The 57,671-nt window shown below is 53.3% G+C and carries 46 protein-coding genes and 2 pseudogenes (2 of these 48 cut by a window edge); 17 read left to right on the plus strand and 31 right to left on the minus strand.

Going from position 1 to position 57,671, the window contains the following annotated elements; translation table 11 throughout:
* From iscU to trmJ, 4 genes are all read right to left on the minus strand, one after another.
* Positions 1–254, minus strand: partial view of a Fe-S cluster assembly scaffold IscU gene (iscU, locus tag KNV97_RS15080; RefSeq protein WP_136483477.1) — the 5' portion only. It extends 130 nt beyond the left edge of the window; only the first 254 of its 384 coding nucleotides appear in the window; the start codon lies at positions 252–254; its stop codon lies beyond the left edge, outside the window.
* A gap of 36 nt (positions 255–290) precedes the next feature.
* Entirely contained in the window at positions 291–1,505 is a 1,215-nt protein-coding gene (locus KNV97_RS15085) for an IscS subfamily cysteine desulfurase (RefSeq protein ID WP_218562253.1), read from the minus strand.
* 26 nt (positions 1,506–1,531) lie between these two features.
* A complete protein-coding gene (gene iscR / locus KNV97_RS15090) occupies positions 1,532–2,053 on the minus strand; it encodes a Fe-S cluster assembly transcriptional regulator IscR (RefSeq protein ID WP_136483475.1) in 522 nt (173 codons plus the stop codon).
* 129 nt (positions 2,054–2,182) lie between these two features.
* Positions 2,183–2,914: a tRNA (cytosine(32)/uridine(32)-2'-O)-methyltransferase TrmJ gene (gene trmJ, locus KNV97_RS15095; RefSeq protein WP_136483474.1), complete on the minus strand. Its 732-nt coding sequence runs from the start codon at positions 2,912–2,914 to the stop codon at positions 2,183–2,185.
* Between the two features lie 180 nt (positions 2,915–3,094).
* Here trmJ and suhB point away from each other — a divergent pair, with 180 nt between their 5' ends.
* Positions 3,095–3,898, plus strand: coding sequence for an inositol-1-monophosphatase (gene suhB, locus KNV97_RS15100; protein ID WP_136483473.1), 804 nt, complete (start codon positions 3,095–3,097; stop codon positions 3,896–3,898).
* A gap of 173 nt (positions 3,899–4,071) precedes the next feature.
* Here the strand turns inward: suhB and KNV97_RS15105 are convergent, their stop codons facing one another.
* The 6 genes from KNV97_RS15105 to queA all read right to left on the minus strand — a co-directional run bounded on the left by KNV97_RS15105 (position 4,072) and on the right by queA (position 10,318).
* On the minus strand, positions 4,072–4,629 hold the full coding sequence (locus KNV97_RS15105) for a cysteine hydrolase (protein ID WP_218562254.1): 558 nt from the start codon (positions 4,627–4,629) through the stop codon (positions 4,072–4,074).
* 111 nt (positions 4,630–4,740) lie between these two features.
* On the minus strand, positions 4,741–5,688 hold the full coding sequence (gene secF / locus KNV97_RS15110; protein WP_136483471.1) for a protein translocase subunit SecF: 948 nt from the start codon (positions 5,686–5,688) through the stop codon (positions 4,741–4,743).
* A 14-nt stretch (positions 5,689–5,702) separates the two neighbouring features.
* A complete protein-coding gene (gene secD / locus KNV97_RS15115) occupies positions 5,703–7,556 on the minus strand; it encodes a protein translocase subunit SecD (RefSeq protein ID WP_218562255.1) in 1,854 nt (617 codons plus the stop codon).
* Positions 7,557–7,577: 21 nt separating this feature from the next.
* Positions 7,578–7,910 (minus strand): preprotein translocase subunit YajC, encoded by a 333-nt coding sequence (gene yajC / locus KNV97_RS15120; protein WP_136483469.1) that lies wholly within the window; start codon positions 7,908–7,910, stop codon positions 7,578–7,580.
* A gap of 105 nt (positions 7,911–8,015) precedes the next feature.
* Positions 8,016–9,155 (minus strand): tRNA guanosine(34) transglycosylase Tgt, encoded by a 1,140-nt coding sequence (gene tgt, locus KNV97_RS15125; RefSeq protein WP_136483468.1) that lies wholly within the window; start codon positions 9,153–9,155, stop codon positions 8,016–8,018.
* 110 nt (positions 9,156–9,265) lie between these two features.
* Positions 9,266–10,318 (minus strand): tRNA preQ1(34) S-adenosylmethionine ribosyltransferase-isomerase QueA, encoded by a 1,053-nt coding sequence (queA, locus tag KNV97_RS15130; protein ID WP_136483467.1) that lies wholly within the window; start codon positions 10,316–10,318, stop codon positions 9,266–9,268.
* 402 nt (positions 10,319–10,720) lie between these two features.
* Between queA and KNV97_RS15135 the strand changes: the two genes are divergently transcribed.
* Complete coding sequence (locus KNV97_RS15135; RefSeq protein ID WP_136483466.1) at positions 10,721–11,191, plus strand: CBS domain-containing protein; 471 nt, start codon at positions 10,721–10,723, stop codon at positions 11,189–11,191.
* 228 nt (positions 11,192–11,419) lie between these two features.
* Here the strand turns inward: KNV97_RS15135 and aceA are convergent, their stop codons facing one another.
* From aceA to KNV97_RS15150, 3 genes are all read right to left on the minus strand, one after another.
* The gene (aceA, locus tag KNV97_RS15140) at positions 11,420–12,730 is read right to left on the minus strand and encodes an isocitrate lyase (protein ID WP_136483465.1); all 1,311 of its coding nucleotides are present in this window, start codon (positions 12,728–12,730) and stop codon (positions 11,420–11,422) included.
* Between the two features lie 154 nt (positions 12,731–12,884).
* Positions 12,885–14,558, minus strand: coding sequence for a malate synthase A (gene aceB, locus KNV97_RS15145; RefSeq protein WP_218562256.1), 1,674 nt, complete (start codon positions 14,556–14,558; stop codon positions 12,885–12,887).
* 610 nt (positions 14,559–15,168) lie between these two features.
* Positions 15,169–16,074, minus strand: coding sequence for a hydrogen peroxide-inducible genes activator (locus KNV97_RS15150; protein ID WP_136483463.1), 906 nt, complete (start codon positions 16,072–16,074; stop codon positions 15,169–15,171).
* A 198-nt stretch (positions 16,075–16,272) separates the two neighbouring features.
* Between KNV97_RS15150 and KNV97_RS15155 the strand changes: the two genes are divergently transcribed.
* From KNV97_RS15155 to ppk2, 3 genes are all read left to right on the plus strand, one after another.
* Positions 16,273–16,884 carry a peroxiredoxin C gene (locus KNV97_RS15155; protein WP_136483462.1) on the plus strand — a complete coding sequence of 204 codons (612 nt, stop codon included), beginning with the start codon at positions 16,273–16,275 and terminating at the stop codon, positions 16,882–16,884.
* Between the two features lie 245 nt (positions 16,885–17,129).
* A complete protein-coding gene (locus tag KNV97_RS15160; RefSeq protein ID WP_136483461.1) occupies positions 17,130–17,882 on the plus strand; it encodes a copper homeostasis protein CutC in 753 nt (250 codons plus the stop codon).
* A 53-nt stretch (positions 17,883–17,935) separates the two neighbouring features.
* A complete protein-coding gene (gene ppk2 / locus KNV97_RS15165; protein WP_136483460.1) occupies positions 17,936–18,712 on the plus strand; it encodes a polyphosphate kinase 2 in 777 nt (258 codons plus the stop codon).
* Positions 18,713–18,813: 101 nt separating this feature from the next.
* Here the strand turns inward: ppk2 and phoU are convergent, their stop codons facing one another.
* The 4 genes from phoU to KNV97_RS15185 form a co-directional block, all read right to left on the minus strand.
* The gene (phoU, locus tag KNV97_RS15170) at positions 18,814–19,512 is read right to left on the minus strand and encodes a phosphate signaling complex protein PhoU (protein ID WP_136483459.1); all 699 of its coding nucleotides are present in this window, start codon (positions 19,510–19,512) and stop codon (positions 18,814–18,816) included.
* Positions 19,513–19,529: 17 nt separating this feature from the next.
* Positions 19,530–20,348, minus strand: a complete 819-nt coding sequence (gene pstB / locus KNV97_RS15175) for a phosphate ABC transporter ATP-binding protein PstB (RefSeq protein ID WP_136483458.1) — start codon at positions 20,346–20,348, stop codon at positions 19,530–19,532.
* Positions 20,349–21,995: a phosphate ABC transporter permease PstA gene (pstA, locus tag KNV97_RS15180; RefSeq protein ID WP_218563438.1), complete on the minus strand. Its 1,647-nt coding sequence runs from the start codon at positions 21,993–21,995 to the stop codon at positions 20,349–20,351. It lies immediately after the preceding gene.
* Positions 21,996–22,071: 76 nt separating this feature from the next.
* Positions 22,072–24,273: an ABC transporter permease subunit gene (locus KNV97_RS15185; protein WP_218562257.1), complete on the minus strand. Its 2,202-nt coding sequence runs from the start codon at positions 24,271–24,273 to the stop codon at positions 22,072–22,074.
* 418 nt (positions 24,274–24,691) lie between these two features.
* Between KNV97_RS15185 and ppk1 the strand changes: the two genes are divergently transcribed.
* Entirely contained in the window at positions 24,692–26,803 is a 2,112-nt protein-coding gene (gene ppk1, locus KNV97_RS15190) for a polyphosphate kinase 1 (RefSeq protein WP_218562258.1), read from the plus strand.
* Positions 26,778–28,430, plus strand: a complete 1,653-nt coding sequence (gene ppx / locus KNV97_RS15195) for an exopolyphosphatase (RefSeq protein WP_218562259.1) — start codon at positions 26,778–26,780, stop codon at positions 28,428–28,430. Before ppk1 ends, ppx begins: the two co-directional genes overlap by 26 nt.
* 123 nt (positions 28,431–28,553) lie before the next feature.
* On the opposite strand, the gene KNV97_RS15200 is transcribed toward ppx, so the two are convergent.
* From KNV97_RS15200 to phoB, 3 genes and pseudogenes are all read right to left on the minus strand, one after another.
* Complete coding sequence (locus KNV97_RS15200) at positions 28,554–29,564, minus strand: PstS family phosphate ABC transporter substrate-binding protein (RefSeq protein ID WP_218562260.1); 1,011 nt, start codon at positions 29,562–29,564, stop codon at positions 28,554–28,556.
* A 2-nt stretch (positions 29,565–29,566) separates the two neighbouring features.
* A pseudogene (gene phoR / locus KNV97_RS15205) lies at positions 29,567–30,864 on the minus strand (phosphate regulon sensor histidine kinase PhoR).
* Between the two features lie 54 nt (positions 30,865–30,918).
* On the minus strand, positions 30,919–31,608 hold the full coding sequence (gene phoB, locus KNV97_RS15210) for a phosphate regulon transcriptional regulator PhoB (RefSeq protein WP_136483452.1): 690 nt from the start codon (positions 31,606–31,608) through the stop codon (positions 30,919–30,921).
* A 216-nt stretch (positions 31,609–31,824) separates the two neighbouring features.
* Here phoB and rdgC point away from each other — a divergent pair, with 216 nt between their 5' ends.
* The 3 genes from rdgC to KNV97_RS15225 all read left to right on the plus strand — a co-directional run bounded on the left by rdgC (position 31,825) and on the right by KNV97_RS15225 (position 34,611).
* Positions 31,825–32,739, plus strand: coding sequence for a recombination-associated protein RdgC (gene rdgC, locus KNV97_RS15215; RefSeq protein ID WP_136483451.1), 915 nt, complete (start codon positions 31,825–31,827; stop codon positions 32,737–32,739).
* A gap of 215 nt (positions 32,740–32,954) precedes the next feature.
* Positions 32,955–34,355 (plus strand): prephenate-dependent tRNA uridine(34) hydroxylase TrhP, encoded by a 1,401-nt coding sequence (gene trhP / locus KNV97_RS15220; RefSeq protein WP_136483450.1) that lies wholly within the window; start codon positions 32,955–32,957, stop codon positions 34,353–34,355.
* A gap of 1 nt (position 34,356) precedes the next feature.
* Positions 34,357–34,611, plus strand: coding sequence for a YfhL family 4Fe-4S dicluster ferredoxin (locus KNV97_RS15225; RefSeq protein ID WP_136483449.1), 255 nt, complete (start codon positions 34,357–34,359; stop codon positions 34,609–34,611).
* A gap of 64 nt (positions 34,612–34,675) precedes the next feature.
* On the opposite strand, the gene KNV97_RS15230 is transcribed toward KNV97_RS15225, so the two are convergent.
* From KNV97_RS15230 to KNV97_RS15245, 4 genes are all read right to left on the minus strand, one after another.
* Complete coding sequence (locus KNV97_RS15230) at positions 34,676–36,118, minus strand: MDR family MFS transporter (RefSeq protein WP_218562261.1); 1,443 nt, start codon at positions 36,116–36,118, stop codon at positions 34,676–34,678.
* Positions 36,119–36,329: 211 nt separating this feature from the next.
* The gene (locus KNV97_RS15235; RefSeq protein WP_136483447.1) at positions 36,330–37,019 is read right to left on the minus strand and encodes a ChrR family anti-sigma-E factor; all 690 of its coding nucleotides are present in this window, start codon (positions 37,017–37,019) and stop codon (positions 36,330–36,332) included.
* Positions 37,016–37,600 carry an RNA polymerase sigma factor gene (locus tag KNV97_RS15240; protein ID WP_136483446.1) on the minus strand — a complete coding sequence of 195 codons (585 nt, stop codon included), beginning with the start codon at positions 37,598–37,600 and terminating at the stop codon, positions 37,016–37,018. The genes KNV97_RS15235 and KNV97_RS15240 overlap by 4 nt, the downstream gene beginning before the upstream one ends.
* A gap of 169 nt (positions 37,601–37,769) precedes the next feature.
* On the minus strand, positions 37,770–38,348 hold the full coding sequence (locus KNV97_RS15245) for an LON peptidase substrate-binding domain-containing protein (protein WP_218562262.1): 579 nt from the start codon (positions 38,346–38,348) through the stop codon (positions 37,770–37,772).
* Positions 38,349–38,698: 350 nt separating this feature from the next.
* Between KNV97_RS15245 and KNV97_RS15250 the strand changes: the two genes are divergently transcribed.
* The 4 genes from KNV97_RS15250 to csdA all read left to right on the plus strand — a co-directional run bounded on the left by KNV97_RS15250 (position 38,699) and on the right by csdA (position 42,324).
* Complete coding sequence (locus KNV97_RS15250) at positions 38,699–39,517, plus strand: nucleoside-specific channel-forming Tsx family protein (RefSeq protein WP_136483445.1); 819 nt, start codon at positions 38,699–38,701, stop codon at positions 39,515–39,517.
* A gap of 107 nt (positions 39,518–39,624) precedes the next feature.
* Complete coding sequence (gene panE / locus KNV97_RS15255) at positions 39,625–40,515, plus strand: 2-dehydropantoate 2-reductase (RefSeq protein ID WP_218562263.1); 891 nt, start codon at positions 39,625–39,627, stop codon at positions 40,513–40,515.
* Complete coding sequence (locus KNV97_RS15260) at positions 40,512–41,111, plus strand: DJ-1 family glyoxalase III (protein WP_136483443.1); 600 nt, start codon at positions 40,512–40,514, stop codon at positions 41,109–41,111. The genes panE and KNV97_RS15260 overlap by 4 nt, the downstream gene beginning before the upstream one ends.
* Position 41,112: 1 nt before the next feature.
* On the plus strand, positions 41,113–42,324 hold the full coding sequence (gene csdA, locus KNV97_RS15265; RefSeq protein ID WP_218563439.1) for a cysteine desulfurase CsdA: 1,212 nt from the start codon (positions 41,113–41,115) through the stop codon (positions 42,322–42,324).
* A gap of 157 nt (positions 42,325–42,481) precedes the next feature.
* Here the strand turns inward: csdA and csdE are convergent, their stop codons facing one another.
* The 4 genes from csdE to KNV97_RS15285 form a co-directional block, all read right to left on the minus strand.
* Positions 42,482–42,940, minus strand: coding sequence for a cysteine desulfurase sulfur acceptor subunit CsdE (gene csdE, locus KNV97_RS15270; protein ID WP_136483442.1), 459 nt, complete (start codon positions 42,938–42,940; stop codon positions 42,482–42,484).
* Positions 42,941–42,950: 10 nt separating this feature from the next.
* The gene (tcdA, locus tag KNV97_RS15275) at positions 42,951–43,760 is read right to left on the minus strand and encodes a tRNA cyclic N6-threonylcarbamoyladenosine(37) synthase TcdA (RefSeq protein ID WP_218562264.1); all 810 of its coding nucleotides are present in this window, start codon (positions 43,758–43,760) and stop codon (positions 42,951–42,953) included.
* A 166-nt stretch (positions 43,761–43,926) separates the two neighbouring features.
* Positions 43,927–45,042 (minus strand): murein transglycosylase A, encoded by a 1,116-nt coding sequence (mltA, locus tag KNV97_RS15280; RefSeq protein ID WP_136483440.1) that lies wholly within the window; start codon positions 45,040–45,042, stop codon positions 43,927–43,929.
* 71 nt (positions 45,043–45,113) lie between these two features.
* The gene (locus KNV97_RS15285) at positions 45,114–45,572 is read right to left on the minus strand and encodes a DUF2850 domain-containing protein (RefSeq protein ID WP_218562265.1); all 459 of its coding nucleotides are present in this window, start codon (positions 45,570–45,572) and stop codon (positions 45,114–45,116) included.
* 188 nt (positions 45,573–45,760) lie between these two features.
* Between KNV97_RS15285 and argA the strand changes: the two genes are divergently transcribed.
* Positions 45,761–47,101 carry an amino-acid N-acetyltransferase gene (gene argA / locus KNV97_RS15290; protein ID WP_136483438.1) on the plus strand — a complete coding sequence of 447 codons (1,341 nt, stop codon included), beginning with the start codon at positions 45,761–45,763 and terminating at the stop codon, positions 47,099–47,101.
* 352 nt (positions 47,102–47,453) lie between these two features.
* The gene (locus KNV97_RS15295; protein ID WP_136483437.1) at positions 47,454–47,633 is read left to right on the plus strand and encodes a hypothetical protein; all 180 of its coding nucleotides are present in this window, start codon (positions 47,454–47,456) and stop codon (positions 47,631–47,633) included.
* A 118-nt stretch (positions 47,634–47,751) separates the two neighbouring features.
* On the opposite strand, the gene recD is transcribed toward KNV97_RS15295, so the two are convergent.
* From recD to recC, 3 genes and pseudogenes are all read right to left on the minus strand, one after another.
* Positions 47,752–49,899 (minus strand): exodeoxyribonuclease V subunit alpha, encoded by a 2,148-nt coding sequence (recD, locus tag KNV97_RS15300; RefSeq protein WP_218563440.1) that lies wholly within the window; start codon positions 49,897–49,899, stop codon positions 47,752–47,754.
* Positions 49,899–53,535, minus strand: a pseudogene (recB, locus tag KNV97_RS15305) (exodeoxyribonuclease V subunit beta). Before recB ends, recD begins: the two are co-directional and overlap by 1 nt.
* A gap of 356 nt (positions 53,536–53,891) precedes the next feature.
* Complete coding sequence (recC, locus tag KNV97_RS15310; protein ID WP_218562266.1) at positions 53,892–57,374, minus strand: exodeoxyribonuclease V subunit gamma; 3,483 nt, start codon at positions 57,372–57,374, stop codon at positions 53,892–53,894.
* A 166-nt stretch (positions 57,375–57,540) separates the two neighbouring features.
* Between recC and KNV97_RS15315 the strand changes: the two genes are divergently transcribed.
* Positions 57,541–57,671: the start of a LysR family transcriptional regulator gene (locus tag KNV97_RS15315; protein WP_136483433.1), read on the plus strand. Its footprint extends 760 nt past the window's final position; only the first 131 of its 891 coding nucleotides appear in the window; its start codon is at positions 57,541–57,543; its stop codon lies off the right edge, out of view.

Raw genomic sequence — 57,671 nt, forward strand, 5'->3', positions numbered from 1 at the left:
GCTTCATCGATAGATTTACCTTTAACCCACTCTGTTACCAGTGAGCTGGACGCGATAGCACTACCGCAACCGTAGGTTTTGAATTTTGCATCTTCGATGATGCCTTCCGGTGATACTTTGATTTGCAGACGCATTACGTCGCCACAAGCCGGAGCACCAACCATGCCGCTGCCGATTGATGGGTCTTCTTTGTCAAATGAACCAACGTTACGTGGGTTCTCGTAGTGATCAATTACTTTTTCGCTGTATGCCATGATAGTTACCTCAAATCCTCTATATCCCTGGAACGATTAGTGGTGAGCCCATTCAACGGTACTCAGGTCCACACCCTCTTTATACATATCCCATAGAGGAGACATGTCGCGTAGTTTGTTGACTGCTACACGAATCAGTTCGACTGCGTAGTCTACTTCTTCTTCCGTCGTAAAACGACCGAATGAGAAACGAATTGAGCTGTGAGCCAGTTCGTCGTTCAGACCCAGCGCACGCAGTACGTACGATGGTTCCAGACTGGCTGATGTACACGCACTGCCTGAAGAGACGGCGATGTCTTTCAGCGCCATCAGCAGTGATTCACCTTCAACAAACGCAAAGCTGATGTTGAGGTTGTGCGGAACACGCTGTTCCAGGTCACCGTTGATGGTCACGGCTTCCATATCTTTCAGGCCATCCAGCATGCGGTTACGCAGTGCCAGAGCGTGATCGTAATCTTTCTGCATGTCTAGCTTAGCGATGTGGAACGCTTCGCCCATACCTACGATCTGGTGAGTAGCCAGAGTACCTGAACGGAAACCACGCTCGTGACCGCCGCCGTGCATTTGCGCTTCGAGACGGATACGCGGCTTACGACGCACGTACAGAGCACCGATACCTTTCGGGCCGTAGATTTTGTGTGCAGACAGAGAAATCAGGTCCGCTTTCACTTCCTGAACATCGATAGGCAGTTTGCCTGCTGACTGGGCTGCGTCAACGTGGAACACGATTTTACGTGCACGGCACAGTTCACCAATCGCGGCGATATCCTGGATAACACCGATTTCGTTGTTCACGTGCATGATAGAAACCAGAACGGTGTCATCACGCATCGCAGCTTCCAGCTTAGCCAGGTCGATCAGACCATTTGACTCAGGCTCAAAGTAAGTCACTTCAAAGCCTTCACGCTCAAGCTGACGAGTGGTATCGAGTACCGCTTTGTGCTCAGTTTTGCAGGTGATGATGTGCTTGCCTTTCTTGCTATAGAAGTGGGCAGCACCTTTAATCGCCAGGTTGTCAGATTCAGTCGCACCAGACGTGAATACGATTTCACGCGGGTCTGCATTCAGAAGATCGGCAATTTGCTCACGTGCGGCATCTACCACTTCTTCTGCCTGCCAGCCATAACGGTGAGAGCGCGATGCCGGGTTACCGAAGTTACCGTCCATCGTCATGCACTGAACCATCTTTTCAGCAACACGTGGGTCTACAGGTGTTGTTGCTGAATAGTCTAAATAAATAGGCAGTTTCATTTTTTACTCCAATGTAAACATTGCCGCTATGAGCGAACGTTAATACCAACGGGTGCCGCACCGATAGTGACGGTATTTGATTTCTTCTGGGACAACCCTTGGTTAACCGCGAGACCAATATCCTGGCGGTCTGAAATCTCTAAAACTTCGTTATCAATCATCAACTCACCCAGAGTGATGTTGTTGAGGAAGTCGCTGATGCGTGAGCTTAGGTCACGCCACAATGTGTGGGTCAAACAACGGGTTCCACCCTGGCAATCACCTTTGCCGTTACACTTGGTTGCATCCACGGATTCATCAACCGCTGCAATCACAGTACCGATTGAAATCGTGCTGGCATTCGCGCCGAGGCGGTAACCGCCACCAGGTCCGCGTACACTGGCCACCAAGCCTGCTTTACGCAGCTTAGAAAACAGCTGTTCTAAGTAGGAAAGCGAAATACCCTGACGTTCTGAAATGTCCGCCAGTGGCACTGGGTTCTGTTGCGAATGCAGAGCCACATCTAACATGGCTGTTACTGCATATCTTCCTTTAGATGTAAGTCTCATATCACACCGTATCCACATTGTTTCTGTGGTTAGGAGTGTTCCATACCTGACCAATATGGTCAAGTATTTATTTGACTAAATTACTCGGGTATTTACCCCTACCATTGACATGGTCAAGAATGTCAGCCGTTACTGATTATCGCGCTGATTTTTCTCAACTGCCGTTAATATACCACGCAATATATTCAGTTCCTGCTCCTCAGGTCGCGCACGGCTAAACAAGCGACGCAACTTGTTCATCACCTGACCCGGTTTGTCCGCAGAGATGAACTGGGTCTCCAGCAACACCTTTTCAAGGTGGCTGTAGAACATTTCCAGCTGGTGATGACGTGGGTATTCCACTTCCGATGCCGGTGCAAACTGCGCCTGCTGCTGGTTAAGATACGCAACGCGGATCTCGTAGCACAGCGTCTGTACTGCCATGGCCAGGTTGAGCGAGCTGTACTCCGGGTTGGCCGGAATCGCGACGTGATAATGGCACTTTTGCAGCTCTTCGTTGGTCAGGCCAGTCCGTTCACGACCAAATACGATCGCAACTTTGTGATGCAGGCCTTCCTGGGCGAATTTTTCGCCACACTCACGCGGGTCGAGCATCGGCCATTCCAGCGTACGCGAGCGCGCACTGGTGCCCACCACCAGGCCGCAGTCATCCACCGCCTGCTCCAGCGTAGTCACAATCTGCGCGTTGAGAGCAATATCACTGGCACCGGCGGCCAGTGCGATGGCCTGAGCATCGACTTCACATTGCGGATCCACCAGTACCATTTGCTTTAGCCCCATGACTTTCATAGCACGAGCTGCGGAACCGATATTGCCAGAATGCGACGTTCCGACTAAAACCACCTTAACATTGTCTAACATTGCGTTATTACACCCCTAAAATTAGCGCGCCCGAATCTTAACATAAACCTGAGTAAAATGGTCAGACCCTTTCCCGCCCCCGACCGTTAAGCGCACAAAAAATAACCACTTCCCTTTTGGTAGAGTTTTGGTATACTGCCGCCCGCTTTTTCGTTCTTTAACATCCGTTGGGAAAACCGTATGCATCCTATGCTAAACATTGCTATTCGCGCAGCGCGAAAAGCAGGCAACCATATTGCCAAATCTCTAGAAAATGCTGAGAAAATCGAATCAACTCAGAAAGGCACGAACGACTTTGTTACTAACGTAGACAAAGAAGCAGAAGCAATCATCATTGCGACTATTCAAAGCTCTTACCCGGAGCACTGCATCGTTGCCGAAGAAGGCGGTCTTATCGAAGGTAAAGATAAAGACGTACAATGGATCATCGACCCACTGGATGGCACCACTAACTTCATGAAAGGTTTACCTCACTTCGCGGTATCTATCGCCGTGCGTTTTAAAGGTAAAACTGAAGTTGCTTGTGTTTATGACCCAATGCAGAACGAACTGTTTACCGCACAACGCGGTTCAGGCGCACAACTGAACAACGCGCGTATCCGCGTCCAACCAGTGAAAGATCTGCAAGGTACTATCCTGGCAACTGGCTTCCCGTTCAAACAGAAACAGCACTCAGAATCGTACCTGAAAATCCTGTCAGCTCTGTTCGTTGAGTGTGCAGACTTCCGTCGTACCGGCTCTGCAGCACTGGATCTGTGTTACCTGGCGGCTAACCGTGTTGACGGTTACTTCGAGCTGGGCCTGAAACCTTGGGACATGGCAGCCGGTGAACTGATCGCCCGTGAAGCTGGCGCAATCCTGACTGACTTTGCCGGCGGTACTGATTACATGAAATCAGGCAACATCGTTGGTTCAAGCCCACGTGGTGTAAAAGCGATTCTTAAGCACATCCGTGAAAACGGCAACAGCGCTATCCTGAAATAAGGCGCTGGTCAGCCCGCGCTGACGGCTGTGAAAACTGGACTACTGTAAAAACTGAATACCGCACGCGGTGGTTCAGGCAAGACAAATAACAAAGCCCCGGCACTGCCGGGGCTTTTTCGTTTCAGGCTAATGCTATCAAATGAATATAACCATTAAGCCTCGCACAATCACTCTCAGCGGTTGAGAACGTTGAGCAGATCCTGCGTTGTGCCCACTTCACCCAACATGGGGAACACCGCGGCAATGCTGTGTGCGTGGTTATCGAGATTAAGGTCGGTCATGGCATCGCTGCACAGAGTGACGTTATAACCGAGCTCAAACGCCTGACGCGCGGTCGATTCAACCCCGATGCTGGTGGCAATACCGATCACCACCACCTGAGTCACCCCCAGAGCCTGCAGCTGCTGATGCAGTTCAGTATTGATCAGCGCGCCCCAATTCTGCTTGGTGATCAGAATCTCATCACTATGCCGTGGCAGTTCATCCACCAGCGTGCTCCAGTTATCCGGCAGCGAACCATGTGACCCCAGGCCGCGGTCCACGCGTCCCGGCGCTGCACCGGCTACATTGACCAATACCACAGGTTGCTGATGCTGATGAAAAGCACTGATCAGCTGCGCTGCGTTCTCCAGGACACCCGGAACGGTCTGCTGCGGTGGCAGCGCAACAATGCCGTGTTGTAAATCAATCACGATCAGCGCAGTCTTGTTATCAATTTGAGTGATAGCCATGATCTCTCCTATTCTGGTTATCTATCCGCCGGGCGATTTTTCGCCCCGGCGCGGCCAATTTGCAGGCCTGAAAAGAAAAAAGCCACTGACTTGTCAGTGGCTTTCGTAATGTTATGGCAGCTCGTCCAGGTCAGCGCCCTCTTTTTCCACTTGGGGTGGCATGAGGTGCTCACGGGTTATACCCAGTTTCAGCGCCAGGGCTGAAGCCACATAAATCGACGAGTAAGTACCGACTGTGATACCCAGCAGCAGTGCAGTCGCAAAACCGTGGATATTGGCACCGCCCTGTACGAACAGCGCAATCACCACAAACAGCGTAGTACCTGAAGTAATCAGAGTACGGCTCAAAGTCTGGGTAATCGAGATATCCATGACTTCAGGTGGCTCGCCTTTACGCAGTTTACGGAAGTTCTCACGAATACGGTCAAACACCACTATGGTATCGTTGAGTGAGTAACCGACCACGGTCAGCAGCGCCGCAACGATAGTCAGGTCCACTTCAATCTGCATCACAGAGAACACGCCCAGGGTAATGATAACGTCGTGTGCCAGTGCCAGTACTGCACCTGCCGCCAGACGCCATTCAAAACGCATCGATACGTAAATCAGGATACAGATCAGCGAGACCAGAATCGCCAGGCCGCCCGCTTCGGTCAGTTCATCCCCCACGTTCGGGCCGACAAACTCGATACGACGCATTTCAACGTTTTCACCCGTGCCCTGCTTGATGGCATCGATGATCTGGTTACCCAGAGTTTCACCGGCAACGTTGTCACGCGGACGCAGACGAACCATCACCTCACGCGCTGAACCGAAGTTCTGCACCGTGGCATCACCAAAGCCTTTCGCTTCAAGTGAAGTACGGATCTGCTCCAGGTTAGCCGGCTGCTCAAAGCCCACTTCAATCAGCGTTCCGCCGGTGAAGTCGAGGCCCCAGTTAAGCCACTTGGTCGACAGAGTGAAGATCGATGCACCGATCATCAGCAGTGAAAACACAAACGTCACTTTCGACCAGCGCATAAAGCCGATCGTATGGTCTGCTTTCATTAATTGAAACATAATACTTCCCGGCCTCAGATCGACAGTTTCTTGATGCGTTTACCGCCGTACGCCAGGTTGACGATACAACGCGTGCCGATGATGGCTGTAAACATGGAGGTCAGAATACCGATTGACAGTGTCACCGCGAAACCTTTGATCGCACCGGTACCCACAGCAAACAGAATGATGGCTGTGATCAACGTGGTGATGTTGGCATCCGCAATGGTACTGAACGCGTTAGCGTAACCTTGGTGAATCGCCTGCTGCGGATTACGTCCGTCGCGCAACTCTTCACGAATACGTTCAAAGATCAGTACGTTGGCGTCCACGGCCATACCGACGGTCAGAACGATACCGGCAATACCCGGCAGCGTCATGGTTGCACCCGGAATCATCGACATAATACCGATGATCAGCACCAGGTTAGCCGCCAGCGCCATGTTGGCAATCAGACCAAACTTACGGTAGTAAAGCAGCGTAAACAGCATGACCGCGACCATACCCCAGATACAGGCCTGAATACCCATATCGATGTTCTGCTGACCCATTGACGGACCAATAGTCCGTTCTTCAACGATAGAGATAGGCGCGATCAGCGCACCGGCACGCAGCAGCAGCGCCAGGTTATGCGCTTCAGAGACCGAGTCGATACCTGTGATGCGGAAGTTACGGCCCAGGGCAGACTGAATGGTTGCCTGGTTGATGACTTCTTCATGCTTAGTCAGGATAACTTTGCCTTCCGGCGTCTTCTTACCGCTGTCTTTGTACTCGGCAAACACGGTCGCCATCAGCTTACCGATGTTCTTCTTAGAGAACGCCGCCATCTTGCTGCCGCCTTCACTATCGAGTGAAATGTTCACCTGAGGACGGCCGTATTCATCTGCGCTGGAGCTTGCATCCGTGATGCTTGAACCACCCAGAATGACACGTTTTTTCAGCACAACCGGACGACCTGAACGATCGGTTTTCACCTCACTGCCCGGTGGTACACGCCCTGCAGCCGCCGCTGACAGATCAACACTATCGTCGACTTCGCGGAATTCCAGCGTCGCCGTAGCACCGAGGATTTCTTTGGCACGTGCCGTGTCCTGAACACCCGGCAGTTCAACCACGATGCGCGTTGCACCCTGACGCTGAACCAGTGGCTCAGCCACACCCAGTTCGTTCACCCGGTTACGTAAAATAGTGATGTTCTGTTCTACGGCGTAATTACGGATTTCCTGCAGACGCGTTTCCGTAAAGGTTGCCGTCAGAGTGTAATCCCCTTCCGCATCAGAAGAGACAAACGTCATATCGCGATGTAAAGGCGTCAGGACACGACGGGCTTCATCGACCTGTTCAGCACTGCGCAGGATAATTTCCACCGAGTCGGACTGAGGACGAATCGCGCGATAACGAATTTTCTCTTCGCGCAGCTCGCTACGGAACGCTTCTTCCTGTTGGCCGACCAGCTTTTCCATCGCAGCGTCCATGTCCACTTCCATCAGAAAGTGCACACCACCACGCAGGTCAAGACCCAGCTTCATTGGCGCCGCACCGATAGACTCCAGCCAACCAGGGGTTGCCGGGGCCAGGTTTAACGCTACGATCTTATCACTGCCCAGCGCTTCGCCAATGACGTCGCGGGCACTAATTTGAGTATCGGTGTCTTTAAATCGAACCAGAATAGATCCATTTTCGAGAGCAATGGATTGATGAGAGAGATGCGCTGCATCGAGCGCTTGAGTGACAGCATCCAGCGTTGACATATCTACAGAGGCGCCACGCGCCCCTGTAACTTGAATAGCCGGATCTTCACCGTAGATATTTGGAAGTGCGTATAATGCGGAGATGGCAATAGCAAAGACTACCATCAGGTACTTCCACAATGGATAACGGTTTAACACAGCGAGGATCCTCTAGCTGTTTTATAGAGATTTCAGCGTACCTTTAGGCAGCACTGCAGTAACGAAGTCTTTTTTGATCACAACTTCATTGTTTGCGTTCAGTTCAATCGATACGTAATCGTTGTCTTCCGCGATCTTAGTGATTTTACCCACCAGGCCACCGCTGGTCAGAACTTCATCACCTTTTGACATGGATGCCATCAGGTTCTTATGCTCTTTTACGCGCTTTGATTGTGGGCGGTAGATCATGAAGTAGAAGATCACCGCGAACATGCCAAGCATGATCAGCATTTCAAAACCACCACCTTGTGGGGAACCTTCACCTGCTGCATGTGCTACAGAAATTAAACTCATTGAGAAACGTCCTCTAAGTTATTGTTGTCTAATTGTGGATTTTATTGGGCTGCGCCAGATTAAATTCAAGCTATTCAGCGTATAAATCTAACCTGGCGCACGAAATCACGCTTTTTCTGTCTGCAGTGGTGGCACTTCGCGGTTACGACGGGCGTAAAACTCAGTGACAAACTGCTCAAAGCGATCTTCTTCAATCGCACTGCGAATGCTCTCCATCAGGCGTTGGTAATAACGCAGGTTATGGATAGTATTCAGACGTGCACCCAGGATTTCGTTACAACGATCCAGGTGGTGCAGGTACGATTTTGAATAATTTTTGCAAGTGTAACAGTCACAGTGCGGATCAAGCGGTGATGTATCCGTTTTATGTGATGCATTACGGATCTTAATCACACCGCCAGTCACAAACAGGTGACCGTTGCGCGCGTTACGGGTTGGCATCACGCAGTCAAACATGTCGATGCCGCGGCGCACGCCTTCCACCAGGTCTTCCGGTTTACCCACGCCCATCAGGTAACGTGGCTTATCTTCCGGCAGTTGCGGACAGGTATGCTCCAGTACGCGGTGCATGTCTTCTTTTGGTTCACCAACGGCCAGGCCGCCGACCGCATAACCGTCAAACCCGATCTCGGTCAGGCCTTTTACCGACACATCACGCAGATCTTCATACACACCGCCCTGCACAATGCCGAACAGTGAGTTGGTGTTTTCCAGTTTATCGAAGTGATCACGTGAACGCTGAGCCCAGCGCAGTGACATTTCCATCGATTTTTTCGCTTCATCGTGGGTCGCCGGGTATGGCGTACACTCGTCGAAAATCATCACGATGTCCGAACCCAGGTCTTTCTGGATTTCCATCGATTTTTCCGCATCCATAAAGATCTTGTCGCCGTTGACCGGGTTACGGAAATGCACCCCTTCTTCGGTGATCTTACGGATGTCACCCAGGCTGAATACCTGGAAGCCGCCTGAGTCAGTCAGGATCGGACCTTGCCAGTTCATGAAATCGTGCAAATCTCCGTGCATTTTCATCACTTCCTGACCCGGGCGCAGCCACAGGTGGAAAGTGTTGCCCAGCAGAATTTCTGCCCCCGTCGCCGCCACTTCTTCCGGTGTCATGCCTTTAACCGTACCGTAAGTGCCCACGGGCATAAATGCCGGAGTTTGTACTGTGCCACGCTCAAAGGTCAGTTGACCACGACGAGCGGTGCCATTAGTTTTTTTCAGTTCGAACTTTAACTTCACAAAGCCTCCAAATGTCAGAGAAACAGTCTGACGGATTTACATCGCCCGGATAAGAGTCCTGACGACGATAGATTAAATAAGGTTTATTGCGTTTTTGCGCTGTGGCTGATTTATGCCGTACGCTTACCAATAAACATCGCATCACCATAACTAAAGAAGCGATACTGCTGCTGCACGGCATGCTGGTAGGCTGCCATGGTGTGCTCGTAACCGGCAAACGCACTCACCAACATGATGAGGGTCGATTCCGGCAGATGGAAATTGGTGATCAGACAATCCACCAGTTGGTATTCATAACCGGGGTAGATAAAGATCTCGGTATCGCCAAAGAACGGCACCAGCTCAGTACCGTTTTTCAGTGCATCCTGCGCCGCACTCTCCAGTGAACGTACTGACGTGGTACCGACAGCAATGATGCGCCCGCCACGTGCTTTGGTCGCAGCAATGGCATCCACCACTTCCTGCGGTACTTCCACATATTCGGCGTGCATGTGGTGATCGTTGATATTCTCAACCCGCACCGGCTGGAAGGTACCTGCACCGACGTGCAGCGTAACGTAAGCCAGTTCAACACCTTTAGCCGCAATTTGTTCAAGCAGCGCCTGGTCAAAGTGCAGACCAGCCGTCGGCGCGGCGACCGCACCCGGCTTCTGGTTGTACACCGTCTGGTAGCGCTCTTTGTCGGCATCCTCATCCGGACGGTCGATATAAGGCGGCAGCGGCATATGACCAATCTGGTTAAGAATGTCCAGCACCACAGTGTCGGCAGTGAAACGAATCTCAAACAGCGCATCGTGACGCGCTTCCATCACCGCATGAAACTCGTCGTTTTCGCCCAGATACAGTTCAGTGCCTGGTTTGGGCGGTTTCGAGCAACGTACGTGGGCCAGAATCGAGTGCTCATCGAGCATACGCTCCACCAGCACTTCCAGCTTACCGCCGGAGGCTTTGCGGCCAAACATACGCGCCGGAATCACCCGGGTGTTGTTGAAAACTAATAAATCGCCCGGTTGCACACAGTTGAGCACGTCTTTAAAAGTGCCATCAACCAGCTCACCGGAGTTACCATCTAGCTGCAGCAGACGGCTGGCGGTACGTTCCGCCATCGGATAGCGAGCAATCAGCTCGTCCGGTAGTTCAAAATCAAAATCTGAAACTTGCATGACTTTCTGTTGATTCTCTCGGCTTTCGCCATTATCGGATGGGTGCGACGGTTTAATTCGCGGCGCGGCAGTATACCTCAAGATGAGAGATTCATCGACATTTGCGTGTGCGGGTTTGCAGTTTTTGCCTGCGCTGATTGTGCCGGATAGCAACCTGATTTGAAAAGCGCCCGATTGTAATCAAACATGACACTTGCCTTTCTCGTCCGCTGCAACAGATAACAAAAACCGACTGAACTCTCAGATATTTACCGGCAAAAAAACTATAGTTAGGGAAAAGAGATAATCCATGAACACGTTATCTGCCCGGTGCGGCAAGCAGGCGAGCCAGTTGCTGTGGCAGACTTTGCCAGGTGGCGGAGCGCTCAGCGCCTGCGACCGCAACAAGAACAGGAGTCGGTTATGATCAAGGTTGAAGATATGATGACGCGCAACCCGCATACTCTGGAGCGCACCCACACTCTCGCCGATGCCAAAAACATGATGGAAGCGCTCGATATTCGCCATATTCCGGTGGTGGACATCAACCGCCAGTTGCTGGGCATTGTCACTCAGCGCGATATTCTCGCCGCTCAGGAGTCCAGCCTGCATAAAAGTCCGCTTGAGCAGGAAGAGATTCAGCAAACTCCGCTCTATCAGGTGATGCATACCAGCGTGATGAACGTGGCACCGCAGGCCGGGCTGAAAGAGAGCGCCATCTATATGCAAAAGCACAAAGTCGGCTGTCTGCCGGTAGTCGCGAAAGGCGAACTGGTCGGCATCATTACGGACAGCGACTTTGTCACCATTGCGATTAATTTACTGGAACTGAGCGAAGAGGTCGAGCCAGAAGAGCTGGAGCCGGAAACGGACTTCGACGACAGCGAGCTGTAAAGCCGACCCCATCCCATCGATTGGCTTGCAATAGATTGGATTGGCGATCGATTGTGACTGCGGCGCGAGCAAAGCTTGCAACGAAAAGCATCGTCTCAAAACCATACCGCTTGGCGTATAAAGGCTGATGTAAAAAGCTGACGTAAAAAAGAGCGGCCGGGGCCGCTCATTAGATGGATGGTGACAGTAATGGTGATAAAGCAGTGCCCGTCCGGCACTGCTCTCCGGTCAGAACTGATCTTCTTCGGTTGAACCGGTCAGCGCCGTCACCGACGACTGACCGCCCTGAATGGTGTTGGTCATCTTATCGAAGTAACCGGTCCCCACTTCCTGTTGGTGCGCCACAAAGGTGTAGCCTTTTTCTGCCGCCTGGAACTCGCGGCGCTGCACCATTTCCACGTAATGACGCATACCTTCACCCTGAGCATAAGCATGAGCCAGTTCAAACATGTTGAACCACATATTGTGGATGCCGGCCAGAGTGATGAACTGATATTTGTACCCCATGTCTGCCAGCTCCTGCTGGAAGCGGGCGATGGTGTCCGCATCAAGGTTTTTCTCCCAGTTAAACGATGGCGAACAGTTGTAGGCCAGCAATTGATCCGGGTACTGGGCATGAATCGCTTCGGCAAACTTACGCGCTTCTTCCAGATCCGGCTTGGCGGTTTCACACCACACCAGATCAGCATACGGAGCATAAGCCAGACCACGCGCAATCGCCTGATCGATACCGGCACGTACGCGGTAGAAACCTTCTGCCGTGCGCTCACCGACAATGAAGTCCGCATCATACGGGTCGCAATCCGAGGTAATCAGATCCGCAGCGTTGGCATCGGTACGGGCAATCACCAGCGTGGTCGTGCCCGCCACATCCGCTGCCAGACGCGCCGCAACAAGTTTCTGCACCGCTTCCTGGGTCGGCACCAGAACTTTACCGCCCATGTGACCACATTTTTTCACTGACGCGAGCTGGTCTTCAAAGTGCACCCCGGCCGCACCGGACTCAATCATCGACTTCATCAGCTCATACGCATTGAGCACGCCGCCAAAACCGGCTTCTGCATCGGCGACAATCGGCAGGAAGTAATCAATCCCGCCCTCATCCTGCGGCGACTTGCCGGATGACCACTGGATTTGGTCAGCACGGCGAAAGGCATTATTAATGCGCTTCACCACACTCGGCACAGAATCAACCGGATAGAGCGACTGGTCCGGATACATAGTGCTAGCGGTGTTGTTGTCTGCTGCGACCTGCCAGCCGGACAGATAAATCGCTTCAATCCCCGCTTTGGCCTGCTGCACTGCCTGACCACCAGTCAGTGCGCCCAGACAGTTCACATAGCCTTTTTTGGCATGGCCGTTGACCAGTGACCACAGTTTGTCAGCACCACGCTGCGCGATGGTGTTGGCCGGCGTCATGGAACCGCGCAGGCTGACCACCTCTTCCGCACTGTAAGTACGTTTGACGTTTTTCCAGCGTGGATTGGTGGCCCAGTCTTTTTCCAAAGCTTCGATTTGTTGGCGGCGAGTCAGTGTCATAATCATTCCCTCTTGTTATACGCTTGTGGCGCATGGTCATCCTTTTCGCTATCAGTACATCCCGGCCTGATATTGATGAGACGTTCACGTTATTGATTGTTGTTAAAATATGTCATCGGCACGACGCGAATGTGCGCCGGGCGGTATCCTGGCATCAATCCAGATAGTCATACCCGGGTATGGTCAGGAAATTACTCAGTTCATCACTGGTGGTCAGGCTTTCCATCAGCTCGGCCGCCTGCTCAAAACGGCCGGCCTGAAAACGTGCCTCGCCGATTTCCGCTCTGACCACCTCAATCTCCTCGGCGAGGTAAGCGCGGAACAGTTGCTTGGTCACGACCTGGCCGTTATCCAGCGCTTTGCCGTGCTGAATCCACTGCCAGATAGAGGCGCGGGAAATCTCAGCGGTGGCGGCATCTTCCATCAGGCCGTAAATCGGTACACAACCGTTGCCGGAGATCCACGCTTCGATGTACTGCAGAGCCACCCGGATGTTGTGGCGCATGCCCTGCTCTGTGCGCGGCCCTTCGCATGGCTCAAGCAGGTCCGCCGCATGAATCGGTGCATCAGCCATCCGGCTGACATCGAGCTGGTTACTGCGCTCACCCAAAACCTCACTGAACACGTCCATCGCGGTATCGGCCAGGCCCGGATGCGCAACCCAGGTGCCGTCATGGCCATTGGTGGCTTCGAGCATTTTGTCAGTGCGAATTTTATCCAGCACCCGCGCATTCTCCTGCGGGTCTTTGGCCGGAATAAACGCCGCCATGCCGCCCATGGCAAACGCGCCGCGCTTGTGACAGGTGTAAACCAGCAAGCGCGAATAAGCGCTCAGGAACGGTTTATCCATGGTGACGACCTGACGGTCCGGCAGGACACGATCCGGATGCTTTTTCAATGTTTTGATGTAGCTGAAAATGTAATCCCAGCGTCCGCAGTTCAGACCGACAATGTGCTCTTTGAGCGCGAACAGGATTTCGTCCATCTGGAATACCGCCGGCAGAGTTTCAATCAGCACGGTCGCCTTAATCGTGCCGGTATCCAGACCGAAATAGGACTCGGTAAAATGGAAGACTTCACTCCACCATTTGGCTTCCTGATGCGCCTGCAGTTTCGGCAGGTAAAAATACGGACCGCTGCCTTTTTTCAGTAACGCCTGATAGTTGTTGTAAAAATAGAGCGCAAAGTCGAACAGCGCGCCCGGGATCACCATGCCGTCAAACTGAACGTGTTTCTCTTTGAGATGCAGGCCGCGCACCCGGCAGATAAGTACCGCCGGATCGTTCTTAAGCTGGTAGCTCTTGTCGTTGTCCGGATTGGTGTAGCTGATGGTGCCATTCACCGCATCACGCAAATTGATCTGGCCGTCGAGTAACTTGTCCCAGGCCGGCGACATCGAATCTTCAAAATCAGCCATAAACACTTTCACGTTGGCATTTAAGGCATTGATGACCATTTTGCGCTCGGTCGGTCCGGTGATTTCGACCCGGCGATCCTGCAGATCGTGCGGAATCCCGAGGATCTTCCAGCTGCCTTCGCGAATATCCTGCGTCTCAGTAAGAAAATCCGGCAGCGCCCCTGCATCAATCTTGCTCTGACGCTGCTCGCGTTCAGCAAGCAGCCCGTCAACCTGCGGCGCAAAGCAGGCACACAAGTCAGCCAGAAACGCCTGGACTGGTTTTGAGAAGATCTGCGCCTGGGTCTGAGTCACATGGCCGGTCACATTGAGCCGGGTCAGATTGTCGCCTGATTGATGCCCGGCGGTATGCTGAGTTGCGGCGCTATCTTGAGTACAGGCAGAGCCTTGTTCTGGCGTTTGAGCAAGCATGAGTCCTTCCTTAGAATCGTTAACAAGCAACATTTGTAAGTTTTGAACTACAAATGCTTCTTGCGCCTCTTGGCAGTGAGTACCTTCCTTTTCCTCAGCCAGCGGTAAACTGCATTAAATGTTGCGCTGCGGCGGCTGAGGTTTAAGTGCTAAAAACATAATTAAAATCTACTCCAACAAGGAAGTAACGAAAACCCCCTCAAGCCACCAAAGCTGAAATTCGAAGTTTTATTCCGCTGCCGATTTAGGGGTATCTCACTAGGCAAATCCGTAACTAATTACGTAATAAAATTACAGTGAAATTGAGTCTGTTAAAAAGGGTCAAACAGCAGATACAGATGAGGGAAATATCGCCAGAGGTTGCACAGACGGGGTATCAGCAGAGTGACCCGAGCGGGTTTAAAACCGGTGACTAAGGAGTTTGTGTAAAATTTACTTTGTGAAGTTTTACGATTTTATGAAAGGTTCACTCAGAATGTTCTGTAAAATTTTACAATAAAAAAATCACCAGCAGAGTTTAATACTAAAAAATGCGCCTATATCAGCGCATTTTCACTAGTATTCGACCACTCTACGGCGCTGGCTACGCCAATTCTCGACCTGAGAAGACCTAAAGCAGCTCCGAAACCACCTCCGCCAGACGCTCAAAAGTGTGACTCCGCGAAGAACTCGGGCGCCACACCAGACCAATTTCCCGCGATGCCTGCTGGCCGGGCGGGTCGATCACCACCAGATTCTGGTTATCAAGTAAACCGTGTTTGATCGCCATTTGCGGGATAAAGGTCGTCCCCAGCCCATTCGCCACCATCTGCACTAAGGTATGCAAACTGGTGGCAGTAAACGGATTGATCTTCTCTTTATCCGTCAGCTTACAGGCCGAAACCGCGTGCTCGGTCAGACAGTGTTCATTCTCGAGCAGAAAAACCGAGTTGTCCGGCAGGTCATCATATTTGATCGGCACCCGAATCGCGTCCGCCTGTTTACGGCTGATCACCATGCGGAACGGATCCTGGCCGACCACGCGACTTTCCATACTGCCGATATCCATCGGCAGTGCCAGCAGCAGCACATCCAGCTCGCCGTTACGCAAGGCGGTGAGCAGATTGGCGGTGGTGTCTTCGCGCAGCAACAGATGCAGCTGCGGATAGTGCACATTGACTTCCTGCACCAGATCGCCGAGCAAAAACGGGGCGATGGTCGGAATGCAGCCGAGTTTGAGTTGCCCTTCCATTAAGTCGCCCTGACACTGTTTACCCAGTTCCATCAGATCCTGACCACGCGCCAGCAGCTCGCGCCCCTGTTTCACCACCTCTTCACCCGCCTGGGTAAACACCAGCGGGCTTTTTTTATCTTTCTTTTCATACAATGGGCAGCCAATCAGCTCTTCCAGATTCTGAATCCCTTTACTTAGCGTCGACTGACTGACAAAACACCGCTCGGCGGCATCACTGAAATGACGGGTCTCATGGAGCGTCACCAGGTAATGCAGCTGCTTTAAACTGGGCCATTTATTCATCGTAAGTTTAGTCTTTGTTCTGTTTCTGTTTTTTTCGCCGGCAGATTTTTGGCTCATCGCTTTTTTCGATAAACTTAATCTATTTAATTCGCTTTTTTCTATACTACGATCTGTACTATAGTTTGTCTCGCAATTATACGGACTGGGTTAACTAATCTTGGTAACCCGGAACTAACCATTAATCTTAGGAGCAAAAAAATGGTACTAGTAGGTCGTCAAGCCCCTGATTTTACTGCTGCAGCAGTGCTAGGTAACGGTGAAATCGTTGATAACTTCAACTTCGCAGAATTCACTAAAGGTAAGAAAGCAGTTGTTTTCTTCTACCCACTAGACTTCACTTTCGTTTGCCCATCTGAGCTGATCGCATTCGACAAACGTTTCGAAGACTTCAAAGCTAAAGGCGTAGAAGTAATCGGCGTTTCTATCGATTCTCAGTTCTCTCACAACGCATGGCGTAACACTGCTATTGAGAATGGCGGTATCGGTGAAGTTCAATACCCACTGGTTGCTGACGTTAAGCACGAAATCGTTAAAGCATACGATGTTGAGCACCCAGAAGCTGGCGTTGCTTTCCGTGGTTCTTTCCTGATCGACGAAGACGGCGTTGTACGTCACCAAGTTGTTAACGACCTGCCACTAGGCCGTAACATCGACGAAATGCTGCGCATGGTTGACGCTCTGAACTTCCACCAGACTCACGGTGAAGTATGTCCTGCACAGTGGGAAGAAGGTAAAGCTGGTATGAAAGATTCTCCAGCGGGCGTAGCTGCTTACCTGTCTGAGCACACTGCTGACCTGAACAAAAAATAATTCACCTCTTAAACGCCCGCGCTCAAACCGGGTTTGTGGTTGGATTATAGGTGATACAACTCGCCAATCAGTTTAAGAAGTAAAGTCTGTAAAGCCCCGCTCACCGAGCGGGGCTTTTTATTTGCCTTGTCCTCACTCAATTGCTTCGGAAATGCCTCACCATCCACTTTACCTCTATTTCCTGCCCTCTGCGCTAGCGAACCTTGCTACAATCTGGGCTCTGTTTTCTGACTGGTCGCCAAACAATGCCTTATCATCTCGAAGTCTGTATCGACACCATTGAATCTCTGCCGCATGCTCTGGCTGGCGGAGCCACCCGTATCGAACTGTGCTCGTCACTGGCCCTGGGCGGCCTGACACCAAGTTTCGGTTTAATGCGCCAGGCCGCGCAACGTTCCAGTGTCCCGGTGTACGCTATGATCAGGCCGCGCCAGGGCGATTTCCTCTACGACGCTGACGATATCGCCTGCATGCAATACGATATCGCGGCGGCCCATCAGGCAGGATTGCAGGGCGTCGTGCTGGGACTGCTGACTGAACATGGTCAAGTGGATACACAGCGCTGCCGGAAACTGATCGAACAGGCGCACAGCCTTGGCCTTGGCGTAACCTTTCACCGCGCCTTTGACCAGTGTCAGGACGCGCAGCAGGCGCTGGAGAGCATCATTGAGCTTGGCTGCGAGCGGCTGCTCACATCAGGTCAGGCGCCAACGGCGCTGCAAGGTGCCGACCTTATCGCCGAGCTGGTCAGGCAGAGTAACGGACGGATTGCGATTATGGCGGGTGCCGGGGTGAATGCCGCCAATGCGCCGCTCCTGGCGCAGCACACCGGCGTGACTGAGCTGCACCTGTCGGGCAAAACCACCCGCGCCAGCAAGATGCGTTTTATCGCCGCGCAGAGCAAAATGGGCGCCGCTGCAGTGGATGACTTTGTGGTACCGGTCACCGACCGTCAGACGATTGCCGATACCGCATCAGCTCTCAAATCAGGAGCATAAGCCTGTTGATGCATTAGGTCGGTGCTAATATGCGCTTATCAAAGGAGTGAACGATGACCAAATTAAAAAGAAAAGTGTACGAGAAAGAGCTCGAACGGCTGCAGGTTGAACTGGTTAAGCTGCAAGAGTGGGTCAAACATGAAAAGCTCAAAGTCGTGGTCATTTTTGAGGGCCGCGATGCCGCCGGCAAAGGCGGCGTCATCAAGCGTATCACCGAAAAGCTCAATCCGCGGGTGTGCCGGGTTGCCGCTCTGCCCGCACCGACGGAAAAAGAGAAAACCCAGTGGTACTTTCAGCGTTATGTAGCCCATCTGCCGGCGGCTGGTGAAATCGTGCTGTTTGACCGCAGCTGGTATAACCGCGCCGGGGTAGAGAAAGTGATGGGATTTTGCAGCGGCGAAGAGTATGAAGAGTTTCTGCGCTCCTGCCCGGAATTTGAACGAATGTTGCAGCGCTCCGGGATTATTCTGCTCAAATACTGGTTCTCGGTCTCTGATGAAGAGCAGGAAAAGCGCTTTCTCGAGCGGATCAAAACCCCGATTAAACGCTGGAAGTTCAGTCCGATGGATCTGGAGTCCCGTCACCGCTGGGCCGATTACTCCAAAGCGAAAGACAAGATGTTCGCCTACACCGATACCAAGCAGTGCCCGTGGTGGGTGGTGCCTTCCGATGACAAGCGCAGTGCACGCCTTAACTGCATCAGCCATCTACTCAGCAGCATCGAATATCGCAGCATTGAATATCCGCCCATCCACCTGCCGGAAATCAACAAGGAAGGCTATGTTCGCTCGCCGATAGAAGAACAGACGCTGGTACCGCTCAAGTATTAACCCGCACGATAACAGCGCCGCTTGCGTCGGCGCTGTTATTTAGAGCGATTGATGTACGCACCGCTCTTTATATACGCGCCGTTCTTTGTGTAGGCTCAGGTCTAACGCAGTGCGTCATCGATGCCTTCATCGCCAAGGTGGCGCACATCCTTACCTTTGACGAAATAGATGATGTACTCACAGATGTTCTGGCAGCGGTCGCCGACCCGCTCGATGGAGCGCGCCGACCACATCACCTGCAGAATATGCGGAATGTTTTTCGGGTCTTCCATCATGTAAGTCATCAACTGACGAATCACCGCTTCGTACTCTTTGTCGAGCTTGTCATCCAGCTTATGCACCAGAGCAGCCGCTTCCACGTCCATACGCGCAAACGCATCGAGCACCTGATGCAGCATATCTATTGCCTGACGACACAAGGGTTCGAGCGAGACATGAAACTGACTCTCTTTAGCATCCGGGCTCTCAATCGCCACATAAGCAATTTTGGTCGCCACATCGCCGATTCGTTCCAGATCGGTGATGGTCTTAATGATGGCCATGATCAAGCGCAGGTCTTTTGCCGTCGGCTGGCGCTTGGCAATAATGCGCGTGCACGCCTCATCAATCGACACTTCCATCGCGTTGACTTTATGGTCATCGCGCACCACTTTGCGCGCCAGATCTTCATCACCTTTATTGAGCGCCTGCATGGCAAATGACAACTGCTGCTCAACCAGGCCTCCCATCGTCAGCACATGCGTGCGGATCGACTCCAGCTCCACGTTAAACTGTCCTGAGATATGACGACCTAATTGCATATTGATTCCTTTATCGATTAACCGTAGCGCCCAGTAATGTAGTCTTCAGTCTGTTTTTTCAATGGTGAAGTAAAAATAGAATCGGTATCTGCGTACTCGATCAATTTTCCCATATGAATAAAAGCGGTATGGTCACTGACCCGGGCAGCCTGTTGCATATTATGGGTGACGATCACCACGGTGTACTTGGTTTTCAGCTCGTGAATCAGCTCTTCGATCGTCAGGGTGGAAATCGGATCCAGCGCCGAAGTCGGTTCATCAAGCAGCAGAACTTCCGGCTCAATCGCAATCGCACGCGCAATCACCAGGCGCTGCTGCTGACCGCCGGACAGCCCAAAAGCATTCTCATGCAGGCGCCCTTTAACCTCATCCCACAAGGCGGCCGCGCGCAGCGCATGCTCAGCGGCATCATCCAGCGCGCGGCTGTTACGAATCCCCTGCAGGCGTAACCCATACACCACATTCTCGTAAATCGACTTCGGAAACGGATTGGGGCGTTGAAACACCATGCCGACCCGGCGGCGCAGCGTCGGCACATCCACGTCCGGCGAGTAAACATTCTTGCCATGCAGTTTGACTTCGCCCTCGACCCGGCAGCCTTCGACCAGATCATTCATCCGGTTGATGCAGCGCAGCAAGGTCGATTTGCCGCAGCCGGACGGGCCGATAAATGCCGTGACCTGGCCTTTGGGAATCCGCATCGAAATATCGTTCAATGCCCGGGTCTGTTTGTAAAACAGATTGAGGCCTTCGATCGCAATCGCAGTCTGTTTATCGGTTAAGTTGTTGACGTCGAGCGGCGCCTGGTAACCCAGCGCCTGATTGACAGAAAGCATTTAATCTTGTCCTAAAGTTCGGTATTTCTCGCGTAAGTTATTACGAATGCTGATCGCCGTGAGGTTGAGCGCCACAATCACTGTCACCAGCAAAAATGAGGTCGCGTACACCAGCGGGCGCGCCGCTTCAATATTCGAAGTCTGAAAGCCGATGTCGTAAATATGAAAACCGAGGTGCATAAACTTACGTTCCAGATGAACAAACGGGAATTCCCCGTCCACTGGCAGACTTGACGCCAGCTTGACCGCCCCGACCAGCATCAGCGGTGCCACTTCACCCGCCGCACGCGCAATCGCCAGGATCAGTCCTGTAATCATAGCAGGGCTGGCCATCGGCAGAACAATGCGCCAGATGGTTTCAAACTGAGTCGCGCCTAACGCCAGAGAGCCGTGGCGTACCGAGAGCGGAATCCGGGTCAGGCCTTCTTCGGTCGCCACAATCACCACCGGCAGCGTCAGCACGGCCAGAGTCAGGGCTGACCACAACAGGCCAGGCGTCCCGAACGTCGGCGCAGGCAGACGCTCGGCATAAAACAGCTGGTCGATCGAGGCACCTATGGTGTAAACAAAAAAGCCGAGGCCAAACACACCGTACACAATGGACGGAACCCCGGCGAGGTTAATCACCGCAACCCGGATCAGGCGGGTAAAGGTATTGTCTTTGGCGTATTCGTGCAGGTAAACCGCGGCCACCACACCGAGCGGCATCACGATGACCGACATGATCAGCACCAGAAAAACCGTGCCGAAAATGGCGGGGAAAACGCCGCCTTCCGAGTTGGACTCACGCGGATCATCGGACAGAAATACCCACACCTGCTTGCCCCACTGCGCAATTTTTTCCCCCAGCGTCATGTCATTCGGAAACCAGTAATCGAGAATCTGACTGAGCGGAATCCGCACCTTGAGGCCATGCATATCTTCCATCAGCAGCGCCTGATGACTGAGCTGGGAGCGCAGAAAATCAAGGTGCTGCTCCGCCTCAACCAACTTGGCATCCAGCGCTTGCTTGCGCTCACGATAACGAGCCAGATAGTCGTCAGTTAGCTTGCCGTTCAGTTCATGACGGCGCCGCTCAAGACGCAGGTTTTCGACCTGATTACCAATCTGGCGAATCTGTTGATTAATCACGCCATCCATCTCGGCGCGCTGTTCCTCGGCCTGCTCCAGCCCCTGGCTGAGCAAGGTCTCGATGTGCGGGCTGATGTTGCCATTAACCTGTTCAAAACCAAGCGGCTTGCCGTAAAACTGGCCGTCACGGGCCCGCTCTATCACCATCCAGCCGGCGGGTTTGGTCGGCTCACTCAGCTTGAGCGCCAACATAGAGACAAAATCGCTGCCATACAGTTCACGGTTAGCAATTTTGATATTGAGCCGTGTCGCGCTGCCCGCTTCGATCACCTCGTCCGGTAGCTCGATATCCATATCCTTCAAATGGCTGACCGGCACCGATTCCGATGCATACAACTGCCCCACCAAATACTGACCATCTTGCGATTGCCACTGGTAAAGTGGCGCCGGCCAGAAATAGGTCAGCCCTTTCCAGCCGATCAGCAGCAGCAACCCCAGTACCGAAATCAGACTCAGGCTGACTGCACCACCGGTTAACCAAATCCATGGCGCGCCGGATTTCATCCAGTGCGAAATTTTCATCTGCAATCCATTAGTTTCCTTGGTAACCTATTAATTTCATTGGTAACTCATTAATTTCATTGGTAACCCATTACAACGAACGATACTTAGCGCGCAGTCGCTGACGTACCCATTCCGCCAGCGAGTTAACCGCAAAAGTAAACATAAACAGCAGTAACGCCGCCAGGAACAAAATACGGAAATGCGAGCTGCCCACTTCTGATTCCGGCAATTCAACCGCAATCGTGGCCGACAAGGTGCGCATGCCTTCGAGAATATTCCAGTCCAGGATTGGCGTATTACCGGTCGCCATCAGCACGATCATGGTTTCTCCCACTGCGCGTCCCAGCCCCATCATCATCGCCGAGAAAATACCCGGACTGGCAGTGAGCAGCACAACATGAATCAGGGTCTGCCACGGTGTCGCACCCAACGCCAGCGAACCATCGGAGAGGTGCTTCGGTACGGAGAAAATCGCATCTTCCGCGATGGTGAAAATGGTCGGGATCACGGCAAAGCCCATGGCAAAACCGACCACCAGCGCATTACGCTGGTCAAAATCGATACCGTGCTGGGCCAGAAAAACCTGAACGTCGCCGCCAAACAGCCAGCGCTCAATGTCTGTGCTGTACGACAAAATCACCACGCTCACCACCAGCAGCACCGGGATCAGGATCAACGCATGCCAGCCACCAGCTATTCTGCGCAGCCAGGTTTTCGGCAACGATGACCAGACCAGGCCTATCAGCACCGCCGACAAAGGTAAAAACAGCACCAGCGCGGCAATCGCACTGAGGTTATTCTCCACAATCGGCGCAAACCACAACCCGGCGAGAAAACCGATGATCACCGTCGGCAGCGCTTCCATCAGTTCAATACTCGGCTTGACCACCCGGCGCATTTTCGGGGCCATAAAATAAGCGGTATAGATGGCGCCCAGCACCGCTATCGGCACCGCGAACAGCATGGCATACAAGGCCGCTTTAAAGGTCCCGAACGCAATCGGCACCAGGCTGAATTTGGCCTCGAAATCATCACTGGCTGATGTCGACTGCCACACATACTGCGGCTCAGGGTAGCTTTCGTACCACACTTTCTGCCACAGAGACGAGAATGACACTTCCGGATAGCCGTTATCCACCTCAGCCACGCTGATGGTGCCACGATCATACGTCGCCAGATAGCGTTCATTGGATGACATCGCCGCCAGCTTCGGCACCTGCTGATAGGCGCGGGCGAACACCACCAGTTTGTCGCTGGTGGTGTAGTGACTCTGCACCGTACCGTTCTGATAAAAACTGTAAAAGCCCTTACTGTAAGTATCCGGCAGAATAAAACGCAGCTGCTCGGCCAGTTTAAAATCCCGGATCTGGGTCAGGCGGCGTTCACCATCGCGTAACACGTCAAACCATTGAGTGACCAGTCCGTCCTGATGGGAAACCAGCAGTGAGTAGGAACCGGACAACAGATAGATGGCACTGACAGCATGGTCGGCTTGACCCTGGCTGAGATCAATCACCTCACGCACGCGGTAATTCAGGCCGTCGCGCACTGCCACCGCCAGCTCAGAACCGGTGCGCAAATATAAAGTGCGTCCGTCCGGAGTCAGCTTGATCTCATCAAGCTGGTCAAACGGGGCCGCAAAAGTAAAGTCATGACGAATGGCCGGATTGCCCCGCTCAGCCCAATGCACAGAAACCTGATTATCCGACTGGTAAGTGGCTAAAAAGACCGTGCTGTCGCTGACCGCAAGCGCCAGTTGCTGAATATGAATTGACTCCGGCAACAGTGGCCAGTCCGTACCGAGCGACAGCGCTTCCAACTTAGGAATAAACAGACGCCCCTGCGCGCTGACGGTATTGGTAAAATGGGGACGGGCGATATAGACCCGGTTAGCCGCGTCCGTCACGGCGAACCAGCGCGTATCGGCCATACCAGCCGCAAACTGCACCGGTTCCAACGGCAATGATCCGCGCCACAATGGCTGGCTGCGCTCATGATTGAGCGACCAGAATTCGGCCTTGCCCTGCGCGCTGAGGACAAACGCGTGCTCACCGTAATCATCCACCGCCAGCATCTTAGGCGCCGGCGTGTTAATCGGCTGACTGGCATAGCCGGTTTCCAGTTTCGCATCAGAAAACAGCGGCAGGACCACCAGAACCAGATAGATAAAGATCAGAATCAGGGCGCCAAGCACACTGACACCACCACCAGTCACTGCAAGACGGACAAGACGATCCTTAATAATTCGTTTTTGATCCCGCTCTTTCAATGAAAACTCGGCCTGTGCCATCAATCCCTCTACCTCTGCCGCTCCGCTACACGAAAATGTCATCAAAATGCGATTGCACGCCCGAATACGAGCAGGCCTTAACCTGTCTGAAGGGGAACGCCTGAAGAGTGTGACTCTCAGCGGTGAAATCCGGCCTGGGTGACAGAGTGCCTGTAAACCTTATGGCGACCGGTTTGCGCAGTGCATTTATTGAAGATACTCAAGTACAAGATTATAGGTCTGTTAAGTGACAATTATATTACAGATCACATTAAACAACTGAAAATAAAACAACTATAGAGAGTACGCACTTTTGCAATAAAAGTGTCATATTTAAAAACTAATTTGCAATGAATACCCCAGGGTTAATAACTAAACAATCATTAAAAAGTCATTTTAATCCGACACAAAATCACCAGAACAAGTCAGTAGGTAAGTCATGAGCGCGGAAAAGTTGTATATCGATAAAGAATTAAGTTGGCTCTCTTTTAACGAGCGGGTGCTGCAGGAAGCCGCCGATAAGACCGTGCCGCTGGTGGAACGTATCCGTTTTCTGGGCATTTTCTCCAACAACCTGGATGAATTCTATAAAGTCCGCTTCTCCGATGTAAAACGACGTATTCTGATCAACCGCGAACGCGGCGGCAATGACTCCAATAAACACCTGCTCAGTCGCATGCAGAGCAAAGCATTCAAACTCAATCAGGATTTCGACAACCTGTATAATGACATCATTCTTGAGATGGCACGGCGGCGTATTTTCCTGGTCAATGAAACCCAGCTCGATGAAGCGCAGCAGCGCTGGATCAGCAAGTATTTCCATAAAGAAGTGCTGCCGCACATTACGCCGCTGCTGATGAAAGATGACATTGATGTGCTGCAGTTTCTCAAAGATGAATACGCCTATATCGCCACCGACATGAAAAAAGGCGACGAATCCCATTATGCGCTGATCGAAATTCCGACCGATCACCTGCCGCGTTTTGTCATGGTGCCGGAACAGAAAGGTAAACGTCGCAAGACCATCATTCTGCTCGACAACATCATCCGTTACTGCCTGGACGATATTTTCCGCGGCTTTTTCGATTACGACTCGCTCAATGGCTACGCCATCAAAATGACCCGCGATGCGGAATACGATCTCAGTCATGAAGTGGAATACAGCCTGCTGGAGCTGATGTCGGAAGGCCTTAACCAGCGCCTGACCGCGATGCCGGTGCGTTTTGTTTACGAGCGCGATATGCCGGAGCAGATGCTCAATTTCCTGTGTGAAAAGCTGCAGATTTCCCATTACGACAGCTTGCTGCCGGGCGGGCGCTATCACAACTTTAAAGACTTTATCGGCTTTCCGAACGTGGGACGCGACTATCTGGAAAACCGTCCGCTGCCGCCAATCAAGTGCGCCGATTTTGAAGGCTACCTGAATGCGTTTGACGCCATCAAAGCGCAGGACATCCTGCTGCACTACCCGTACCACAGCTTCGAGCACATTACCGAGTTGGTCCGTCAGGCGTCCTTTGACCCGAAAGTGGTCAGCATTAAGATCAATATCTACCGTGTGGCCAAAGACTCTCGTCTGATGAACTCGCTGATTGATGCGGTCCACAACGGCAAAAATGTCGTGGTGGTAGTCGAACTGCAGGCCCGTTTTGATGAAGAAGCCAACATTGAATGGTCACGGGTGCTGACAGAAGCCGGCGTGCACGTGGTGTTTGGTACACCGGGGATGAAAATCCACGCCAAACTGCTGCTGATCACCCGCCGTGAAGAGAATGAATTTATCCGTTACGCCCATATCGGCACCGGTAACTTCCACGAAAAGACCGCGCGTATCTATACCGACTTTTCTCTGCTGACCGCCGACAAAGATCTCACCAACGAAGTGCGTAACGTGTTCGGCTATATTGAAAATCCGTTCCGCCCGGTGAATTTCAATCATCTGATTGTCTCACCGCGCAATTCACGTAACCAGTTGTACCGTCTGATCGATGAGGAAACCGCGCATGCCCTGGCGGGTAAAAAAGCAGCGATTACCCTGAAAGTCAACAACCTGGTCGACCCCGGCCTGGTCAATAAACTGTATGCCGCCAGCAGTGCCGGCGTGCAGATAAAGATGATCATTCGCGGCATGTGTTCTCTGGTGCCCGGCTTAGAAGGCATCAGCGATAACATTCGTATCATCAGTATTGTCGATCGCTTCCTGGAGCACCCGCGGGTCCTGATCACACATAATGAAGGCAATCCCAAGGTTTATATCTCTTCTGCTGACTGGATGACACGTAATATTGATCACCGTATCGAAGTGACCGCACCAGTGCGTGACGAGCGGCTGAAACAGCGTATTATAGACATCATCAATCTACAGTTTACGGATACCGTCAAAGCACGGGTGATCGATAAAGAAATGAGTAACCGCTACGTTAACCGCGGTAACCGAAAGAAAGTTCGTTCACAACTGGCTATTTATGACTATCTTAAAAATGTAGAAAAACAAACACGTAAGCATAAGGGATCAGCAGATATCCATGACTCAGCCCAGCAACACGCCTGACCACGCTAAGACTGAAAACGATCAGCCAGACAACGATCAGCCAGACAATACGACACCTGGTAACGATACGCCTGCAACCGACAGCGTGAATGACACGCAGCCTGAACACGTGTCAGGTGATAGTTCAATTCGGGATGAGACCAGTACACGCGAAATCGCCGCGATTGACTTAGGATCGAACAGCTTTCACATGGTGGTGGCTAAAGTCGTTGACCAGGATTTACAGCTGATCAGCCGCCACAAACAGCGGGTCCGTCTCGCTTCAGGTCTGGATGAGCAGCACAATCTCGATAACGCATCGATAGAGCGCGGCCTCGAGTGTCTGGCGATGTTTGCCGAGCGTCTGCAGGGCATTGATGCCGACAATGTACGTATCGCCGCGACGCATACCCTGCGTCAGGCCAATAACGCGCACATCTTTCTGCAACGCGCGCAGCAAGTGCTGCCCTACCCAATCGAGATTATTCCCGGTACAGAAGAAGCGCGCCTTATCTACCTCGGAGTGGCGCATACTCAGCCCCAGGCAGAATCGATGCTGGTGGTCGATATCGGCGGCGGCAGTACCGAAATGGTGATTGGCAAGGGCTTTGATGCCGAGCTGGTCAACAGCAAACAGATGGGCTGCGTCTCCTATACCGACCGCTATTTTTCTAACGGCAAACTGTCGAAGAAGAATTTTGCTCAGGCGATGCTGGCAGCCGAACAGAAACTGGAATCGATAGCCAGTAAGTACCGCAAACTAGGCTGGAAGATCGCCTTTGGTTCATCCGGTACCGTCAAAGCGATTCACGAAGTGCTGATCGGCCTCGGATTTGATGATGGCATCATTACCGAGGAGCGGCTGGGTAAACTGATCGACAAACTGTGTGACTGGAACTCGATTGACGATATTCAGCTCTCCGGTCTGACCGAAGATCGTAAGCCGGTATTTGCGGCCGGAGTCGCTATCCTGAGTGCGATTTTCCACGCCCTTAAGATCAAAGAGATGTACTTCTCCGACGGCGCGCTGCGTGAAGGCTTGCTGTATGAGATGGAAGACAGGTTCAAGTATTCGGATATTCGCCTGCGCACCACGGAAAACCTGGCGACTAAACATCTGGTTGATTTGGAACATGCCGCCAAGGTCAAAGGCCAGGCACGCGAATTTCTCGATCAGGTCGCCGCTGAACTGGGGCTGAAAAAGAACAACGAACTGTTCGATTTGCTGGAATGGAGCGCCCTGCTGCATGAAGTCGGTCTGAGTATCAGCTTGCAGGCATTTCACCGTCACTCAGCCTACATACTGCACCACACCAACATGCCCGGCTTTAACAGCGAGCAACAACTGGTGCTGTCGACGCTGGCCCGATTCCAGCGCAAAGCGTTAAAACTCAATGAAATGGCTGATTTTTCCCTGTTCAAGAAAAAACATATTCTTGGCCTTATCCGGGTGCTACGCCTGGCCATTGTGGTTAATGGTCAGCGCAATGACGACCCGTTACCTGAGCTAAGTCTTAACATCAAAGACGACGAATGGCAGCTCAAATGCGTAGAAAAAGAGTGGCTGGAGAACAACAAGCTGCTGCATGCTGACCTGCTCAGTGAACAGGAGTACTGGCATAATGCCGGCTGGCAACTGAGCTTCTAGCTATCGGCTGACAACGAGTAAAACATCGCAGGTCAAACAAGACGGACTGCTAACATAAAACAAGCCAGCACTGTGCTGGCTTGTTGCGTTTGCGGGGGCGCAAGCGGAGCAATAGGCGTTGATTTATTCGATACCGACCTTGTGCAACTCCTGATGAACCAGATCCGGTGAGATAGGCAGATAACCATCTTTCGCGACTATGTCCTGCCCCTGCCTGGAGAAGATAAAGCGGATGAATTCACGCTCAACCGGACTCAGCTCGCGGGTCGGATTCTTGTTAATATAAACGTACAGATAGCGCGATAGCGGATAGTCACCGGACAAAATGTTAGCGCGGGTCGGCTCAACATACTGCTCACCTTCTACCGCAATAGGCAGTAACTTGACCCCGGAGACACGGTAACCGACCCCGGAGTAACCTATGGTGTTGATGGTCGAAGCCACCGACTGCACCACCGAAGCCGACCCCGGCTGTTCGTTGACGCTGCGTTTGAAATCACCGCCGCACAGCGCATTTTGCTTAAAATAGCCATACGTACCGGACACCGAGTTACGACCAAACATCTGAATACCACGTTTCGCCCACTCATAAGACAAACCAAGTTGCTCCCAGCGTTCGACCGACTCGGTCGCGCCGCAGCGCAAAGTGGCGGAAAAAATACTGTCGAGCTGAGTGAAATTAAGCCCTTTGATTGGGTTATCACGATGCACGAAGATACCAATCGCATCAATCGCCACCCGCAGCGCCGTCGGTTTATAGCCATAGGTACGCTCAAACGCTTCGATTTCGCTGCTGCGCATCGGCCGGCTCATCGGACCAAACTGAGCGGTACCTTCGGTCAGCGCCGGTGGCGCAGTGGCTGAGCCGGATGCCTGCACCTGACCAATCACATTGGGGTAAATCGATTTAAACTCTTCCACCCACAAGGTGGTCATTCCGGCTAAGGTATCGGAACCAACCGTAAGCAGGTTCCCGGCCACGCCGGGCGTCTTTTCATAGTCACTTAGGTCATAGTCACTTAAGCCATTGTCACTTAAGTCATAGTCACTTACGCCATTATTACTTAAGGCCTGTGCCGACGCCGGGCCATAACAGGCCACCAGCAGCGCCAACAGAGTTATTTTTTTCCACATGCTTACTTCACCACCAGGCGCTTGGGCAGCACAAACGAGAACTGGCTGCCGACACCAACCTGGCTTTTGATGTCTAAATGAGAGTCATGATGGGACAAGGCATGTTTCACAATCGCCAGCCCTAAACCACTGCCGCCAGTGTCACGCGAGCGCGCTTTGTCAACGCGGTAAAAACGCTCAGTCAGACGATGCAGGTGCTGCGGCTCGATACCGTCGCCTTTATCTTCCACTTCCAGACAGGCGCCCTGCGGGCTTTGATACCAGCGCACATTGATCTCGGCGCCAGGCGGGGTATATTTGACCGCGTTATACACCAGATTTGAGATCGCACTGCGTAACTGATCTTCATCCGCCAGCACGCGCAGTTTTTTATCCACCTCAAAATGGAGCTGATGCTGATCATCACCGCTCAGGCTGACCGCTTCTTTTTCCAGAATCTCCAGAATCGACGGCACATCAACCACTTCGTCCAGTTCGTGAATCGGCGAGGCTTCAATCTTGGACAAGGTCAGCAGCTGGCTGACCAGACTGTTCATGCGGTTGAGCTGCTCGGTCATCACACCGTGCGCTTTCGGCCACATCGGGCCGACCAGCATATCCGGGTCTTCGGTCATCTCCAGATACCCCTGCAGCACCGTCATCGGGGTGCGCAGTTCGTGCGAGACGTTGGCAAAGAAGTTACGCCGCATACCTTCCAGCTGCTTGAGCTGAGTCACATCACGCACCACCATCAGGTGCTCGCCCTCGGTATACGGCACGATCCGCAGTTCGAGCGAACGTTCCACATTGAGCGGCGAACGCATGTCGAGCGGCTCAGTGAAGTCGCCTTTTTGCAGGTATTTGATGAAATCCGGAGTACGAATCAGGTTTGAGATCGGCTGTCCGGCATCATCCGGCCAGCGAAAGCCGAGCAGATGCTGCGCCAGGCGGTTACACCACACAATGTTGCCTTCACCGCGAAACACCACCACCGCATCGGGCAACGATTCTGCCCCGTTGCGAAAACGACGGATCAGATTGGTCAGTTCTTTGCGCTTTTTGCGCTGGCGCTGCTGCAGGCGGTAAATGCCGTTAAACAGCGACTCCCAGTTGCCGGACCCGGAGGGCGGCGTGAGGCGCTTTTCATCCCACAGCCAGGCAGAAAGTCGCATCTGGTTATGTAAATGCCACACAAGCTGCAAAGCCGTGGCCGCCAACAGCAACCACGGCATGTAGCCGAATATCCACCCGACCACAATCCAGGGCAGGTAAAAAAAGCCAGCTCCCAGGCCAGCTTTTTCCAAGTTAAACGTTCAACCATAATGTCTTCATGCCGCATCCGATTCGGCGGAATCCAGGACCGGCGTCAGTCCCCTTACGCTTTGGTTGAGAAACGGTAGCCAGCACCGCGCACCGTCTGGATCAGCTTATCGTGACCCGCTTCTTCCAGTGCTTTACGCAAACGACGGATATGCACATCAACGGTACGGTCTTCCACGTAAACGTTCGTGCCCCAGACGTTGTTCAGCAGCTGCTCGCGGCTGTACACCCGTTCCTGGTGCGTCATAAAGAAATGCAGCATTTTGAATTCGGTCGGACCCATATCCAATGCATCATCATTGGCCGTCACACGGTGCGAGACCGGATCCAGTTTCAGGCCCTGCACATCAATCACGTCTTCCAGTGCCGTTGGCGTCACACGGCGAATGACCGCTTTGAGACGAGCCACCAGCTCTTTAGGAGAGAAAGGTTTGGTTATGTAGTCATCAGCGCCGACTTCCAGGCCACGGACTTTATCTTCTTCTTCACCACGTGCGGTCAGCATCACAACCGGAATGTTGCGTGTCAGCTCTTCACGTTTCATATGCTTGATGAAGTTAATGCCGCTGCCACCAGGCAGCATCCAATCAAGCAGAACCAGATCAGGGAAGGGTTCAGCCAGTTTATTCACCGCAGTGTCATAGTCTTCGGCTTCCACTGCCTGATAACCTTTTTGTTCAAGCACGAAACACAGCATTTCACGAATCGGCGCTTCGTCTTCAACAACCAGAATCCTTCTAGACATAATTGAATAACCTTTTTATTTAATCAACGCTGTGCATTATGAGAAATGATTATGACACTTTTGTGACCTTTGCAAACAATTTTTAATATAACTTTCTTATCAAATTCATCGTTATATCAACCTGGTTTCGGGTGGCAATTTTTTGAATTCGCCGTGAGACATTGCCAGAGAGATGTCCTATGATGTCACGCTTTCGAACAAGGAAAAGAAATAGATATGTGGTTTAAAAACTGTATGGTCTATCGCGTCAACCGCGATATCAACTTCAATGCCGACCAGCTGGAACAGCAACTGGCAGAGTTTCGCTTCACCCCTTGTGGCAGCCAGGACAAACAGAAATTCGGCTGGGTACATGCGATGGGCAAACATGGCGACATGATGACTCACGTCAGTGAAGACCGCATTCTCATCTGCGCCAAGAAAGAAGAAAAAATGCTCCCGGCCTCGGTGATCAAAGACTCACTCAATGCCAAAGTTGAAGCAATGGAAGCCGAAGAAGGCCGTCCGTTGAAAAAGAAAGAAAAAGACAATATCAAAGACGATATCGTCATCGATCTGCTGCCACGCGCGTTCAGCCGCAGCCAGTACACCTTTGTGCTGATCATGCCGTCGCAAGGTCTGATTCTGGTCGACGCCAGCAGCTACAAAAAAGCCGAAGACGTGCTGGCGCTGCTGCGTAAAACCATGGGCAGCCTGCCTGTGGTTCCGGCTATCCCGGAAGTGGCCGTCGAAACCACCCTGACCCAATGGGTCAAAGACGGCAACCTGCCGCAAGGTTTCAACCTGCTGGATGAAGCTGAGCTGACATCGACTCTCGATGACGGCGCCGTAGTGCGTTGTAAAAAACAGGAGCTGACCAGCGATGAGATTCTCAATCACATCGCTGCCAACAAGGTGGTGACTAAGCTGTCTGTCAACTGGCAGGATCGGCTGAGCTTTATTCTGGCCGAAGACTGCAGCATCAAACGCATCACCTTCAGCGATGAACTGAAAGATGAGAACGAAGACATTCCGCGCGAAGATCAGGCGGCGCGTTTCGATGCCGATTTCTCGCTGATGTGCGGTGAATTTTCCGCCTTCCTGCCGAATCTGTTCGACGCCTTAGGCGGCCTGCCGCAAGCCGACGCTTAAGCCCCTCCCCGAGTCAGGCCGGTCCATTGTGACCGGCCTGACTTTTTTGAGACAGTCGTTATCCACCTGGCAGCAATCACTCTGTCAGCTCATCCTCTCTTATCACCTGCAATCTCAACTGGTCATGGCTCACATTTTGACGTAAAATTTGCGCCCCTTCCAATGCCATCAGGTGGCATTGGCCTGACTTGAGATCAGATTGAGATAAAGAAGCAATGACTACTGAGAAAACTTTCGTACCTGAACTGCTGTCACCGGCAGGTAGCCTGAAAAACATGCGTTACGCGTTCGCCTACGGGGCAGATGCTGTGTACGCAGGCCAGCCGCGTTACAGCCTGCGGGTACGTAACAACGAATTCAACCACGAGAACCTGCAAATCGGTATCGATGAAGCGCACGCCCAGGGCAAACGCTTTTACGTGGTTTGTAACATCCAGCCGCACAACTCGAAGCTGAAAACCTTCATCCGCGATCTGAAACCTGTGGTTGATATGGGTCCGGACGCACTGATCATGTCTGACCCGGGTCTGATCATGATGGTACGTGAAGCTTTCCCTGACATGGCGATTCACCTGTCCGTACAGGCCAACGCGGTCAACTGGGCAACCGTGAAATTCTGGGCAGCTAACGGCGTTGAGCGCGTTATCGTCTCTCGCGAGCTGTCTCTGGAAGAGATCGAAGAGATTCGGGAGCACTGTCCGGAAACCGAGCTGGAAGTATTCGTCCACGGCGCGCTGTGTATGGCTTACTCAGGTCGTTGCCTGCTGTCTGGCTACATCAACAAACGTGACCCGAACCAGGGCACCTGTACCAACGCCTGTCGTTGGGAATACAAAGTTGAGAAAGGCAAAGAAGACGAAGCGGGTCAAATCGTTGAACAATTCGATCCAAATGCCGCTCAGGCAATTGAAGTACAGGAAGAGCGTCCGGAAACCACCATCGGTCGTGGTAAGCCAATTGATGACGTTGTCCTGTTATCTGAAAGCCACCGTCCGGAAGAGAAGATGGCCGCTTATGAAGATGAGCACGGCACTTACATCATGAACTCCAAAGACCTGCGTGCGGTACAACACGTTGAGCGCCTGACCAAGATGGGTGTGCACTCACTGAAAATCGAAGGCCGTACCAAATCATTCTACTACTGTGCACGTACTGCTCAGGTTTACCGCAAAGCGATCGATGATGCTGTGGCCGGCAAACCGTTCGATGAGAACCTGATGGGCACACTGGAAAGCCTGGCGCACCGCGGTTACACCGAAGGCTTCCTGCGCCGTCACACACATGACGCGTACCAGAACTACGACTACGGTTACTCTGTCTCTGACGCACAGCAGTTCGTCGGTGAGTTCACCGGTAAACGCCGTGGCGACATGGTGGAAGTGGAAGTGAAGAACAAATTCATTCTGGGCGACAGCCTGGAGCTGATGACGCCAAAAGGTAACGTTGTTTTCACTCTGGAAGCGATGGAAAACCGTAAAGGCGAAGCGATTGACGATGCGAAAGGCAACGGCCACTTCGTTTACATTCCGATGCCGCAGGATATGGATCTGAACTACGCTCTGCTGATGCGTAACCTTAACGCTGGTCAGGATACCCGTAACCCAACAGGCAAATAAGATGGCCTTATTGATCACTGATAAGTGCATTAACTGTGATATGTGCGATCCGGAATGCCCGAACGGCGCCATCTCGATGGGCGAGTCCATCTTTGAGATTGATCCGGATCTGTGTACCGAATGTAAAGGTCACTATGACAAGCCGACCTGTCAGTCGGTGTGTCCGATCACTAAATGCATCATTGTTGATCCGAACCACGTTGAAACAGAAGAAGAGCTGTTAGAGAAATTCGTGATCATTCAGGGTCTGGCCTGATAGGTTACACCCCTTCACGGCGGCGCAACCCAGACAAAAAACGGTCTCAGCTGAGACCGTTTTTTTATGCGCTTTTTTCCGTCGCCCAACTGTAGTCATCAAGCTGAATCAACGGCGCGCGCGCCGCGTTAAGCACACAGGTAAACGCAAATAACGCCGCCAGCAGATAGCCGGTCTGGAACGCATCGGCCACTACGTCCTGAGGCGTCTCCAGCAAGGTACTGATTGAGCTGCTGGCATCAAAACCGGGGATTTGCGAGTAAATCAGGGTACCAAATACCGCCGTACCGACTGACGCGCCCAGCGAGCGCGACAGCGCCGCCATAGAGGTAATCCGCCCCAGGCTGGCTTTACCAGCCACGGTCTGTATCAGCACCTGGGTCGATGGCATCACAGTGCCCAGCCCGAGGCAGCATAAAAAACCGACCGCACTGACCGCATTCGGCCCCATATCGACCGTAGCTAACGTCAGAAACGCCAGGGTACTGACGCTCATGCCGCACACCGGAATCCATTTTGGTACTCCGCTGCGGGCAATCAGTTTACCGGTGATAAACGAGCCGATAATAATGCCGGCCGAAAGCGGGATCATCAGCAGGCCGGAGCGGGCCGCGCTGACGCCCAGACCGATTTGCATAAAAATCGGCAGGAAAAACACCAGGCCAAACAAACAAGAAGCAAACAGAAACGTCGAAATCAAAGGCACATGAATCTCTTTACGCACCAGCAAAGGTAAAGGCAGAAAAGAGTGACGGACCCGCTTTTGTTGCCACACAAAGCTCACCACTAACAACACAAACCCTCCAAGTAGCAGCAGGCTGGTTTCTGATCCCCAGGCAAAGTAATGACCACCGGCCGACAGCCAGTAGATAATCGTTGTCATCAGGGTCGGAAACAGCAACAACCCGAAAACGTCGATACGGCTTCTGGCACTTTTAACCTGACTCGACTGCAGACGCGATAAACGAAACAGCGCCAGTGCGACCAGCGGCAGATTAATCCAGAACAGCCATTGCCAGGAGAGATAAGTCACAATTACCCCGCCCAGCACCGGGCCACCGATACTCGACAGCGCAAACAACGCCGAAAAGTAGCCCTGAAAACGTGCCCGCTGACGCGGCGCGACCAGTTCGCCAATCAGCGCCTGTGACAGGCTCATCAGGCCGCCACTGCCCAAACCCTGGATAATCCGCCCCGCGACTAAGCCCGGCATGTTGACCGCCAGAGCGCAGACCAAAGAGCCAAGTGCAAAAATGCTGAGCGCAATCCCGAGCATACGTTTACGACCGTATTGGTCGCCCAGCCAGCCATATATCGGCACAGAAGCCGCACCGGCCAGCATATAGCCAACCGCAATCCAGGAAGAGAGTTGGATGTCACCCAGCTCACTGACCATGGCCGGAGTAGCAGTGGCCAGCAGAGTCTGATCCACCGCGGCCAGAAACATCGGCAGAAACACCGTGGCAAACAAGCTGAGAAACGTTTTTTTATCAATAGGCTGAGACATACTTTGGTGCGACATAGTGTGATTTTATGTAATAGATTGAATACTCATGCATCATACACTGAACCCGGCGCAGAAATGCCAGAGAAGTGTGGTCGGGACAAAAAAAAGGCCACAAAGTGGCCAGCAGGAGTAACAAATCAGGAGGGTGACTTTTAGGCTTAACATCCCAGCAAGACAATCCCTGAATATAACGTTCTTATGGATAAAGTTCTTATGGATAAAGCCCTTTGCCAAACATATTAAACAGCCGAGCCACACCACGGGTAAACAGCATCGGCTCAGTCAGTACCGTCAGACACAGGCAGTCCTGGTCCTGAGCGGTTTGGGGTGAATGATGCACACTACCATCACGCAGAATGAAATCACCGGCGTCATAATGATCGTCTTCATCTTTGAACCCGCCGTGCAGCACCAGCGTTGATTCCGTGCCCAGATGAGTATGCTGAGGAATACTCACACCGGCACTGATGTACATTAGATTCATGTGCGTGTTGTCATCACTGTGCAGCGCCAGGCTGAACACCTTGCCGCCATAACTGCGCCATTTCGCGTCGGCGCTCACAAAGCGCTTCAGCGCCCGTGGAACGGCAATCTGACGGCCGTTGACCGACACGACCGGCGCTTTGGCCCGGGTCAGCTTGGGCCGCGCAGGCGCATCACTGGCAAAAATCTGCTCCAGCATCTGCTGCCAGTGGGCATCGGCAGTGGGCGCCGCGGATGCCTGACTGGATGTCATTTCTAAATTGAGCAGTGCATCTCCGCAATGCTCTTCCAATTGCCGGGTTTGCTGACGGCAGTGTGGACACATCTCTAGATGAGTGGCCACAGACACGCCATGAATGGCATCGATAGAGCCTTGGGCATAGGCTTCAAGTAATGAAAAATCTGGATGGTAGCTCATAGCCGCTCCGCATCGATTGAAGTTCTGAGTTTTTCCACTGCCAGACGCAAGCGTGATTTGACGGTACCGAGCGGAATGTCAAACATGTCGGCCACCTGCTGATGAGGAATTTCCTCAAGGTAAACCGCACGTACCACTTTTTGCTGCGCTTCCGGCAGAGTGTCGAGAAATTTAAGCACCTGCTCTTTGAGCATTTCATGCTCCGGAGCGTAGTGCTCAACCAGGTCAGGCGGGCAGAAATCTCCCGGCCAGATATCGTCGGCAAGGACATGAGGCTCCTTGCCTTTCTGTTTACGCATCAGGTCAAAACACAAATTACGTGCAATGGTGTAGACCCAGGTCGATAACGAACTTTTTGAGCCATCAAAAAGATAGGCTTTATGCCATACGGTGGTCATCGCTTCCTGAACCAGTTCAACGGCGACGTGCTCGTTACCCAGATGCTTGAAAACAAACTGTTTCAGCCGCGGAGAAAAATAATGAAAGATAACTGCGAAAGCTTCCTTATCGCGTTGTTTCACTTTCTCCATACACTTGGTCCAGTCCTGACGGCTGAAGGTTTGTGGATTCACATTAGTCATGAGATGTCCTGTCCTTAACGGCCTGAAATTTAGGCCTTCCTGCACCTATCGCCTGTTGTACGAGCTGAGCATCCATTCAGATCACAGCAAAGCGGTCAGGCACCCTGCTTTCATTATAGTGCCAGCTTTTTCTGTTAGTGCGGATGGCCGTCGGTCACGTTGGAGGGAGTCAGTCGTCGTACGCTTCGATAGCCTGATTCAGGAAGGCCAGCGCGCTGTGGCAGGTTTCCTGCTGGGCCAGTTCATCAAACTGACCGTTAGACAGCGGCAACAGTTCCAACCAGCGCTGACTGACCCAGCTGGCATCATCAAAGAAACGATGATCATACAGACTGCCGATCTGCGGAAACTCCTGATACAACTTTTGCAGATGCTGACTGAGGAAAACTTCCCGCTCTGGCATTTGCTGGGTTGGCCAGTTCGCCAACCATTCCACTTTCGCGCGGCGCAACCCGTCGTGCTCGACCCGAATCTTGCGGATCACGAAGCGTTTCATTCCCACCACGGTAATGCCCAGCAGGCCGTCATCGAGCGTTTCGAAGTCGACAATTTTCACCCATGTACCAAATTCGGAAAGAGGATTTGCTTTTCCTGCGCTTTTGCTATCGAACAAACAGATCCCGAATCCGCTGGCGGTTTTGCTGCATTCCGCCACCATACGTTTGTATCTTGGCTCAAAAATACGCAGTTTCATCTTACCTTCGGGTAAAACAACCGAACTGAGCGGAAATAACATTATCTCTTCCATCTGGATTTCCTGCCTATGTGAAGTTGATCTGCTAACCAAGTGTGTTTGTTGTGCATACGCAATTTGCAAAACCCCAGATCACTGACTACGCGTTTAGGTTATTCAATAAGCTTAATATCCTTCAACCCAAACGTTTGCGTGACAAAAATCACAAATAAAATGCAAATCCTTGTAACACAAAAAAGTTCCGTAAATAAAATACAATAATGTGACCATGATCACCAAAGAAGCTAAATTTTGCACGCCGTATCACTTTTAATTGAGATTTTAGTCGCTATCATTCCCGCCAATTGGAAGAAGCAGTGATTAATTATTCTTCTGAATCAATACATACATAGAGAGTCCCCCTTATGCGCAAATTACTTTTAGCTCTTGGTCTACTGGCAGCATCCGCTGCACCAGCTCTGGCAGCTGACTACTCAGATGGCGATATCCACAAAAACGATTACAAGTGGATGCAGTTCAACATTATGGGTGCGTTCAATGAGAAAGGTGCCGCTGACGAAGATTCAAGCCACGATTACCTGGAAATGGAATTCGGTGGCCGTTCAGGCATTTTCGATCTTTACGGCTATGTTGATATCTTCAACCTGACTTCAGACACAAGCAGCGACAAGTACGGTCGTGATAAAATCTTTATGAAATTTGCACCGCGTGTCTCTCTGGACGCTCTGACTGGTAAAGACCTGTCTTTCGGTCCGGTACAGGAGCTATATCTGGCTTCTCTGATCCAATGGGATGGCGGTAGCGACGGTCTGAACACTCAGAACATCGGTCTGGGTTCAGACGTGATGGTGCCATGGTTTGGTAAAGTAGGCGTAAACCTGTACAAAACTTACGATTCAGGTAAAAAAGACTGGAATGGTTACCACTTTGCCACTAACTGGTTCAAACCTTTCTACTTTTTCGAAAACGGTACGTTCATCGCATACCAAGGTTACATCGATTACCAATTTGGCATGAAGAGCCAATACAACACGTCTAGCACTGGCTTTGACATGTTCAACGGTATTTACTGGCACTCAGACCGCTTCGCAGTGGGTTATGGCCTGAAACTGTTCAACGATGTATACGGCTTTGAAAACGGCGAAGGTCTGCCATGGGATGCATCTGCAACTGCAGACTCAACCGGTATCGGCCATTACCTGGCAGTAACTTACAAGTTCTAAGTAAATCCTGCTCAAGCTTTGAGAGGGCGCCAATCGGCGCCCTTTTTTATTGCTTTCGCTCCGCGGGGCATTATCCTTAGCGCAAACCCTTAACCGAAGTTGTTTGCATGAATATCGTGATTGTCGGTCCCGGTGCCATTGGCAGCCTGTGGGCGACGCATCTGCACCAGGCCGGACATCAGGTGGCGCTGTGGGGCACTCAAAACGCCACACACTGGTCGCTGCAATGTGATGAGCAGCCCAAGCTCAATTTTGCCTACAATCAGCCTGACACGCTGCACCGCGCTGATTTGTTACTGATCACGGTGAAAGCCTGGCAAGTCGCGTCGGCTTTACCTGCCCTGCTTGAGCAAATTGCCGATGAGACCATCCTGCTGTTTATGCATAACGGTATGGGAGCGCTGGAAGCACTCAGTGATCGCCTCGCGCCTTATCCTGTGCTGTTGTCGACCACCACGCATGGCGCGCTAAAACCTGCGCCGGACAAGGTGCTGCATACCGGGCAAGGGCAAACTCAAATCGGGCCCTTTAATACGCCGGGTGCCCGCTGCGAGTTTGTCTGTGATGTGCTGCAGCATGCCCTGCCCCAGGTGAGCTGGAACCAACACATTGAGCACGCCCTGTGGCAGAAACTCGCGATTAACTGTGCGATTAACCCGCTGACAGCGATTGAGCAAATCAGTAATGGAGAGCTGGCCGACCCTCGCTATCGCGCCCGGCTAGATAACATCATTGCTGAAGTTGCCGCTGTGATGCGCGCGGAGCACATTCCGGTCGATCAACACGCGCTGCGCGCTACCGTCGATCTTGTCATTGCCGCCACGGCACGTAATCGCTCTTCAATGCATCAGGACGTTGTCCATCAGCGCCAAACCGAGATAGACTTTATCAACGGATACGTGGTGCGCAAAGCGCAGCAGCATGGTCTGGCCGTACCGGTTAACCAGCAACTGTATCAACACATTCAATCCTTACAACAAAGTTGGACCCAAGCATGACAAAACGCATTCTGATCCCTATCGCTCCGGGCACGGAAGAGATGGAAGCCGTCACTCTGATTGATATTCTGGTCCGGGCCGGTTATCAGGTTGTGGTAGCCAGCGCGGATTTCGACGGTCACCTCACCATGCGCGCGTCCCGAGGCGTGACACTGACTGCCGACTGCAAACTGGTCGACGTCGCCGATGATGAATTTGATGCCGTGGTGCTGGCCGGCGGTGTCGGCGGCGCAGAAGTGTTCCGTGACAGCACTGTGCTGGTCGAGATCATCAGACAGCAAAAATACGATGGCCGCCTGGTTGCCGCCATTTGCGCCGCGCCGGCGGTGGTCCTGCAGCACCACGACCTTTATCCGGGTGCGCTGATGACCTGTCATCCCAATTTTCAGCAGTGTATTCCCGCCGACTTGTGGCGGAACCGCCGCGTCACCTATGACGTCAACAACAATCTGCTGACCAGCCAAGGGCCGGGGACGGCGCTGGAATTTGCGGTCGAAATCATTGTCCAGCTGTCCGGAAAAGCGCTGGCGCGTGAAGTCGCCGTTCCGCTGGTTGCCCTGCCTCAGCTTAACTATGAAAAACTGGGTATCGAATAACATGCTGGATATTGCCGCGGTTCGCGCCCAGTTTCCGGCGCTCAAGCAAACCATTAATGATCAGGCGCTGATCTACCTCGACAGTGCGGCGACCACGCAAAAGCCGCAAGTGGTGATTGATGCCATCAGCCGTTATTACAGCGCGCAGAATGCCAATGTGCATCGCGGCAGCCACAGCCTGACCGCGCATGCCACCAGCCAGTTTGAAACCGCGCGTGAACGCATCGCCCGCTTTATCAACGCGCCAAGCAGTAAAAGTATTATCTGGACCCGGGGCGCGACCGAAGCACTTAACCTGATTGCGCAGACATACGCCCGTTCAACTCTGCAACCCGGCGATGAAATCCTGGTCAGCGAAACCGAGCATCACGCCAACATCGTACCGTGGCAGATAGTGGCGCAGCAGACCGGCGCTAAGGTGGTCAAAATTCCGATGACCACCAATGGCGAGTTTGGCCTGGATGCTTTCCACCACTTGCTGTCTGACCAGTGCAAAATTGTCGCGCTGGCCCACATCACCAATGTCACCGGCACCCGCCAGCCGATTGAAGCGGTGATTGACGCCGCCCATCGGGCCGGCGCAGTGGTGGTGGTCGACGGCGCGCAGGGCATCGTGCATGAAGAGGTCGATGTCACCGCGCTGGACGCCGATTTTTATGTCTTCTCCGGTCACAAACTGTATGCACCGGCCGGTATTGGCGTGCTGTATGGCAAACTGGCGCTGCTGGAAGCGATGCCACCCTGGCACGGCGGTGGAAAAATGGTGGAGAAGGTCTCGTTTGACGGCACCACCTTTGCCGAGCTGCCGGGTAAATTTGAAGCCGGCACGCCGAATGTGGCCGGCGCGATTGCGCTGGCGACGGCCATCGACTGGTACTGCGGGTTTGAGCGCACCGAGGTTGAAGCGCATCTGCATCAGCTGCAGCACACGACCTATCAGGCGCTGCTGCAGCTGGACGATATTCAGGTGCTGGGCTACCAGCCGGACTCAAGCATTCTCAGTATCGTGATGGACGGTGTCCATCATCAGGACTTGGCCACACTGCTCGATCAGCAGGGCATTGCGGTCCGTGCCGGCCACCACTGCGCTCATCCGCTGATGGATGCCTTCGCTGTCAAAGGCACTGTGCGGATCTCGTTCGGGATTTATAACTCGATGCAAGAAGTGCAACGCTTAATCGCAGCGATAGAAAAAGCAGTCGATATGCTGTAGTGAGAGGAGAAGGGTTTTAGGAACCAGGAATCAGGATCCTAAAATCTTATACCTAAACAACTTGGAGTTGCAGGTAGGCGGCAAATAAGTGAATCCCCAATCACATAGAGACACGATGTGATTGGGGTGAACGAATGCAGCCAACACCGCTGCAGCTTCAAGTAGGAAGGGGATATGTCGCCAGATGTTTAATCTGCTCAACAATCGCTTTCAGGCCATTGCCGCGCGACGGGCTGAGATGCGCAATCAGGCCCAGCCGGGCAAAGTAATCATCGATATCAAACGCCTGAATCTGGGCGCTGGTTTTACCTTCATAAGCCGCCATCACCAGAGCGATCAGGCCACGCACGATGCGCGCATCCGAATCGGCGCAAAAGTGCCACACATCGCCCTGCTGAGCCGCCAGCAGCCAGACCTGGCTTTCACAGCCAGCGACCGTCACTTGCTCGCTTTTTAGCGCATCCGGCATCTGTGGCAACTTTTTACCCCACTGAATCACCTGACGATAGCGATCTTCCCAGCCTTTCATCTGCTGCATCACTGCCAGTACATCAGTGCTGTGAATGTCGCTGCCAAATGGCGAATCCGGAAAATCAGACCAAGAATAATCAGACATAAAGGCTCCGTTACGCGCGGTGTTTCTGAATCAGTTTTTCGATAATGCGTGACACCGCGACAAAGCCGAAGGTCGCCGTTACCACAGTCGCCGCGCCAAAGCCGCTGGCACAGTCCATACGTTTCGGTCCTTCCGCACTGGATTTGACCGCGCACACACTGCCATCTGCCTGTGGATATTTAAGGTGCTCCGTGGAGAACACACAATCAATACCGAATTTACGCGCCGGATTGGTCGGGAAATTATGGAAACGGCGCAGACGGTCTTTGATCTTTTTCGCCAGCGGATCCTGAATCGTCCTGGTCAGGTCCGCGACTTTAATCTGAGTCGGATCGGTCTGACCGCCAGCCCCGCCAGTCGTGATCACCTTGATTTTATTGCTGCGGCAGTAAGCCAGCAGCGCAGCTTTCGCTTTAACGCTGTCGATTGCATCCAGTACATAGTCGTACTCTTTGCTCAGGTACTCATGCTGGTTATCGGCAGTAATAAAGTCGTCAATCAGGTTCACTTTGCATTCCGGATTGATCAGTCTGACCCGCTCGGCCATCACTTCGATTTTGCTCTGACCGACCGTACCGCTCATGGCGTGGATCTGACGGTTGATGTTAGTGACGCACACATCATCCATATCGATCAGGGTCAGTTCACCAATTCCGGAGCGCGCCAGCGCTTCCACCGCCCAAGAGCCCACACCACCAATACCAATCACACACACATGGGCCGCACGCAGAATGTCCACTTCGCTGTTGCCGTACAAACGACGTGTGCCGCCAAAACGCTGGTTATAACTGTCAGAGGCTGGGGTATCGAGTTCGCGCATACTAATCATCCACAACAGGAAATGTCCGGATTACCACACGATCGGCGACATTTACGCGCCGTCTATTGGCTCCGGACCATCCACAATCAAAGGGTTCAAAAAAGAAAGAGTGCGATTTATACGCACTCTTTAACCAAAAGTCTAGCCGGGCAAGCCCGCCGGGTGACTATTGTAACTTCTCTGGCGGTGTAGCCCAAGGTGCTTGTGTCGGACTGTTTTCCAGCCCCAGTTTCCATACCCGGCCAAAGTGTTTGTAATGGCCGGCTTCGGTCCCGGCACGCGGCCCCATGCCGTGGTACAGATCGAGGTGATTCTGTTTTACCGCACCGCCGGTATCGAGCACAATCAGCAGGCGTAGCTGATGAGCGCCGGACCAGCTGCCATCGGCATTCAGCAGCGGTACTTCGGCCAGAATCGGCGTGCCCATCGGTAACAGCGAGCGATCTGCGGCCACCGAAGCCATCGGCAGCAGCGGGATCCCGGCACTACCCGTCACCGGCGCCGCAGCGCGCGGGGCAAAAAATACATACGACGGATTCTGCTCCAGCAGCTCTTTAACCGTAGCGTCATCGTTGGCCAGCACCCAGTCTTTAATCGCTTTAAGCGACATCTTGTCACGTTCGACCAGGCCACGCTCAATCAGAATCCGGCCGATACTCACGTACGCTTTATTATTCTTACCGGCATAGGCGAAATATTCCAGCGTGTCGTCATCGCCGAAATGGACAAAGCCACTGCCCTGCACTTCCATAATAAACGGATCAATCCGGTTGGCAGCGTAGCCTAATTCCAGCCCCTGACCTTGCAGTGCACCAGCGTAGATCTGCTCACGGGTCGGGCAGTCTGAACTGCAATCCGGTTTGGCATAGACCGGAAAATGAAACTCGTCATCCGGAGTGTGACGCAGCTCGATCACCGGCGAAAAATAACCGGTGAACAACACATTGCCTTTCTTATCACCGCCGCCCATCTGTGCAGCCTGAATACCAAACTGAGCCAGAGTCTGCGGATCGCCGCTTTGCATCGCCCACTCACTCAGTTGCTCGTACAACGGGCCGTACATCGCCGCCATCGAAGGCGATTTCGTCACCACCGCCTCACTCTGCTTGGCAAACTCGGTAAAATCACGTGGCGAGTTGGAGTGTACGTCAGCGACCTGATTCAGTGGCTGGGCAAATTCGGGATCTAGGTACTGCTGGGCGCGATCAGTCGGCTGGGCACAGCCGACAAGCAGCGCTACCGGCAGCGCCAGAGAAAGATAGGAAAATAAACGTTTTGTCACTGGAGTTAGTCCATTTGCTGAGTTAGGCAAAAGGATGACAAACTCCGCTCACAAGCGCAATTCAGGAATGGTTACTGAAGATGTTTTTTGTCATTTTCTGACAATTGCCCCGCCGGCGCTGACAATTGAAAAGTCGGATTATAGTGCGCTGACGAAGCTAACCTCATTTCCGTGTGATCCTCATTTCGCATCTGAAACAGATAAGCCTGGCCACCGACCCGATAACGCAGCGAGTGCCCGTCATAGTCATAGCGGGTCGTCACCACCCGGCCATCCATTAACACGACATCCGGCCGGATTTCGATGGTTTGCGCCAGATACGGCGCGACATCTTTTTCTTTCCACACGCCGTACAGAGTGCTTTTCGGCGGCTGGGTCAAGGATGCCAACTGACTGAACAGATTGCCGTACAGCAGCAGAACCAGCACAGTGCCTGCCACCGCAATCGTTAGTAAACAACGCTCAACGGTTTTGCGCTGCACAGAGCGCAACGCGGCAAAAAGCGCTGCGCAAGCCTCATTATCTGACATGTTATTCCATTTTGAGTTGCATAATGTGGCAGCCGAGGCCACCATTTCACTGACCGGGATAACCGGCCCGACCCGGCTCTGTCACATCAAGATGATATTTTAAGCTGAAAGCAAAAAAACACTTGTTTACAGGTGAATAAAAAGTCATTATTCAAACATAAATAAACAATCAACTTGAGTGTCAGGCCGTGAAAATTCGTAGTACCGCCCTTGTAAAGGGGTTCAGACAATCCGCACCCTATGTCAACGCTCACCGTGGCAAAATCATGGTGGTCATGGTGGGTGGTGAAGCGATTGCTGATAAAAACTTCACTAATATCATCAGCGACCTGGCATTGCTGCACAGCCTGGGAGTCAAAATCGTCCTGGTGCATGGTGCCCGTCCTCAGATCAATCAAATCCTCGAAGCGAATAATCACACCACGCCTTACCACAAAGGTATCCGCATCACCGACGAAGAAGCACTCGGCCTGGTTATGCAGGCTGCCGGTCAGTTGCAACTGGCGATCACCGCCCGCCTGTCGATGAGCCTCAACAATACCCCGATGGCCGGCACTCAGCTCAATGTCGCCAGTGGGAACTTTGTCATCTCCCAGCCGCTCGGCGTGGATGACGGCATTGATTACTGCCACAGTGGTCGTATCCGCCGCATCGATATCGACGGGATTAACCGTACCCTAGATCAAGGCTCAATTGTACTGCTGGGTCCGATTGCCAGCTCTGTCACCGGTGAGTGTTTTAACCTGCTCTCAGAAGAAGTGGCGACCCAAGTGGCGATAAGATTAAAAGCGGATAAATTGATCGGCTTCTGCTCGGAGCAGGGCATCATCGATGAGAAAGGCAACTCGATCGCCGAATTGTTCCCGGCCGAGGTTGAAAAACTGGTCCAGCGTCTGGAATCAGAAAGCAATCCGTCCAGCGATGATTCGACCGGAACCCTGCGCTTTTTGCGTGCCGCGGTTTCCGTCTGCCGCGCCGGTGTACCGCGCAGTCATTTGATCAGTTACAAAGAAGATGGCGCTCTGATCCAGGAACTGTTCTCGTTTGACGGTATCGGTACCCAAATCGTCATGGCGAGTGCCGAACAGGTGCGTCAGGCTCAGATTGACGATATCGGCGGCATTTTTGATCTGATTCGCCCGCTGGAAGAACAAGGCATCCTGGTACGTCGTTCGCGTGAGCAGTTAGAACAGGAAATTCATAAGTTTACCATCATCGACAAAGACAGCCTCTTGATTGGCTGCGCCGCGCTCTATCCGTATCAGGAAGAGAGCATGGCCGAAATGGCGTGTGTGGCGATCCATCCTGAGTACCGTGATGGTAACCGTGGTCTGCTGCTGCTCAATCACATGAAACACCAGGCCAAACAGATGGGCATTGAGCGTTTATTTGTCCTCACTACTCACAGCTTACACTGGTTCCGTGAGCAAGGTTTTACCGAAGTCGGGGTTGAGAGCCTGCCGATGGCCAAGCAGAGCCTGTACAACTATCAGCGCCGTTCAAAAATCTTAATTTTAAATCTTAAATGAAATTTTCATCTATATTACTGCCATGAAAGCAGTATATAGCTCGAGCAAAGCTCAATATAAAAAGATGCAATCCGTTGCATCTTTTTGTTTATAAAATCAACACTTTTCAAGCCTGCCATAACTGTGTAAAATTCGCTCAAACGTGACAGGCATCACCTTTTTATTGCGGTGACCTTTTGTATTCAGGTGACCTTTGCTGCACGTTGCACTCCAATCACTTCGATTTGAATACCTGGCTTTGAAGCCTGCAGCTTAAGTGAAGCGGAGTCCCAGGATTATCAGCTAAGCGACAAAGCTTAGTACGCGCATGGATTGCTTTTATCACTCAACCAGTCGTTAAGAGCAACTTAAGATGAAAACCGTTATTTGTAACTCACTGCAAAGCTTTTGGGATATGGCCGATAACGAGTTCCTGGAAGGGTTGGACGTGCATTGCGTTTTCCCGGTAAGCGAGCAACTTCGGACGTTTATCCTTGAATCAAAACAACGCTACAAGATTCGTACTATTACTTTTACCAAAGCGTTTATCTGACGCGGTAAAGGTGCCTGACTGACTCAATGTAGCCATTAAAGACATAGTCACTGACCCAATAGTTAACAGGCAGCCCAAGGGCTGCCTGTTTGTTTTTCCCAGCGCGATACAGCAAAATTCAGGACGCGCTTAAACGCTGCACCAAACCACTGGCACGCTGGGTTTTCAGCTTGATCGCCCGCTTCATCACGCCCATATCACAATACAGTGCCAAACGACGCTTGGCGCGGGTAATACCGGTATAGACCAGCTCACGGGTCAGGATCGGGCTGAATTCCGGCGGTATAATCAGCAGAGTAAAATCAAATTCACTGCCCTGGGATTTATGAATCGTCATCGCATAGGCGGTTTCATGCAGAGGAACCCGGCTTGGCAAGACCGCTTTTACGCTGCCGTCCGGCAGCTCAAAATAGACTTTAAGCCGTTGCTGATCGTCCTGCTCATCGCGCAGGCAGATACCAATATCGCCGTTATATAATCCCAGAGCGTGATCATTGCGGGTCACCATCACCGGGCGGCCACTGTACCAGAGCTCATCCTGAACTTTGATCAGTTTGCGTGCCGCCAGAGCGCGCTCAATCCGCACGTTAAGTCCGGTGACGCCAAAGTCACCCTCGCGCAGCGCGCACAATAAGCGGGTCTGACTGAACAAAGTCAGTACCTCGCGCGCTTTATCGGCCATCGACTCCGCAGCGCGATCGGACTCCGCAGCTTGCAGCGGCTGACGCAGGCGCTGCAGATACGGCGTATAACCTGTCACCAGCGACTGCAGCATCTGATGGTAATGCTCACCACTGAGCGCAAAATGGGCAATGTCGGCAAAATCTTGCTGCCACACCCGGTCAATCCACATTGCCTGACCGCTGTTGACGGCTTTGGCCAGCTGGCCTATTCCGGAGCGGGCATCGAAGCGGTAACTCTTTTGCAGCATACATAAACTGTCGCTGACCGCTGCGCGGGCACCTGCGGCAATCTCATCCTGACGCGGGTTAAGCGCCGCCGGCATAAATCCGGTTAAGCGCGCCAGCAGCTGACTTTGTTCGGCACTGTAACCCTGCTGCAGAAAAGAGCAGATATCGCCCAGCACCGCACCGGCCTCGACCGAGGCAAGCTGGTCTTTATCGCCAAGCAGGATCAGACGCGCGTGTGCGGGCAACGCATCGACTAATTTGACCATCATAGGCAAATCGACCATTGAGGCTTCATCAACCACCAGCACATCCAGGTGCAGCCGGTTAGCGGCGTGATGACGGAACTCCGCGCTGTCCGGAATAGCGCCCAGCAGCCGGTGGATGGTGCTCGATTCAGTCGGGATCAGCGCTTTAAGTTCCGGCTCCACCGCTAGATCCGCGACAGCTTTGCCGATCGACTCGGTCAGCCGCGCGGCGGCCTTACCGGTCGGCGCCACCAGCTTGATGGCCGGAATATGGCCCTGCTGCTGCGACTGGCTGATCAGCGCCGCAAGCAGTTTGGTCACCGTGGTGGTTTTACCGGTGCCGGGGCCGCCGGAAATCACCGCAAAACGGCGCGTCAGCGCAATCGCCGCCGCCACTTTCTGCCAGTTGAGGCAGTGAGCCTGCGGCACTAAGCTGTCCAGCACGTTCAAATCCGTCAGGCGCGGCGCCCCCTGCAACTTGGCATCAATCGCGTCCCAATCCAGTGCTCCCTCATCGACCACATCCAACAGGTCACACACCAGACGCTGGCGCGCGACCTGATTGAGATCCGGGCTGAGCGCCTGATGCAAAAAGCGATAGTCACGGGCAAACAGATTATCCAGCCGCAGACGCAGATTATCGACCTCCGCAGGCTTTAGGATCATGGGTGTCCCAAAGCTCTGTAAGCGCTGCGCCAGAGTCACTTCATAGTGCCAGTAACGATGCAGATACAGCCGTTCACCGTCGTACATCAGCGGCACCGCTTCGCCCTGCGCGCCAAGCAAAGTGCACTGCTTAACCAGCTCGGCCCAGTCACAGGCCAGCCATAACTGATTAAGCGGCAGCGCGGCATCCCCAAACAAGCCGAGCCGGGCGGCGAGATCCAGTGCATTGCCCTGCTCATCACGCAGCGGCAGGCAGATATGACCGCGCCCCAGCTCTGCGCTGACCGCTGCCGCCACCAGCAGCAGTACACTGCGCTGCGCCTCACTCAGTTGTCCGGCCGGACACTGCGCGGTTATAAAGCGCGCGAACTGGTAATCGATCTGGCGCAGCCCGCCCTGCTGGCTTAGCTGCTGTAAGGTGGTTTGTACCTCATCAAAGGTCATCATAAATCAAGCTCCATCTGCCCGGCAGAGGTGGTTCGGCTTTGCGGCTCTAATCCACGAATCAAATCATCCAGTTCCTCGAGCATCGCCTGGCTCGGTCTGGCGCTGAAAATACCATGATCCGATTCTCCATCCATGCCACGCAAAAACAAATAATATACCCCGCCGAAATGGCGCTGGTAGTCATAATCGGCAATCCGGCTGCGCAGAAAACGGTGCAGCGCCAGGGCATAGAGCTGGTACTGCAAATCATAGCGGTGCTCGGCCATCGCCTGCTGCAGGCGCGCGCCATGATAGGCGGCCACATCATCACCGAGATGATTGGATTTCCAGTCCAGCACGTAATACTTGCCCTGATGTTCAAACACCAGGTCAATAAAGCCTTTCAGCATGCCCTGTACGGTATAGAAGCCGAGGTCACCGGCCTGAGCCGACAGCGGATCGTGACGCTGCACCACCCGGTTCAACGCGGTTGCGCTCAGCACTTCGATCGGCAGTAAAAATTCCATTTCGGTCAGACGCTGCTCCGGCGATTTCTGATTAAGACGCAGCGCTTTACCGTCCAGCGGCGTGCTGAGCACAGTATCGACCAGCTGCTGCAACACTGGCAGCCACTCGCTGCCGACCTGCTCGCGCTCCATCAAGTCGCTGATAGCCTGGGTATTCAACTCACTGCCGGCAGGCTGGGTAAATTCCACCTCCTCAAACAGCGAGTGCAGAAAGGTGCCCGGCTGGGCGCCGCGCGGAAAGGTGAAAATTGAGCGCTCCGGTTCCGGCAGCCCTTCCTCATCATGTTCATCGGCCGAATCCACATCGAAACCGCCGATTTCCAGCGTGGCATCATGGCTGTGACTGCCCTGTTTGACCAGGCCGGAGTAGCTGGTGATGCGCCATAAACGGTCAATCTCGCGGCTCAGCGTACGCGCGTTCAGCTCAGGCAGACTCTCCTCGCGGGCGACAAACGGCTGCGGCGGCAGCTCAGGCGGCTCACTCGCAGCGACACAGGCCAGCGCATCGACCTGCTGCTGCACGCTGCTGCGCAGCAAATCCAGCCCACCCTGCTCACCATTTTGCAGCAGGTAACCCATCGCGCTTTGGTGTACCCCGGTCGGCTCTTTGCTTGAACGGCCATTGCGCAGTGGTGCCAGGCCGATGAAACAGCCGTACACCGCACGGGTCAGCGCCACATAAATCAGGCGCAGATCTTCTGCCAGGCGCTCTTTGTCAGCCTGCTGCAACGAAGCGTCCTGGGCAGTGATATCCAGCAAAGTCTCACCGCTCGCCGCATCATAATATTTCCCTTCACTCGCTTCGCGGTAACTGAGCACAAACGGCAGAAACACCAGCTCATACTCCAGGCCTTTCGATTTATGAATGGTGACGATCTGAACCAGATTCCGCTCCGACTCAAGGCGCTGAATCGCCTCATCACTGCCGCCCAGCCCCTGCTCGGCATCGACAATCGACTGCGCCAGCCAGCGCAGCAGACCGTGGTCGCTGTCAATCTCCTGCGTCGCCTGCTGCAACAATTCACTGAGATGCATAAAATCTGTCAGTAAGCGCTCGCCATCACTTTCTTCCAGCCAACGTTCAGCGATATGACGCAGACTGAGCACACTACGCAGCATCGGCAACACGCCGCGATCGATCCATAACTGGCGATATTGCTTAAACTCATTGACCGCGTTTTCCCACTCATTCTCATCGTTATTGAGCGCATCCAACTGCTCGGCATTAAGCGCAAACAAGGGCGAAGCCAGCGCGGCACGCATCGCGCGATCATTTTCCGGTGTCAGCACCGCCTGCAGCAAACGCTGCAGATCCGCCGCCACCGCACTGCTGAACACACTATCGCGGTTGGAAAGGTAGACACTGGCAATGCCCTGTCTGGCCAGTGCCTCTTTGATCATCCGCCCTTCATTACCGGTGCGCACCAGCACCGCGATATGACCAGCTTCAATCTGCGCACCGTCACTGAACTTTGCGGCGCCCTGCTGGGCCGCGCTGAGAATATGCTGGATCTGGCTGGCGGTGGCATTGGCCATGGCATCAAAATAACTGCCTTTGGTGACCGGCGCTTCGGCCTCAAGATGCCAGTAATTGAGCGCCGGCTGCGCCTGACCATCAAGTAACCAGCCACGCTGCGCGGCTTTCGGGCTCGGCTGCACCGGCAGAAACGGAATATCGTCGTCGTAAATAAACGGGCTGTCCGGGCGTTCAAACACCTGGTTAACGGCGGCCACCATATCCGCGCTCGAGCGCCAGTTAGTACCGAGCGTATAGTGAGCACTTACCTGATTACGGGCACGGATATAGGTAAAGATATCCGCGCCGCGAAAAGCATATATCGCCTGTTTCGGGTCACCGATCATAAACAGCCCGCACTGCGGGTAATCAAGATAGATGCGGCTGAAAATACTGTATTGCAGCGGATCGGTATCCTGGAATTCATCGATCATCGCTACCGGATACAGCGTGCGGATGCGGGCCGCCAGCGTCCCTTGCTCATCGCCGTCCAGCGAGGCCGATAACTGCGTCAGCAGATCATCAAACGACAACCACTGTTTGCTCGCTTTGGCCTTCGCCAGCATGGTACGACAATGGGTAATCGCATGCGCCAGCAGCGGCGCTTCCAGCGTCACCGGCTGGGCGAGGAAACGTTCGATAGCCGCAAACAGCTCGTGCTGCGGCACTGCGCCGGAGGGCGTTTTCTCAGCCAGTACATTCTGGGCAAAGCGCTTTAAGTGCTCCGGCACGTCATAACCGCTGGTCGGCTGCGCCGCCCAGTGCGACACGGTTTCAATCCATTGGGGCAGGGATTTTTTGGTATAGCTGCGTTTGTTGATGCCGGAACTGGCAATGCAGTCATGTATATCGTCCTGCGCCGCACGCCACTGCGCTTTCAGCGCTTCGATGCGTTGCAGATTGTCCTGATGCAGGGCCGCGAGATCGCCGTCCATCACCGGTGTGGTCAGTTTAAGCGGCGAGCCGGTCAGATAGCCGCCGATTTTCTCCAGCAAGGCCGCCGGTGATGCCCACAGGCGGCGCACTTCGGCTGCCAGATGCAGCGGCAGCGGATAGAACTGGCGCCGCCAGTAATCGGCCACCACCTGAGCTTTGAGATGGCTTTCATCGGTGACAAATTCATTATTAAAACGGCTGCCCGACTCAAACGCATTCTGGGTCAGCATACGCTGGCAGAAACCATGGATGGTATACACCGCGGCTTCATCCATCTGCCGCTCCGCATTGAGCAGCAGACTGGCCGCCTGGCGGTGGTCGCTCACTTCCTCAAGCAGGGGGGGCAATCACAGGATCGCTGCTCACCCCGCGGCTGAATGCCAGACGCGCATCGTGAATCCGGGCCCGGATCCGATCTCGCAGCTCGGCCGTGGCCGCTTCGGTAAAAGTCACCACCAGGATCTGGTCAACCGTCAGCGGCACCGCATGCCGGGTTGCTTCGTCCAGTCCGTCAAATCCGGCCTCATGGCCGTGCCCCAGCAACAAACGCAGATAGAGACCGGCGATGGTAAAGGTTTTACCAGTCCCGGCAGATGCTTCAATCAAACGGGCGCCATGCAAGGGAAAACGCATGGTTTCCAGCGGTGTTGCCGTGATGTGGGAAGTGACACTCATGGTCTGGTGCATCCTCAGTTGATGATTGACCACCCATTTCCGCTGCCGGGTAAACAGAGGATTATGTGATCCAAATTATAAAAATGTATGTATTTATGTAAATTTTTGTTTTAGCGCAAGGTAATGAGATCTGACTCACGATACGCACCAAGTTGGCACACTATACTGCACCCCATTGATGCAAGCCCGCCAAACACCATCCGGTGAGCTCGCACTCCACCGCATTCTGTTTCAAACGACTACTGTTTCAAACGACTACTGCTTTAAACAAACGAATAATGGTCCCTCTGACCTGTGGCCGTACAGCGAACGCCCTACACTATAATGATTTTCTGGCGGCCACCCACTCTTGCCCATTACTCTCTCTCCGCACTGTCTGTCAGTTGCAGCCTTGGCGCCTGAAACACCAGGCTTGCCAGCATACGTACCTGCTGCGCCAGTTCCTCATTCCATTGCGGCCATAAGCGCGCAATGTAAGCATCGTTACCTTCACCATGACTCATAAAGCCGTCATTAAAGGTATCTGCCATCTTCTTCAGTGCTTTCTCTTCGTCATCCACCCACTTGCCGCGGCTGAAGCCGGCTTCAATACCCGCCTGCACCGTTTTAGGGAAATAAGGCAGCGGCTCGGTCATACCCTGATAGAACAAGCGCACCAATTCATTAAGCTGCGCCGTCGCAAGGCTCTGACTCTGCTCAGCCGATTCACCGAGCGGCGGCAGCACCTGGTGCACCACGCCCTCTTTACGGTCATAACCGATCAAATGGGTGGTCACCCTGTGCCCCATGGAGGCAGCGGCCAGATGATCAATCCAGGCAGCGAGAATGTCCTGCGAGCGAATCGAGCCGCTGCGATAACGCACCAGCCCCGACTGAAAACAGCGGGTCAGCCAGCCGGTTAACTGCACCGGGCGCGATTCGCCCAGTCCATCCAGCGTGAGGTTGACCTCGCGGTCATCAAGCGGCGCCTGACACAGGTCATGGATTTTTTCCACCAGCTCTTCCGCCTGAACCCGGTTGGTTTCAAATTCCAGCTCACCAAAGGCGCCGACCGGCAGTTTACCCTGGGCGCGCTGCTGCTGATTAAACTCAGCCAGCACTGCCTGACGTTTCTCTTCATCCGCCGCACCGAGCAGGTTTTCCAGCAGCGCATCTCGCAGCTGATAGCTGGCCAGCCCGCCGAGGGCAAACGGCTCATCATCTTCCATCACCGGCAGCGGCGGCTCAAACACCACTTTAAGACGGCGGTTGAAAAAATAGCGCACCGGCAAACGCCAGAAACGCTGCAGCTCAACCAGATCCAGCTCGAGCGGATAAACCACATCGAGCAGGTAATCCTCCAGCGCACGCTGAAACTGACCGCCCGGCAGGCCCTGGCGCAGTGCAGCCGGTAACCATTCACGGGCGTAGCTGCCGACATCAGACAAAAACGCCTGCGGGCTGAATGGCACCATGGCATGGCTGAAATGGATTTGATCCACCAGACGCTGGCCCGATTCGTCACACGGCAATGCGCTGTCAGTCGCCAGGCAGTAATTCTGCTGACAATACTCCAGCAGCTCACTGACCAGTACTGACGGCACGCGCACGGTATTATCCTGGATCGAACGGCCGACGTAACTGATGTACAAGGTCTGCTGGGCCGACAACATCGCCTCCAGGAACAGGTAACGGTCATCATCACGCCGTGAGCGATCGCCGGGACGGGTACGGCCATTCATCAAATCGAAACCTTCCGGCGGCATCGAACGCGGGTAGACGCCGTCATTCATGCCGAGCAGACACACCACGCCAAACGGAATCGAACGCATCGGCATCAGGGTACAGAAATTGACCTGGCCGGCCAAAAAGCGCTGACTGACCCGGGTGCCGGACAGTTTATCGTGCAGGTACTGGCTGATGACAGCCGGCGCGATATCCTGCTGGTAACCGGCATCACTGAGCTGCTCTTTCAGCGCCGCCAAGGTATCGCGAATCGATTTAAGCGCCATCTCCCCTTCCAGCTCGACACTGAAACAATCATCCAGTAGCGCGGAGAGCCGTTCACGCCAGGCATCGATCGACTGGGTCTTGGCCAACTCGCTGCGGTAATGGCTGATGGTGTCGATAAAGTGCGCCAGCTTACCGGCCAGCTCGGCACTCATGCCCTGCACTTCATTGTAAGGAGCCAGCATCTGCGCACCATTATCAAACAGACCGGCCGAGGCCGGCATCGCATAGCCCAGCAACATACGGGCAATACCGAACTGCCAGGTATTCTGGCCGGTGGGCGGCAGCTCAAACTCACTCGCGGTGCTGTCATTCAGCCCCCAGCGGATACCGGACTCTTCCACCCAGCGCTTGGCAATCTCGAATTCACTGGTATCGAGGGCAAAACGCGCCATCATGGCCGGTGTTTCGAGCAGCTCCAGCAGCTCAGAAGCGAGACAGCGCGACTGAGGCAGATTGACCAGTTGCATGAAGGCGTTGAGGATCGGGCTTTCCTGATCGGCGGTACGATCCGAAATGGAATACGGGATAAAACGCTCGCCCGGCGCGTTACCGAACACCGCCTGAATGTAAGGACTGTAAGCGTTGATATCTGCCACCATTACAATCACGTCGCGTGGTTTGAGGTCCGGATCGCGGTCAAACATCGCCAGCAGCTCGTCGTGCAGCACTTCCACTTCCCGCATCGGACTGTGGCAGGCGTGCAGAGTCAGCGAGCGATCGCCGCTTGCCACCTGCGCTTTATGCGCGCTGCTTTCCAGCAAACGGTCATCCTGATGCTCTGCGAGATGGAGAATATCGGCCTGCAGCTGATGGAGCAGGCTATCGCGCTCAACCTCAATAAACAGTTCGTGCTCTTCATTCTCGCTCTGTGCCAGCAGATAAAGGTTATCGCGCCCGAGTTTACCGAGCGACGCGAGCAGGCTGTTACCCACCGCCTGCGCGGTGTGCAGTTCATCCTCCTGCGGATAGTCATCCAGGCTGCCTTTGAGCGGTGAGACCTCCGCACTGACTTCGACCCGGTCACCATCAAGCGCCAGCTGCTTGCGACGCTGGTTTTCGACCCGGGCGAGATATTTACGATCGCGAATGTCACCCCAGTAGTGCTGGCAAGGGTTGGTAAACATCAGATGGACATCGATGTGCTCCCCGAGTGCTTTCAGTGCGTCCATATAGCGCGGCGGCAACGCCGAAATACCAAAGATAAACAGCCGCTTAGGCAGTTTATTCAGCCACTCCTGACTGAGGCCAGGCGCGGCCAGCGCATCAATAAAACTCTGATACAGATTGGCACGGTGATAATGCGACTGGCCCTGCTCCAGGGTGTAATCGTAGAGCGCTTTCCACAGCAGCGGCTGCCACGGGTGTTCACCGTCGATTTCGGCCACATCCAGCCCCGCTTCCCAGCTGGCAATCCAGTCGGGACGGTACACTAGGTAGCCATCGAAGATATCGGCGATTTTTTCCGCCAGCTGATACAGCTTGGACTGATCGCTGTCATCCTGCAGATAGCGGCGCAGCGGCACGAATTCGTCCTGGTCGAGCATGCCCGGCAACAGCTCCATCAGCTTCCAGGTCATCGCCTCTTTGTTAAAAGCACTGCGTTTGGGCACGTCCGGCAACACATGGGTAAACATCTCCCAGATGAAGGTGGCCGGCAGCGGAAAATCAATATTGGCGGCCACGCCCAGCTCCTGCGCCAAAGCCATTTTCAGCCACTGCGACATCCCCGGGCTCTGCACCAGAATCTGTTCTTTGGCAAAGGGATTGGCCAGCGGATCATTTTTAATCAGATGCACCAGCAGGATTTTCAGCGTATCAACTTTATTGGAGTGGTAAACGGTAAACACAAGGCACTCACGCAGCTCTAACCATAATAATATTCAGATTATCATAAGCATGCCCGGCTGTACGGGATAGAGTGCGCAAAGGGTTAAGCAATACGCAATTTGCCGTGCTGGTAACCGGTCAGATATACTGAACCTATTCTGATTGATGTTAAACACAACTAAACCTATGGCTGCCAATATTTCGCTCAAGCAATTGCGGGTCTTTACCACCGTCACCCAATATAAAACCCTGACTGCCGCCAGCGAGATGCTGTTCCTGTCCAAAGCTGCGGTTAGCATGGCGTTATCGGAGCTGGA

This window comes from Vibrio ostreae (assembly GCF_019226825.1).
Lineage (GTDB): Bacteria > Pseudomonadota > Gammaproteobacteria > Enterobacterales > Vibrionaceae > Vibrio > Vibrio ostreae.

Coding starts and splice junctions, on each gene's coding strand:
- KNV97_RS15085 (WP_218562253.1), bottom strand. CDS start 1,505: ATGAAACTGCCTATTTATTTAGACTATTCAGCAACAACACCTGTAGAC.
- iscR (WP_136483475.1), bottom strand. CDS start 2,053: ATGAGACTTACATCTAAAGGAAGATATGCAGTAACAGCCATGTTAGAT.
- trmJ (WP_136483474.1), bottom strand. CDS start 2,914: ATGTTAGACAATGTTAAGGTGGTTTTAGTCGGAACGTCGCATTCTGGC.
- suhB (WP_136483473.1), top strand. CDS start 3,095: ATGCATCCTATGCTAAACATTGCTATTCGCGCAGCGCGAAAAGCAGGC.
- KNV97_RS15105 (WP_218562254.1), bottom strand. CDS start 4,629: ATGGCTATCACTCAAATTGATAACAAGACTGCGCTGATCGTGATTGAT.
- secF (WP_136483471.1), bottom strand. CDS start 5,688: ATGTTTCAATTAATGAAAGCAGACCATACGATCGGCTTTATGCGCTGG.
- yajC (WP_136483469.1), bottom strand. CDS start 7,910: ATGAGTTTAATTTCTGTAGCACATGCAGCAGGTGAAGGTTCCCCACAA.
- queA (WP_136483467.1), bottom strand. CDS start 10,318: ATGCAAGTTTCAGATTTTGATTTTGAACTACCGGACGAGCTGATTGCT.
- KNV97_RS15135 (WP_136483466.1), top strand. CDS start 10,721: ATGATCAAGGTTGAAGATATGATGACGCGCAACCCGCATACTCTGGAG.
- aceA (WP_136483465.1), bottom strand. CDS start 12,730: ATGACACTGACTCGCCGCCAACAAATCGAAGCTTTGGAAAAAGACTGG.
- aceB (WP_218562256.1), bottom strand. CDS start 14,558: ATGCTTGCTCAAACGCCAGAACAAGGCTCTGCCTGTACTCAAGATAGC.
- KNV97_RS15150 (WP_136483463.1), bottom strand. CDS start 16,074: ATGAATAAATGGCCCAGTTTAAAGCAGCTGCATTACCTGGTGACGCTC.
- KNV97_RS15155 (WP_136483462.1), top strand. CDS start 16,273: ATGGTACTAGTAGGTCGTCAAGCCCCTGATTTTACTGCTGCAGCAGTG.
- KNV97_RS15160 (WP_136483461.1), top strand. CDS start 17,130: ATGCCTTATCATCTCGAAGTCTGTATCGACACCATTGAATCTCTGCCG.
- ppk2 (WP_136483460.1), top strand. CDS start 17,936: ATGACCAAATTAAAAAGAAAAGTGTACGAGAAAGAGCTCGAACGGCTG.
- phoU (WP_136483459.1), bottom strand. CDS start 19,512: ATGCAATTAGGTCGTCATATCTCAGGACAGTTTAACGTGGAGCTGGAG.
- pstB (WP_136483458.1), bottom strand. CDS start 20,348: ATGCTTTCTGTCAATCAGGCGCTGGGTTACCAGGCGCCGCTCGACGTC.
- KNV97_RS15185 (WP_218562257.1), bottom strand. CDS start 24,273: ATGGCACAGGCCGAGTTTTCATTGAAAGAGCGGGATCAAAAACGAATT.
- ppk1 (WP_218562258.1), top strand. CDS start 24,692: ATGAGCGCGGAAAAGTTGTATATCGATAAAGAATTAAGTTGGCTCTCT.
- ppx (WP_218562259.1), top strand. CDS start 26,778: ATGACTCAGCCCAGCAACACGCCTGACCACGCTAAGACTGAAAACGAT.
- KNV97_RS15200 (WP_218562260.1), bottom strand. CDS start 29,564: ATGTGGAAAAAAATAACTCTGTTGGCGCTGCTGGTGGCCTGTTATGGC.
- phoB (WP_136483452.1), bottom strand. CDS start 31,608: ATGTCTAGAAGGATTCTGGTTGTTGAAGACGAAGCGCCGATTCGTGAA.
- rdgC (WP_136483451.1), top strand. CDS start 31,825: ATGTGGTTTAAAAACTGTATGGTCTATCGCGTCAACCGCGATATCAAC.
- trhP (WP_136483450.1), top strand. CDS start 32,955: ATGACTACTGAGAAAACTTTCGTACCTGAACTGCTGTCACCGGCAGGT.
- KNV97_RS15225 (WP_136483449.1), top strand. CDS start 34,357: ATGGCCTTATTGATCACTGATAAGTGCATTAACTGTGATATGTGCGAT.
- KNV97_RS15230 (WP_218562261.1), bottom strand. CDS start 36,118: ATGTCTCAGCCTATTGATAAAAAAACGTTTCTCAGCTTGTTTGCCACG.
- KNV97_RS15235 (WP_136483447.1), bottom strand. CDS start 37,019: ATGAGCTACCATCCAGATTTTTCATTACTTGAAGCCTATGCCCAAGGC.
- KNV97_RS15240 (WP_136483446.1), bottom strand. CDS start 37,600: ATGACTAATGTGAATCCACAAACCTTCAGCCGTCAGGACTGGACCAAG.
- KNV97_RS15245 (WP_218562262.1), bottom strand. CDS start 38,348: ATGGAAGAGATAATGTTATTTCCGCTCAGTTCGGTTGTTTTACCCGAA.
- KNV97_RS15250 (WP_136483445.1), top strand. CDS start 38,699: ATGCGCAAATTACTTTTAGCTCTTGGTCTACTGGCAGCATCCGCTGCA.
- panE (WP_218562263.1), top strand. CDS start 39,625: ATGAATATCGTGATTGTCGGTCCCGGTGCCATTGGCAGCCTGTGGGCG.
- KNV97_RS15260 (WP_136483443.1), top strand. CDS start 40,512: ATGACAAAACGCATTCTGATCCCTATCGCTCCGGGCACGGAAGAGATG.
- csdA (WP_218563439.1), top strand. CDS start 41,113: ATGCTGGATATTGCCGCGGTTCGCGCCCAGTTTCCGGCGCTCAAGCAA.
- csdE (WP_136483442.1), bottom strand. CDS start 42,940: ATGTCTGATTATTCTTGGTCTGATTTTCCGGATTCGCCATTTGGCAGC.
- tcdA (WP_218562264.1), bottom strand. CDS start 43,760: ATGCGCGAACTCGATACCCCAGCCTCTGACAGTTATAACCAGCGTTTT.
- KNV97_RS15285 (WP_218562265.1), bottom strand. CDS start 45,572: ATGTCAGATAATGAGGCTTGCGCAGCGCTTTTTGCCGCGTTGCGCTCT.
- KNV97_RS15295 (WP_136483437.1), top strand. CDS start 47,454: ATGAAAACCGTTATTTGTAACTCACTGCAAAGCTTTTGGGATATGGCC.
- recD (WP_218563440.1), bottom strand. CDS start 49,899: ATGACCTTTGATGAGGTACAAACCACCTTACAGCAGCTAAGCCAGCAG.